The organism is Gordonia insulae (genome assembly GCF_003855095.1).
Classification (GTDB): domain Bacteria; phylum Actinomycetota; class Actinomycetes; order Mycobacteriales; family Mycobacteriaceae; genus Gordonia; species Gordonia insulae.
In genome coordinates, this window is record NZ_CP033972.1 from 4,534,977 (window position 1) to 4,591,607 (window position 56,631).

The 56,631-nt window shown below is 66.8% G+C and carries 57 protein-coding genes (2 of these 57 running past the window's edge); 27 read left to right on the top strand and 30 right to left on the bottom strand.

What is annotated here, in order from left to right; all coding sequences use genetic code 11:
• Both D7316_RS20685 and D7316_RS20690 read right to left on the bottom strand, forming a co-directional pair.
• Positions 1-137 carry the start of a zinc-dependent alcohol dehydrogenase gene (locus tag D7316_RS20685; protein WP_124709924.1) on the bottom strand. The gene continues 1,042 nt to the left of window position 1, outside the view, so 137 of the gene's 1,179 nt are visible here — the first part of the coding sequence; the start codon lies at positions 135-137; its stop codon lies beyond the left edge, outside the window.
• Positions 138-410: 273 nt separating this feature from the next.
• A complete protein-coding gene (locus D7316_RS20690) occupies positions 411-1,412 on the bottom strand; it encodes an alpha/beta hydrolase family protein (protein ID WP_164473828.1) in 1,002 nt (333 codons plus the stop codon).
• Positions 1,413-1,648: 236 nt separating this feature from the next.
• Between D7316_RS20690 and D7316_RS20695 the strand changes: the two genes are divergently transcribed.
• Positions 1,649-2,590 carry an oxidoreductase gene (locus tag D7316_RS20695; protein WP_124709925.1) on the top strand — a complete coding sequence of 314 codons (942 nt, stop codon included), beginning with the start codon at positions 1,649-1,651 and terminating at the stop codon, positions 2,588-2,590.
• A 113-nt stretch (positions 2,591-2,703) separates the two neighbouring features.
• Here the strand turns inward: D7316_RS20695 and D7316_RS20700 are convergent, their stop codons facing one another.
• Positions 2,704-3,549, bottom strand: a complete 846-nt coding sequence (locus tag D7316_RS20700; RefSeq protein ID WP_124709926.1) for a helix-turn-helix transcriptional regulator — start codon at positions 3,547-3,549, stop codon at positions 2,704-2,706.
• A gap of 189 nt (positions 3,550-3,738) precedes the next feature.
• Here D7316_RS20700 and D7316_RS20705 point away from each other — a divergent pair, with 189 nt between their 5' ends.
• Positions 3,739-4,485 (top strand): SDR family oxidoreductase, encoded by a 747-nt coding sequence (locus D7316_RS20705; protein WP_124709927.1) that lies wholly within the window; start codon positions 3,739-3,741, stop codon positions 4,483-4,485.
• Between the two features lie 31 nt (positions 4,486-4,516).
• Here the strand turns inward: D7316_RS20705 and D7316_RS20710 are convergent, their stop codons facing one another.
• Positions 4,517-5,143: a TetR/AcrR family transcriptional regulator gene (locus D7316_RS20710; RefSeq protein ID WP_124709928.1), complete on the bottom strand. Its 627-nt coding sequence runs from the start codon at positions 5,141-5,143 to the stop codon at positions 4,517-4,519.
• 242 nt (positions 5,144-5,385) lie between these two features.
• Here D7316_RS20710 and D7316_RS20715 point away from each other — a divergent pair, with 242 nt between their 5' ends.
• Genes D7316_RS20715 through D7316_RS20725 form a run of 3 tightly spaced genes read left to right on the top strand, consistent with a single transcriptional unit; the run spans position 5,386 to position 8,925 of the window.
• Positions 5,386-6,189 (top strand): SDR family NAD(P)-dependent oxidoreductase, encoded by an 804-nt coding sequence (locus D7316_RS20715; protein WP_124709929.1) that lies wholly within the window; start codon positions 5,386-5,388, stop codon positions 6,187-6,189.
• Between the two features lie 57 nt (positions 6,190-6,246).
• The gene (locus tag D7316_RS20720; protein WP_124709930.1) at positions 6,247-7,374 is read left to right on the top strand and encodes a DUF5938 domain-containing protein; all 1,128 of its coding nucleotides are present in this window, start codon (positions 6,247-6,249) and stop codon (positions 7,372-7,374) included.
• Between the two features lie 18 nt (positions 7,375-7,392).
• Complete coding sequence (locus D7316_RS20725) at positions 7,393-8,925, top strand: acyl-CoA synthetase (protein WP_124709931.1); 1,533 nt, start codon at positions 7,393-7,395, stop codon at positions 8,923-8,925.
• 185 nt (positions 8,926-9,110) lie between these two features.
• Here the strand turns inward: D7316_RS20725 and D7316_RS27210 are convergent, their stop codons facing one another.
• Complete coding sequence (locus D7316_RS27210; protein WP_164473829.1) at positions 9,111-9,248, bottom strand: hypothetical protein; 138 nt, start codon at positions 9,246-9,248, stop codon at positions 9,111-9,113.
• Positions 9,249-9,434: 186 nt separating this feature from the next.
• Complete coding sequence (locus D7316_RS20730; protein ID WP_124711479.1) at positions 9,435-11,216, bottom strand: glycoside hydrolase family 15 protein; 1,782 nt, start codon at positions 11,214-11,216, stop codon at positions 9,435-9,437.
• Positions 11,217-11,294: 78 nt separating this feature from the next.
• Here D7316_RS20730 and D7316_RS20735 point away from each other — a divergent pair, with 78 nt between their 5' ends.
• The 3 genes from D7316_RS20735 (at position 11,295) to D7316_RS20745 (ending at position 14,520) form a co-directional block, all read left to right on the top strand.
• Complete coding sequence (locus D7316_RS20735) at positions 11,295-12,671, top strand: glucose-6-phosphate dehydrogenase (protein ID WP_124709932.1); 1,377 nt, start codon at positions 11,295-11,297, stop codon at positions 12,669-12,671.
• Positions 12,668-13,840 (top strand): epoxide hydrolase family protein, encoded by a 1,173-nt coding sequence (locus D7316_RS20740; RefSeq protein WP_124709933.1) that lies wholly within the window; start codon positions 12,668-12,670, stop codon positions 13,838-13,840. Before D7316_RS20735 ends, D7316_RS20740 begins: the two co-directional genes overlap by 4 nt.
• A 71-nt stretch (positions 13,841-13,911) precedes the next feature.
• On the top strand, positions 13,912-14,520 hold the full coding sequence (locus D7316_RS20745) for a VOC family protein (RefSeq protein ID WP_124709934.1): 609 nt from the start codon (positions 13,912-13,914) through the stop codon (positions 14,518-14,520).
• Positions 14,521-14,577: 57 nt separating this feature from the next.
• Here the strand turns inward: D7316_RS20745 and D7316_RS20750 are convergent, their stop codons facing one another.
• Both D7316_RS20750 and D7316_RS27215 read right to left on the bottom strand, forming a co-directional pair.
• A complete protein-coding gene (locus D7316_RS20750) occupies positions 14,578-14,811 on the bottom strand; it encodes a DUF3263 domain-containing protein (RefSeq protein WP_124709935.1) in 234 nt (77 codons plus the stop codon).
• Entirely contained in the window at positions 14,808-14,975 is a 168-nt protein-coding gene (locus tag D7316_RS27215) for a hypothetical protein (RefSeq protein ID WP_164473830.1), read from the bottom strand. Before D7316_RS27215 ends, D7316_RS20750 begins: the two co-directional genes overlap by 4 nt.
• 190 nt (positions 14,976-15,165) lie before the next feature.
• Between D7316_RS27215 and D7316_RS20755 the strand changes: the two genes are divergently transcribed.
• Both D7316_RS20755 and D7316_RS20760 read left to right on the top strand, forming a co-directional pair.
• On the top strand, positions 15,166-15,699 hold the full coding sequence (locus D7316_RS20755) for a hypothetical protein (RefSeq protein ID WP_124709936.1): 534 nt from the start codon (positions 15,166-15,168) through the stop codon (positions 15,697-15,699).
• Positions 15,700-15,785: 86 nt separating this feature from the next.
• Complete coding sequence (locus D7316_RS20760) at positions 15,786-16,436, top strand: dihydrofolate reductase family protein (protein ID WP_124709937.1); 651 nt, start codon at positions 15,786-15,788, stop codon at positions 16,434-16,436.
• On the opposite strand, the gene D7316_RS20765 is transcribed toward D7316_RS20760, so the two are convergent.
• Together D7316_RS20765 and D7316_RS20770 are read right to left on the bottom strand one after the other, a co-directional pair.
• Positions 16,415-17,011 (bottom strand): dihydrofolate reductase family protein, encoded by a 597-nt coding sequence (locus D7316_RS20765; RefSeq protein WP_197718278.1) that lies wholly within the window; start codon positions 17,009-17,011, stop codon positions 16,415-16,417. The two genes, D7316_RS20760 and D7316_RS20765, sit on opposite strands and share 22 nt — an antisense overlap.
• An 80-nt stretch (positions 17,012-17,091) precedes the next feature.
• The gene (locus D7316_RS20770; protein ID WP_124711480.1) at positions 17,092-17,811 is read right to left on the bottom strand and encodes a cutinase family protein; all 720 of its coding nucleotides are present in this window, start codon (positions 17,809-17,811) and stop codon (positions 17,092-17,094) included.
• 194 nt (positions 17,812-18,005) lie between these two features.
• Here D7316_RS20770 and D7316_RS20775 point away from each other — a divergent pair, with 194 nt between their 5' ends.
• The 3 genes from D7316_RS20775 (at position 18,006) to D7316_RS20785 (ending at position 21,553) form a co-directional block, all read left to right on the top strand.
• Positions 18,006-18,584, top strand: coding sequence for a hypothetical protein (locus tag D7316_RS20775; protein ID WP_124709938.1), 579 nt, complete (start codon positions 18,006-18,008; stop codon positions 18,582-18,584).
• Between the two features lie 161 nt (positions 18,585-18,745).
• A complete protein-coding gene (gene lon, locus D7316_RS20780) occupies positions 18,746-21,073 on the top strand; it encodes an endopeptidase La (RefSeq protein ID WP_124709939.1) in 2,328 nt (775 codons plus the stop codon).
• Between the two features lie 123 nt (positions 21,074-21,196).
• Positions 21,197-21,553, top strand: a complete 357-nt coding sequence (locus tag D7316_RS20785) for a hypothetical protein (RefSeq protein ID WP_124711481.1) — start codon at positions 21,197-21,199, stop codon at positions 21,551-21,553.
• Between the two features lie 38 nt (positions 21,554-21,591).
• Here the strand turns inward: D7316_RS20785 and D7316_RS20790 are convergent, their stop codons facing one another.
• Positions 21,592-22,242, bottom strand: coding sequence for a TetR/AcrR family transcriptional regulator (locus D7316_RS20790; protein WP_164473831.1), 651 nt, complete (start codon positions 22,240-22,242; stop codon positions 21,592-21,594).
• A gap of 408 nt (positions 22,243-22,650) precedes the next feature.
• Between D7316_RS20790 and dnaK the strand changes: the two genes are divergently transcribed.
• The 5 genes from dnaK (at position 22,651) to D7316_RS20815 (ending at position 28,013) form a co-directional block, all read left to right on the top strand.
• Positions 22,651-24,507, top strand: a complete 1,857-nt coding sequence (gene dnaK / locus D7316_RS20795; protein ID WP_124709941.1) for a molecular chaperone DnaK — start codon at positions 22,651-22,653, stop codon at positions 24,505-24,507.
• Positions 24,504-25,094, top strand: a complete 591-nt coding sequence (gene grpE / locus D7316_RS20800; protein ID WP_124709942.1) for a nucleotide exchange factor GrpE — start codon at positions 24,504-24,506, stop codon at positions 25,092-25,094. Before dnaK ends, grpE begins: the two co-directional genes overlap by 4 nt.
• Positions 25,095-25,213: 119 nt before the next feature.
• Positions 25,214-26,413, top strand: a complete 1,200-nt coding sequence (gene dnaJ, locus D7316_RS20805) for a molecular chaperone DnaJ (RefSeq protein WP_124709943.1) — start codon at positions 25,214-25,216, stop codon at positions 26,411-26,413.
• 2 nt (positions 26,414-26,415) lie between these two features.
• A complete protein-coding gene (locus D7316_RS20810; protein ID WP_124711482.1) occupies positions 26,416-26,811 on the top strand; it encodes a heat shock protein transcriptional repressor HspR in 396 nt (131 codons plus the stop codon).
• Between the two features lie 98 nt (positions 26,812-26,909).
• Entirely contained in the window at positions 26,910-28,013 is a 1,104-nt protein-coding gene (locus tag D7316_RS20815) for a hypothetical protein (protein WP_124709944.1), read from the top strand.
• 30 nt (positions 28,014-28,043) lie between these two features.
• Here D7316_RS20815 and D7316_RS20820 read toward each other — a convergent pair whose 3' ends face one another.
• Positions 28,044-29,195: an FAD-binding oxidoreductase gene (locus tag D7316_RS20820; RefSeq protein WP_124709945.1), complete on the bottom strand. Its 1,152-nt coding sequence runs from the start codon at positions 29,193-29,195 to the stop codon at positions 28,044-28,046.
• Between the two features lie 123 nt (positions 29,196-29,318).
• Between D7316_RS20820 and D7316_RS20825 the strand changes: the two genes are divergently transcribed.
• Positions 29,319-30,443: an amidohydrolase family protein gene (locus D7316_RS20825; RefSeq protein ID WP_124709946.1), complete on the top strand. Its 1,125-nt coding sequence runs from the start codon at positions 29,319-29,321 to the stop codon at positions 30,441-30,443.
• A gap of 181 nt (positions 30,444-30,624) precedes the next feature.
• On the opposite strand, the gene D7316_RS20830 is transcribed toward D7316_RS20825, so the two are convergent.
• The 3 genes from D7316_RS20830 to D7316_RS20840 form a co-directional block, all read right to left on the bottom strand.
• Positions 30,625-32,130, bottom strand: coding sequence for an amino acid permease (locus D7316_RS20830; protein ID WP_124709947.1), 1,506 nt, complete (start codon positions 32,128-32,130; stop codon positions 30,625-30,627).
• 215 nt (positions 32,131-32,345) lie between these two features.
• Positions 32,346-33,284 carry a serine/threonine-protein kinase gene (locus tag D7316_RS20835; protein ID WP_124711483.1) on the bottom strand — a complete coding sequence of 313 codons (939 nt, stop codon included), beginning with the start codon at positions 33,282-33,284 and terminating at the stop codon, positions 32,346-32,348.
• Between the two features lie 70 nt (positions 33,285-33,354).
• The gene (locus D7316_RS20840; protein WP_124709948.1) at positions 33,355-33,780 is read right to left on the bottom strand and encodes a nitroreductase family deazaflavin-dependent oxidoreductase; all 426 of its coding nucleotides are present in this window, start codon (positions 33,778-33,780) and stop codon (positions 33,355-33,357) included.
• 40 nt (positions 33,781-33,820) lie between these two features.
• Here D7316_RS20840 and D7316_RS20845 point away from each other — a divergent pair, with 40 nt between their 5' ends.
• Positions 33,821-35,203, top strand: a complete 1,383-nt coding sequence (locus D7316_RS20845; protein WP_124709949.1) for an FAD-binding oxidoreductase — start codon at positions 33,821-33,823, stop codon at positions 35,201-35,203.
• On the opposite strand, the gene D7316_RS20850 is transcribed toward D7316_RS20845, so the two are convergent.
• The 5 genes from D7316_RS20850 to D7316_RS20870 form a co-directional block, all read right to left on the bottom strand.
• Positions 35,193-36,296 (bottom strand): GGDEF domain-containing protein, encoded by a 1,104-nt coding sequence (locus tag D7316_RS20850; RefSeq protein ID WP_164473832.1) that lies wholly within the window; start codon positions 36,294-36,296, stop codon positions 35,193-35,195. The two genes, D7316_RS20845 and D7316_RS20850, sit on opposite strands and share 11 nt — an antisense overlap.
• 157 nt (positions 36,297-36,453) lie before the next feature.
• Complete coding sequence (locus tag D7316_RS20855; RefSeq protein WP_124709951.1) at positions 36,454-36,888, bottom strand: DUF1330 domain-containing protein; 435 nt, start codon at positions 36,886-36,888, stop codon at positions 36,454-36,456.
• 6 nt (positions 36,889-36,894) lie between these two features.
• Entirely contained in the window at positions 36,895-38,580 is a 1,686-nt protein-coding gene (locus D7316_RS20860; protein ID WP_124709952.1) for an acyl-CoA dehydrogenase family protein, read from the bottom strand.
• Positions 38,581-38,775: 195 nt separating this feature from the next.
• A complete protein-coding gene (locus D7316_RS20865; RefSeq protein ID WP_124709953.1) occupies positions 38,776-39,399 on the bottom strand; it encodes a TetR/AcrR family transcriptional regulator C-terminal domain-containing protein in 624 nt (207 codons plus the stop codon).
• Between the two features lie 87 nt (positions 39,400-39,486).
• Positions 39,487-39,861: a hypothetical protein gene (locus tag D7316_RS20870; protein WP_124709954.1), complete on the bottom strand. Its 375-nt coding sequence runs from the start codon at positions 39,859-39,861 to the stop codon at positions 39,487-39,489.
• Positions 39,862-39,961: 100 nt separating this feature from the next.
• On the opposite strand from D7316_RS20870, the gene D7316_RS20875 reads away from it, so the two are divergent.
• Complete coding sequence (locus D7316_RS20875) at positions 39,962-40,729, top strand: alpha/beta fold hydrolase (protein WP_124709955.1); 768 nt, start codon at positions 39,962-39,964, stop codon at positions 40,727-40,729.
• A 42-nt stretch (positions 40,730-40,771) separates the two neighbouring features.
• On the opposite strand, the gene D7316_RS20880 is transcribed toward D7316_RS20875, so the two are convergent.
• Positions 40,772-41,626, bottom strand: coding sequence for an oxygenase MpaB family protein (locus D7316_RS20880; protein WP_197718279.1), 855 nt, complete (start codon positions 41,624-41,626; stop codon positions 40,772-40,774).
• A 125-nt stretch (positions 41,627-41,751) separates the two neighbouring features.
• Positions 41,752-44,079: an MFS transporter gene (locus D7316_RS20885; RefSeq protein WP_124709957.1), complete on the bottom strand. Its 2,328-nt coding sequence runs from the start codon at positions 44,077-44,079 to the stop codon at positions 41,752-41,754.
• Between the two features lie 172 nt (positions 44,080-44,251).
• Here D7316_RS20885 and D7316_RS20890 point away from each other — a divergent pair, with 172 nt between their 5' ends.
• Complete coding sequence (locus tag D7316_RS20890; protein WP_124709958.1) at positions 44,252-45,082, top strand: SDR family NAD(P)-dependent oxidoreductase; 831 nt, start codon at positions 44,252-44,254, stop codon at positions 45,080-45,082.
• Positions 45,083-45,142: 60 nt separating this feature from the next.
• On the opposite strand, the gene D7316_RS20895 is transcribed toward D7316_RS20890, so the two are convergent.
• The 4 genes from D7316_RS20895 to D7316_RS20910 form a co-directional block, all read right to left on the bottom strand.
• A complete protein-coding gene (locus D7316_RS20895; RefSeq protein ID WP_124709959.1) occupies positions 45,143-45,715 on the bottom strand; it encodes a zeta toxin family protein in 573 nt (190 codons plus the stop codon).
• The gene (locus D7316_RS20900) at positions 45,712-46,098 is read right to left on the bottom strand and encodes a TA system antitoxin ParD family protein (RefSeq protein ID WP_124709960.1); all 387 of its coding nucleotides are present in this window, start codon (positions 46,096-46,098) and stop codon (positions 45,712-45,714) included. Before D7316_RS20900 ends, D7316_RS20895 begins: the two co-directional genes overlap by 4 nt.
• A gap of 82 nt (positions 46,099-46,180) precedes the next feature.
• Entirely contained in the window at positions 46,181-47,005 is an 825-nt protein-coding gene (locus D7316_RS20905) for an oxidoreductase (protein ID WP_124709961.1), read from the bottom strand.
• Positions 47,006-47,304: 299 nt separating this feature from the next.
• On the bottom strand, positions 47,305-48,318 hold the full coding sequence (locus D7316_RS20910; protein WP_124709962.1) for a ferritin-like domain-containing protein: 1,014 nt from the start codon (positions 48,316-48,318) through the stop codon (positions 47,305-47,307).
• 204 nt (positions 48,319-48,522) lie between these two features.
• Between D7316_RS20910 and D7316_RS20915 the strand changes: the two genes are divergently transcribed.
• Positions 48,523-48,990 (top strand): MarR family winged helix-turn-helix transcriptional regulator, encoded by a 468-nt coding sequence (locus tag D7316_RS20915; RefSeq protein WP_124709963.1) that lies wholly within the window; start codon positions 48,523-48,525, stop codon positions 48,988-48,990.
• Complete coding sequence (locus tag D7316_RS20920; RefSeq protein ID WP_124709964.1) at positions 48,987-50,225, top strand: MFS transporter; 1,239 nt, start codon at positions 48,987-48,989, stop codon at positions 50,223-50,225. Before D7316_RS20915 ends, D7316_RS20920 begins: the two co-directional genes overlap by 4 nt.
• A gap of 33 nt (positions 50,226-50,258) precedes the next feature.
• Here the strand turns inward: D7316_RS20920 and D7316_RS20925 are convergent, their stop codons facing one another.
• A complete protein-coding gene (locus tag D7316_RS20925) occupies positions 50,259-51,143 on the bottom strand; it encodes an aldo/keto reductase (protein WP_124709965.1) in 885 nt (294 codons plus the stop codon).
• Between the two features lie 126 nt (positions 51,144-51,269).
• Between D7316_RS20925 and D7316_RS20930 the strand changes: the two genes are divergently transcribed.
• Complete coding sequence (locus D7316_RS20930; protein WP_124709966.1) at positions 51,270-51,644, top strand: DUF2255 family protein; 375 nt, start codon at positions 51,270-51,272, stop codon at positions 51,642-51,644.
• On the opposite strand, the gene D7316_RS20935 is transcribed toward D7316_RS20930, so the two are convergent.
• Together D7316_RS20935 and D7316_RS20940 are read right to left on the bottom strand one after the other, a co-directional pair.
• Positions 51,616-53,094, bottom strand: coding sequence for an MFS transporter (locus tag D7316_RS20935; protein WP_232017002.1), 1,479 nt, complete (start codon positions 53,092-53,094; stop codon positions 51,616-51,618). The two genes, D7316_RS20930 and D7316_RS20935, sit on opposite strands and share 29 nt — an antisense overlap.
• Positions 53,091-54,140, bottom strand: a complete 1,050-nt coding sequence (locus D7316_RS20940; protein WP_124709967.1) for an alcohol dehydrogenase catalytic domain-containing protein — start codon at positions 54,138-54,140, stop codon at positions 53,091-53,093. Before D7316_RS20940 ends, D7316_RS20935 begins: the two co-directional genes overlap by 4 nt.
• 102 nt (positions 54,141-54,242) lie before the next feature.
• Here D7316_RS20940 and D7316_RS20945 point away from each other — a divergent pair, with 102 nt between their 5' ends.
• Positions 54,243-55,136, top strand: a complete 894-nt coding sequence (locus D7316_RS20945) for a helix-turn-helix transcriptional regulator (protein ID WP_124709968.1) — start codon at positions 54,243-54,245, stop codon at positions 55,134-55,136.
• Here the strand turns inward: D7316_RS20945 and D7316_RS20950 are convergent.
• Positions 55,121-55,723, bottom strand: a complete 603-nt coding sequence (locus D7316_RS20950; RefSeq protein ID WP_124709969.1) for a TetR/AcrR family transcriptional regulator — start codon at positions 55,721-55,723, stop codon at positions 55,121-55,123. The genes D7316_RS20945 and D7316_RS20950 overlap by 16 nt on opposite strands.
• Before the next feature lie 50 nt (positions 55,724-55,773).
• On the opposite strand from D7316_RS20950, the gene D7316_RS20955 reads away from it, so the two are divergent.
• On the top strand, positions 55,774-56,631 hold the 5' portion of the coding sequence (locus D7316_RS20955) for a hypothetical protein (protein ID WP_124709970.1). It continues 258 nt past the right edge of the window; the window shows 858 of its 1,116 coding nt (coding positions 1-858); the start codon lies at positions 55,774-55,776; the stop codon falls past the right edge of the window.

Consider the following 56,631-nt stretch of genomic DNA (forward strand, 5'->3'; position numbering starts at 1 on the left):
TCGTACAGGTGCAGGTCGGATCCACAGATATTGGTCGACGTCACCTTGATGATGGCATCTGAGGGCTCTTCGAGCTTCGGGTCGGGAACGGTCTCCACGGTCACGTTCCGCTTGCCCTGCCAGGTCACTGCACGCATCGGTAATCCTCCTCGGCGGGTCACCGCTTCCACGGCGACCCGTTCGGACATGTGGTGTCCGTGTGCCCGACCGGTGGACACGTCAAACCTGTCGGGCCCCCGAATACGCTTTCTCCCCGCCTGTTCCGGGTTGCGGACAGAATCAGGCGAACGAAGCGCGGGTGGTGCGGAGTCGTCTATCGGTGGCGGGACGGCGCCGGCGGAGCGGTGCGCGCGATGTCGCGGTCAGCTGCGCGTGTCAGCGGCACAGTCGTCCCGTGCTTGCGGCTCGCGTCACGCACCTTCCGCGTGCGCATCATTGGCCTCGCGGGTGATGATCTCGACGACCTGCCGGAATGCCGGAGTGCGGGAATCGACGATCGAGACGTGATTCTCGCCGGGCATGATCACCGAGTAGGCGTCGCCGTCGGCCGCCTTGACCGCGCTGACGTACCTGGTCGCGAGGACCGGTGGAACGACCTTGTCATCGGTACCGGCGACGGCCACGACGGGTGTGTTCGGGTCGATGTTCTGGATCGGGTCGACCGACGTATAGCGATCGGGCACCTCGGCCGGCGTCCCACCCATCACCTTCACGATCCGGTCGTCGCCGAGCGCAACCGCCCGCCGCATGTCGAGCGGGCCGGCCAGCGAGATCACATGCGTAGGCCGGAACTCGGGCTTTGCGCCAACTTCGTCGCTGTTGAGCTTGTGCCGCGTGCCGCCCCACATCGCGAGCTGTCCGCCGGCCGAATGCCCGACTACGACGGCATTGCGATGATCGAGCTGAGGGATCTGGCGGTCGATGTCGGGCACCATGTCCAGTGCGGCGGCCACGTCGGTGAAGGTCGTCGGCCACCCGCCGCCGCTGCCCACGCGCCGGTACTCGACGTTGAGCACGCCGAGTCCGCGTTCGGCCAGATGCCGGGCGAACGGTTCGAAGCTGTCGGCACCTATCTGTGACTGCCAGGCACCGCCGTGAATGAGGATGACCAGCGGCGTCGCGTCCTCCTGGGCTTCGGCGGGTAGATAGAGATCCATCCAGTTCTGCTCGGGATCAGGTTCCCCATCGGGTACCGCGTAGACGTATCGACGTGCGGTGATCGGGGAGTCGGCGGGCAGATTGTTCAGATCCTTGAGCGCCGCGCGAGGGGTCTCCCGATGCGGCTCGGGCACGTTGGCCGTGGAAGATCCGGTGGCGCCCTGTTCGGGTGATCCATCCGTACAGCCGGCAAGGCCGATCGTCAGGGCGAGGACGGCGGTGGTGACGAGAAGGCCTCGCCGAGTGCTGGTCACCCGGTCATTGTGCCGGAGAAATCGGACAACCCACGTAGCGCGCCCGCAAATCGCGGGTCGGCATATCCGCCGGTCGAGTCGCCGAGCAAGCGTGACCCGGGCGATCTCTCTGTTGGTCGAGTGGCCGAGCGAGCGTAGCGAGCCCGGCGTATCGAGACCGACCGAGACCTTGTGGCAGGCTGAAGCGCGATCGGACGGCGCAGGCGCCGCCGGAGGCAGTCGAAAAGGGCGAGAACATGGCGAAGAGTGGGTGGACACCGGCGCAGGCGCCGAGGATGGCGGGCCGGACCGTGGTGGTCACCGGCGCAAACTCGGGTATCGGGTTGGAGACCGCGCGGCACCTCGCGGGAATGGGTGCGCACGTGGTGATGGCGTGCCGCAACGTCGACGCCGCGACCAGCGCACGCGCCGATGTCCTCGACACAGTGCCCGGCGCGCTCGTCGACATCGTCCAGCTGGATCTGGGCGACCTCGCATCGGTGCGCAAGGCGGCCGACGAGATCGGCAACTCCTACCCCGCCGTCGATGTGCTGATCAACAACGCCGGAGTGATGGCGGGACGTCGTGAGCTGACCGCCGACGGCTTCGAGATGGACTTCGGTACCAGCTTCCTCGGCCATTTCGCGCTGACGGGCCTGCTGCTCGACTCCCTGTTCGCGGCGAAGGCGGCGCGCGTCGTGACGGTGGGCAGCAACGCTCACCGCGCCGGCGAGGTGGATCTCGACGATCTCGGCATGGACGAGACGTTCAGCACCTCACGCGCCTATGCCCGGGCGAAGTTCGCCCAGTTGGTGTTCGCGGTCGAGTTGCAGCGCCGACTCGGCGCGAGCGGGCACACGACACCGATCTCGGTCGCCGCTCACCCGGGCGCTACACACAGCGGCGTGATGCGTGATTCGGGCCGGATGTTGTTGTGGCTGTTCACCACGCCGTCGCTGCACTGGTTACGTAGGACGTTCATCATGGAGGGGCCGGAGGGTGCGTTGCCGTCGCTGCGGGCGGCCACCGACCCGGGCGTGATCGGCGGTCAGTATTACGGACCGTCGGGTCCCATGCAGTTCACCGGCCCGCCGACGCTGGTGGTGCCGAGTCCGCGGGTGTTCGATGCGGAGCTCGGAAACCGGTTGTGGGACAAGGCGGAGGAGCTCACCGGGGTCACGTACGCGTTTGCGCGGTGAGTGGTCTCGATACGCCGGGCTCGCTGCGCTCGCACGGCTACTCGACCCACCCGCTGATCGAGTAGGTGAGGAGCGTAGCGACGAGGCGTATCGAGATCACGTGTCGCACCGACCTACTCGACCAGCGACGGACCCACCGCACCCAGCATGGCCAGCTTCTGGTGGCTCTCGCTGCCCGGTGTCGCCGTGTACACCAGCAGGCCCTGTGACCCGTCGGGATCGAGCAGGGTCTGGCACCAGACCTCGATGAGCCCGAGTTCCGGGTGCAGCAGACGCTTTCGACGATCGCTGAGACTGGTCGCGACGTCGTGACGACTCCAGAGTTCGGTGAACTGCGCGCTCTCGGCCAACAACGCGTCGGCGACCTCGGCGGCGTGTGACTTCGGACCTTCGCGGGTCACCGCGGCCCGCAGCCGCGCGGTGTGCGCCTTGGCGTGGTGATCGTGGTCGTCGGACGGAAAGCGTTGTCGGGTGACCGGATCGGTGAACCACCGATAGGCGATGCTGCGCCGAAGTCCCGTGAAGTGGGTTTCGTCGCCGACCAGCGCGACCGCCGGCGCCGTCTGCAGCAGCGTCTCGCCGGCGCTGTTCACCACCATGGCCGGTGTGTCGGCCAGCCGGTCGACGATCCGCATCATGCCCGGACCCACGTGGTCGGGGATCGACTTGCGCCCCGGAGCGTTGTGCCCGGCCAGTCGGAACAGGTGATCCCGCTCGTCGAGGGACAGATGCAGGGCGCGGGCGAGGGCGGCGAGCATCTGCTCCGACGGATGCGGTCCGCGTTGCTGCTCGAGCCGGCTGTAGTAGTCGGTCGACATCCCCACCAGCAGCGCGACCTCTTCGCGACGCAACCCATCAGTGCGTCGGCGGGTACCGAGCGGCAGGCCGACGTCGGCCGGTTGCAGCGCCGCACGTCGATTCCGCAGGAACTCGGCCAGCCCCGCCCGGTCGATCGCCATCCGATGATCCTTCCTGATCTGCACTGACTGGTCGCCCTCGTGGTGACTCCACTGTCGCCGATCATCGCCGACTCATCCAGGGATCGGTGATCCGTGGATGTCCGCGCCCTTGTTGAGTCCGGCGGAGCGGAGTGCAGTGGGACAGGACGAGAACGTCCGGAACAGATCGACAATCAGTAGGAGAAGTCCATGCGTACCAGCGGAAACACCATCTTCATCCCCGGCGCGACGTCCGGTATCGGACTCGGACTGGCGCTGCGACTGCACGACGCGGGCAACCGGGTCATCATCGGCGGTCGCCGTACCGAACTCATGAAGCAGATCGCCGATGACCATCCCGGCCTCGAGACGGTCCGCATCGACACGGCCGACGCCGCCGACGTGGTCCGCGCCTCGGCCGACGTCCAGCAGCGCTTCCCGGAGACCAACGTGATCATCGCGATGGCCGGCATCATGCGGTCCGAGGACCTGAGTGACCCGAGCTTCCTCGATACCGCGGTTGCCGAGGTCGAGACCAATATCCTCGGGCCACTGCGCCTGCTCGCCGCCTTCACCGAATTCCTACGCAACCAGCCGGATGCGACGATCATCACCGTCTCGTCCGGACTGGCCTTCACGCCGATGGCCGGAACCGCGACCTACAGCGCGACCAAGGCGGCGATCCACTCGTTCACCGACAGTCTGCGACTACAGCTGGCAGACAAGGGAATCGGTGTCCTCGAACTGGTACCGCCGGCCGTGCAGACCGACCTCATGCCCGGCCAGGCCGACGCCGACTGGGCCATGCCGCTCGACGAGTTCCTCGACGAGGTGATGGCATTGCTGCCGACCGCGACGCGCGAGATCCTGGTGGAACGCGTGAAGCCGCTTCGCTTCTCGGCTCAGCAGGGCAACTACGACGACCTGATGGCGGCGCTCGCGCACCAGGTGGGATGATCCGTGACCTCGGCGCACCCGCGCCGGGAACTCACTTGACGAGAACGTCGAACGTCGAGATCAGTTCTGCACGAAGCGCATCGAGCGATTCGGTACGTCCGGCGATGAACTGCAGGAGACCACGCTGGAACAGGCCGTCGACGGCGACGTAGGCCGTCGACGGTGATACCGCGGGCGTGGTCTCGCACAGTTCGGCGTAGCGGCTCACCACGCGCCAGATCATCGCTTCGCGATTGTTGTCGATCTCGATGACATCGTCGCGGAACGACTCGTCGAAAAAGCTCTGGTTGCGCAGGTCGTACCAGAGCCGATGCAGTTCGGTGTCTGCCGACAATGTGTCGATGAACGTGGTCGCGAACTCGTCGCGGAGTTCGTCGGCGGTCGTCGCCCGCGCTATGACGTCGTCGTACCGGGTCACACACACCGCCTCGTACTGGCGGACGGCGTGGGTGATGAGGTCGAGCTTGTCGGTGAAGTAGTAGTGCAGCACGCCGTGTGAATATTCGGAGTTCTGCGCGATCTCCCGCAGACTCGTCCGCGCATATCCCAGGGCGGCAAGGGTGTGCAGGGTCGCGACGGCGAGTTCGTTGCGGCGCGCGTCGAACTTGTCGACGCCACTGCGCCGAGCCGCAGGGCTCGTCGTCTGCACGTCTGTCATGGCATCTCACTTCACAGCTGGACCACACCTTCGGGTGTGGTCGTCGGTCGCCCGAGTCTATCGCCCCGACGCAGCCGTCAGCTTCTTGGACGACTGTCAAGGTTTCTTTTGACGAGTGTCCAGGTTTTCCTTGACGACTGTCAAGAAAGCTGTTTACGGTGTGACGCGCAACACTCCGCATCCCTGATGTGAGCGCCGTTCATCGGCGCATGTCGGTCGCCGAGAAGAGAAGGAATGTGCGCATGACCAGTTATGACCTGACCGGGCGAGTAGCTCTCGTCACGGGTGGCGCCCAAGGTCTGGGTGCCGGGATGGCCGAGGCGCTCGCCGCCGCAGGCGCATCCGTCGCGATCGCCGATGTGCAGAACCAGCTGGGCGAGGAGACGGCCTCGGCCCTGCGTGCGCAGGGAGCGAAGGCCGAGTTCGTCGCCCTCGACGTCACCGACGACGGCCAGTGGGCGACCGCGGTGGAGAAGGTCGTCGGTGCCCTCGGTGGTCTCGACATCGTCGTCAACAACGCCGGCATCGAGGTGACCAACCTGATCGTCGACCTCGACGCCGACTCCGCGCGCAAGATGCTCGACGTCAACGTCATCGGGACCGCGCTCGGCATCAAACACGCATTCCGTGCGATGCGCCCCGAGGGTCCCGGCGGCAAGGGCGGTGCGGTGGTCAACATCGCCTCGGTGGCCGCGACCATCGCGTTTCCCGGCATCGGTGTCTACTCGGCGACCAAGTCGGCGATCGATCGGCTGACCCGGGTGGCCGCAATGGAGTCCGGAAAGCTCGGATACGGCGTCCGGGTGAACTGCATCTATCCCGCGCTGACCCCGACGGCCATGGGTAACAAGCTCGCCGTGGACTGCGCGGAACTCGGACTCTTCCCGTCACCGGAGGCCGCCGCGGGCGCCGTGGCAGAGATGACGCCGCTCGGCCGCCTCGGACAGGTCGACGACATGGCCGACGCCGTGGTCTTCCTGTCGTCGGACGCCGCCAAGTTCATCACCGGCGCCGGCCTGCCGGTCGACGGCGGCATGGGTATGTGACCCAGCCGGATTCGACGTCCATCTACTGATTTCCACCAACTGACTAGGAGTACCAGCATGGCCACCGACAAACGTGTCGTCGTCTACGGCGCCTCCGGATACACCGGGCGTCTCATCTGTGAATACTTGCGCGAGTACAACATCCCCTTCCTGGCCGCGGGCCGCGACATCAAGCGGATCAACGAGGCCGTCCAGGGTGTCCCCGGCATCGACACCGTCGACCACGAACTGCTCGAGGTGGAGCACACCGCCGCCGCTCTCACCGAGGCCTTCCGGGGCGCCGACGTGGTGCTCAACACCGTCGGACCGTTCGCGCGGTTCGGCCATGAGGTGGTCGAGGCGTGCCTGGCGATCGGTGCGCACTACACCGACACCAACGGCGAGCAGAACTGGATGATCGACGTCGAGCAGAAGTACGGCGCCGACTTCGCCGCCCAGAATCTGGTTCTCACACCGGGTTTGGCGCAGATGTATTCGATCGGCGAGATCGCCGCCAACATCTGCCTCGAGCAGCCTGGTCTCGACACCCTCGACATCGAGGTGTTCTGGAAGGGACACCCGACGGTGGCATCCACCAACACCATCCTCACCAATGCCGCGTTCGCCAAGGCCTACTACCTGGAGCAGAACGAGTACGTCGAGTGGCCGCCGGATGCCGGTCTCTACGACGTCGTCGTACCCGGGCAGCACGAGCTGGGTCTGGCACTACCGTGGGGCGGTACCTCGCATCCGGTCTGGTTCAAGAACGATCCACGGGTCGCCAACGTGCGTGCGCTCGGTGGCGTGTTCAACCGGCCGCTGATGCTCGGCGTCCCGCAGATCGTCGCGGCCGCGCTCGAGCAGATGGAGGGCAAGTCCGACGAGGAGAAGTACGCGATCGTCGACGCGGTGTCCGGACAGGTCCGCAGCGAGATGCCGCCACGGGAGAATCCGCGCATCAACACCTCGCTCGACTCGGTCTACGCGTCGGGGCCGCTCGGTCGTGCGCACTGCGTGATCCACGGCAACTGCAACTACAAGCAGACCGCACTGCTCAACGCGCACGCGGCGTCCGAGCTGCTCCAATCAAAGCCGCGCGCAGTCGGTTTCGCGTCCAGCTGCCAGGCGTTCGGTCATCGCGAGTTGCTGGGCACCCTGCGCGCCTTCGGGCTGGTGATGGACCCCATCTTCGAGATCCACCGGTGATCGGGCCCCGGAGCTGAGATGAGACTGGTCGAGTACCTGGACAAGGGCGCGTCGCTGGGACCGGATCGTCCTTGTCTCACCATGAACAGTGAGACAAGGAGCTATCGCGCCGTGCGCGACGCGTCGGTCGACATCGCGAGTGCGCTGCAGGGTTGCGGCGTGGAGGCGGGTGATCGGGTCGCCGTGCTGTCGGCGAACGATCCCCTCGCGCTGACATGTGTGTTCGGGATATCGCGGGCCGGCGCTGTCTGGTGTCCGGTGAATCCGCGGAACGAGGCGGTGGAGAATCGGCAGCTCTTCGAACTGTTCGGCTGTCGATTTCTGTTCTTCCAGAGCAAGTTCGCCGATCTCGTCGACCGCATCCGCGACGATCTGCCGCATCTGACCGAACTGGTGTGCCTCGACGGTGACGTCGACTGGGCCACGGCATTCGACGAGTGGCTGTCGGCCAACCGCGGCTCCCTCGACGAGAGCCGGCGGCCGCCCGACGGTCTGTGCATGCTTGCGGGGACGGGCGGCACCACGGGCAAGCCGAAAGGCGTGCGTCTCACCGAGACCAACATGATGACGTCGACGGCGTCAGCACTCATGAGTTACCCCTTCGGTGAGCGGCCCCGCTATCTGGCGCTGGCCCCGCTCACACACTCCGCGGGCGTACTGACCTTCCCGATCCTGAGCCTGGGTGGTGAGGTGGTCATCATGCCCGCCCCGGACCTGGCGGAGTTCTTGCGGCTCATCGAGGTTCGGCAGATCACGCACGCTTTCCTGCCACCCACGGTGATCTATGGCCTGCTCGACCACCCCGACCTCGACGTCACCGACCTGTCGTCGCTGCGGTGCCTCTGGTACGGGGCGGCGCCGATGTCGCCGGTGCGGCTGGAGGAGGCGTTGACCCGGATCGGCCCGGTGCTCGGTCAGTTGTTCGGACAGACCGAGGCGCCCAACATGATCGCCACGCTGGCTCCCGCCGACCATTTCCGCGCCGACGGCAGTGTGGCCACCGAACGGCTGTCCTCGGCCGGTCGGGCGACTCCACTCACCTCGGTGGCGATCATGGCCGAGGACGGTTCGTTCCCGCCGACCGGCGAACGCGGGGAGATCGTCGTCCGCGGGCCGTTGGTGATGCCCGGCTATCACGAGAATCCCGAGGCGACTGCGGAGGTCAGCAGGTTCGGCTGGCATCACACCGGTGACATCGGCTACCTCGACGACGACGGATTCCTGTTCGTCGTGGACCGGGCGAAGGACATGATCATCACCGGTGGGTTCAACGTCTACTCCGCGGAGGTCGAGCAGGCGCTGTACGCGCACCCGGCGGTCAAGGATGCCGCGGTGGTCGGTCTGCCCGACGACAAGTGGGGTGAACGGGTGACCGCCGTCGTGCAGTTGCGGTCCGGGCGGAGCGCCGGCGGCGACGATCTGATCGCTTTCGTCAAAGAGCGGCTGGGCAGCGTGAAAACACCGAAGCAGGTGGAGATCTGGACCGATCTGCCCCGATCCAAGGTGGGAAAGATCCTCAAGACCGACATCAGGACGACCTTGAACCAGTGATCTCGATACGCCCTCCGCTATCGCTCCGGGCTACTCGATCAGCGGTGGGCGGCCTCCGGGCTACTCGATCAGCGGTGGGCGGCCTCCGGGCTACTCGATCAGCGGTGGGCGGCCTCCGGGCCACTCGATCAGCGGTGGGCGGCCTCCGGGCCACTCAATCAGCGGTGGGCGGTGGGGCCGGTGGCTCAGTCCCCGCAGGGCTCCGCGGTGAGGTCGTCGATTCCGTTGCCCATGCACGCGGCGGTGGCCGGGCCCGAGCCGGCCAGTCCGATGCCGGCGACAGCGGCGCACGCGGCGAGCAAGGCCAAGATTCTTCTTCTCATCGGTCGTGTCTCCCTTGGGAATTCACCGAACTGTGTGGCTGCGTGGCGCCACCCTCCGACCCGGGCGGTGGTCGCCCGGTGAAGCCTCGCTGCGTCCATCCTCGCGCGGCAGACCGGGCAGCGCAATAGTCGGCGCGAGGGAAGGTGGTGTCACAACGGTCATCGACGACCTCGCCGGGTGGCCGATCAGTCCTTCGCCGAATGCGCTGCCAGGGCGTCGGCGGCCCGCACGAACGCGAGGTGCGAGAAGGCCTGCGGCGTGTTGCCGGCCTGCCGGCCGGTGTCGACGTCGTACTCCTCGGAGAACAGGCCGACGTCATTGGCCGTCGCGCAGGCACGCTCCATGAGTGCGGCCGCGTCGTCGTGGCGACCGCTCATCGCGTACTGCGTGACCAGCCAGAATGTGCACGCCAGGAACGGGTGCTCGCCGCCGGCGAGGCCGTCAACACCCGAACCGGTGCGGTAGCGCCGCACCAGCCCGCCGTGCATCAGGTTCTGCTCGATCGCGGTGACGGTGGCGAGCATCCGCGGATCGTCGAAGGCGCAGAACCCGACCTGCGGCAGCACCAACAACGATGCGTCGACCTCGTCGGTCCCGGCGAACTGCACGAACCGGCCGGTGACCGGATCGACCCCGTCGCTGTCGATCTCGGCCCGAACACGGTCGCGCAGCTCACGCCAGTGATCGGGTGAACCGTCGAGCCCGTACAGCTCGGTTGCGCGGACCCCGCGATCGAACGCGGCCCAGATCATCGCGCGTGAGTGGGTGAACATGTGTGGCTCGCCACGCATCTCCCAGATCCCGTTGTCGGGCCGTTCCAGATTCGCCTCGACCTGTTCGAGCAGGGCCTTCTGCAGTGACCACGACATCGGCATCTCGGTGAGTCCGGCCGCCCGGGCCGACTCGAGACCGCAAAGCACCTCGCCGATGACATCGCCCTGATACTGATGCACCGCACCGTTTCCGATGCGGACCGGCGCAGAGTTCTGATAGCCGGGCAGGTGCGGCAACTCGCGCTCGGCGAGGTCGCGCTCGCCGGCGATGCCGTACATGATCTGCAGTTCCCGGGTGTTCCCCGCGATCGCGCGCAGCAGCCACATCCGCCAGTGCTCGGCGACGTGGAGAAATCCGTGGCGGGTCAGCGCCTCCAGGGTGAGCGACGCATCTCGCAGCCACACATAGCGGTAGTCCCAGTTCCGAGCGCCGCCGAACTGTTCGGGCAGTGACGTCGTCGCGGCCGCGACGATGCCACCGGTGTCGAGATTGCTCAACGCGCGCAACGTGATCAGCGAGCGAACCATCTGCTGGTGATGTGGGCCGGCGTGCTCGATGCGACGCGACCATCCGATCCACCAGCCGACCGTGTGGTCGAGGGCGGCGTCGACGTCGAGCGGTTCCGGTTCCGGTCGGTGCGAGTGATACCAGGTGAGTGTGAGGTCGACGGTGACGTCGGGTTCGACGGTGAAGAACCCGCGATGCACGTGACCGTCGGGGTGCAGCGCGACGCCGCGCACCACCACCGCGTCCGGTCCGGCGATGGCTCGCAACGCGGGACCGTCGGAGTCGCCGACCTGTAGCACCCACGGCACCGCTCGCGCGTAGTCGAAGCGCATCCGCAGGTCGGTCTGGAACTCGACGTGTCCGGACACCCCGACCACCCGGCGAACCAGGTCGACCCGCCCGCCGTCGAGTGGCATGAACTCGTGGACCTCGGCGACCCCGGTGCCGGTCTCCCAGCGGGTGACGAGGACGAGGGTGTCGCCCGAGTATCGACGACTGCATTGCGCCGTACCGTCCCGCGGTGCCAACGTCCAGCATCCGTGTTCTTCGTCGCCGAGCAACGCGGCGAAGATCGACGGCGAGTCGTAGCGGGGCACACAGAACCAGTCGATCTCGCCGCGGCGGGATATAAGTGCCGCGGTCCGACAGTCGCCGACCAGTGCGTAGTCCTCGATGTTGGCGCGCATACCTCGATTCTCACCCACGCGGGCATCGTGTATCGGCGAGTTCGGCCCAGCGCGGTTTGTCACGGGTTACCGTCGGGCATGGCCGAGACGACTCTGTTCATCCTCGGCGCGACGGGCGATCTCACGTCGCGCCTGCTCCTTCCGGCGCTCGAACAACTGCTGGCGTTGGACCCGGATCGCGACGTCCGGCTCGTCGGCGTCGGCCGACGGGCGGTATCCGACGACGATTGGCGCGCCCGGGTGCGTGATTCGTTCGACGCCGACCCGGCGCCCGGCGCACAGCGACTGGCCGAGCAGACGACGTACCTGCAGGCCGACATCTCCTCGCCCGACGGTATCCGCACGATCCTGGCCGCCACCGAGGGTCGGCCGGTGCTGTATTTCGCGGTACCGCCGGCGATCGCGCAGCAGGCGTGTGACGCGATGACCGGGATCGATCTGCCGAAGGGCACGATCCTGGCACTGGAGAAGCCGTTCGGCACCGATCAGGCGAGTGCGCACGCGTTCAACGAGAAGCTCGCCGCGCTGCTCCCGGAGAACCAGATCTTCCGCGTTGATCACTTCCTCGGTCAGTCGATCCTGTTGGACCTCATCGGCGTTCGATTCGCCAACCGGGTGTTCGAGCCGGTCTGGTCGGCCGAGCACATCGAGTCGGTGGTCATCCGATACGACGAGACGCTCGGCCTGGAGGGCCGCGCCGGCTACTACGACAACGCCGGTGCCCTCACCGACATGCTGCAGAGTCACCTGCTGGAGTTGCTGTCGGTGGTGGCGATGGACCCGCCGGCATCGCTGGGGGAGCGGGATCTGCGCGACGCGACCGCGGCGACGCTACGCGCCACCCGCGTGTGGGGCGACGACCCGCTCACCGCGTCGAGGCGTGCCCGCTACACGGCGGGAGAGGTGGGGGGACACCGACTTCCGTCCTACGCCGACGAGGACGGGGTCGACCCGTCGCGTCAGACCGAGACGCTCGCCGAGGCCACGTTCGAGGTGCGGACCGCTCGCTGGGAGGGTGTGCCGTTCACCCTGCGCTCCGGTAAGGCCATCGAGCCGGCGGTCCGCGAGATCGCCCTCACCTTTCGGCCGGTGCGACATCTGCCGGACCAGTTCCGTGGTGACACCGGACCCAACGTCATGCACTTCAAGTTCGGGCCGGACACGATGTCGCTGCAGGTCAACGTGCACGACGGCACCCACCCGTTCGACCTGCGTGGTGCAACCCTCGACGCCGACCTCGGCCAGGGGTCGGTGCACGCCTACGCCGAGGTGCTGTCCGGCATCCTCGACGGCGACGCCACCTTGGCGGTTCGTGGCGACTCCGCCGAACAGTGCTGGCGCATCGTCGCACCCATCATCGAGGCGTGGAAGTCCGACCAGGTGCCGCTCGACGAGTACCCGGCCGGGTCGAGTGGACCGTCGGGATGGCCGTCGCTGTCCACCATGACTGCATGAGCGACGGTCCGGTTCGACCCCAGCGGTTCAGCATCCGGACGGACCCGGGCGTCATCGACGACCTGCGCGCCCGGCTACGGGCCACCCGATGGCCGGATGACACCGCGGCGGGCGGGTGGTCACTCGGAGCCGATGCCGATTACCTCCGAGAGCTCGTCGAGTACTGGGCGGATGAATTCGACTGGTGGAAAGAGGAAGCCGCCATCAACGCGCTTCCTCACCTGAAGGTGGACGTCGGGGGTGTCGGGGTTCACGTCATCCACGCCCGCGCCACCGATCGATCCGGACCGGCCCTGCCGCTGTTGCTCAATCACGGCTGGCCGGACTCGTTCTGGCGCTACCTCAAGGTGATCCCGCTGCTCGCCGATCCTGGTGCGCACGGTGGCGACCCGGCCGATGCGTTCGATGTCGTCGTCCCGGACATGCCGGGGTTCGGCTATTCCGACCGCCCGCCGCACCCGCTGGACTCGATCGCCGTCGCGACGCTGTGGGCCGAACTGATGACTCAACTCGGATATGACCGGTTCGTCACCGCCGGTGGCGACATGGGCAGCCACGTCAGCCGTTATCTGGCACTCGACCACTCCGATCGTGTCGTCGCGGTCCACCGAATGGATGCCGGATTGCCCCGGTATTCGGGCGATCCGGCCGACCTCACCGACGACGAGCGCGCCTGGATCGACGCCGGCGCGGTCTGGGGCCGGACCGAGGGTGCGTATGCGGCGATGCACAGCACGAAGCCGAACACGGCGGCGATCGGGCTCATCGACTCGCCCGCGGGACTCGCGGCGTGGATCGTCGAGAAACTGCGTGCGTGGAGCGACTGCGACGGTGACGTCGAGACCGCGTTCACCAAAGACGAGATCCTCACGCTGCTCACGCAGTACTGGGTGACCGGGACCATCGGGTCGTCGATGCGCAGTTATCACGCGAACGCTGCGATACCTCTCGAGCAGTACGCGCGTCGGGTCGAGGTGCCCTCGGGATTCTCGTTGTTCCGTGGCGACGTACTGATGCCGCCGCGCGCGTGGCTCCACCGGACCGCCAATGTCGTCAGCGTGTCCGAGCCGGGGCGCGGTGGTCACTTCGCGCCGTTCGAACAGCCCGCGCTCTATGCGCAGGAACTCCGCGACTTCTTCCGGCCGTTCCGAGGCGCGCTCATCACCTGATGACGCAGTGATCGGGCATCGAGCAGGAATCAAGAAGCGTGGACCGTCCGGGCGGGCCTAGCGTTGTCCGCATGACATCAATCACCAGCATCACCCTCGACGTTCCTGACATCTCAGCCGCAAGAATCTTCTACGACAAAGCATTCGGACTGGGTGACCAGATCAGGTTCCGGACCGCGCAGGCGCCCACCGTGGGCTTCCGTGGGTATGTCCTCTCCCTGGTCGTCGCCGATCCGGCCGTCGTCGACTCCCTGGTCCACCCGGCTCTCGATGCCGGTGCGACCGAGCTCAAGCCCGTCAAGAAGTCGTTCTGGGGCTACGGCGGAGTCGTCGCGGCACCTGACGGCAGCATCTGGAAAGTGGCGTCGTCGAGCAAGAAGGACACCGGGGCTCCGGCCCGGCAGATCGACGACATCGTGTTTCTCATCGGCGCCGACGACGTCGCAGCGAGCAAGCAGTTCTATGTCGACCACGGCCTCGCGGTCGCCAAGAGCTTCGGCCGCAAGTATGTCGAGTTCGAAGGTGCGCCGGGCTCGGTGAAGCTGGCGCTCTATGGTCGACGTGCGGCCGCCAAGGATGCCGGCGTCGACGCCGACGGCAGCGGATCGCACCGCCTCACCGTCGGCAGCAGCGCGGGCGCGTTCACCGACCCGGATGGGTTCGAGTGGGAAGCGGAGTAGCGGGACTGAGGTGGTCGGTTCGACACGCGTCCGTGCCGCACGTCGGGCAAAGGGCCGCTAGGTGACGCGCTTCAACCAGAGTCGTTGCCGCGCCACGTGGCGGAGCCGGTGGATCTGCGCGGGATCGAGGTCCCGCGCAGACTCGTCGAGGATGTCGAGCACCTGCCGGAAGAACTCGCGGTCGGTCATGCCGAATCGTTCCCTGATCTCGGCGGGCGGCCCACCGCCGTAGCGGGCCCAGCGGGTCGCGAAGTCGAGCACCTCGGATTCGGTGGTCGCGATGACGGTCATGCAGCTCCTGGCACATCGGGCGGGGTGTCGGCGGCGATCTCGGGGTCGTACAGCCCTGCCGTCGGATCGTCGTCACCGGACATCACGGTGCTCCACCAATCGTCGAGCGGGGATGGGTCGGGCCACACCACCGAGGGCGGACTGTCGGCGTCACGCGCAGTCACGATGATGACCTCCTTCGCTCACCGTCGGACTGCCCGTGTTTCGAGTCGCCTAAACATGTACACCCCGACCGGTCGCAACGGAACTGTTTTCTGCGATCGGATTCGGCGGTTCCGAAATGTGGCGCACAGACGCGCGTCATGACCTAACGTCGAGCCTCGAGGGGGGCGCCGACTCGAGCAAGGAAACGTGATGCGCCGCAACATTCTCGTCCGGATCTCAGTCATTCTCGCCGCGTTCGCCGTGGTCGCCTTCACGGCGCCGGCGGTCGCCGATGCATCGCCGCCGCGACCCGGGGCGACACCCGTCGTCGGGGCCGCGAAGGGCGTGGGCTTCTCGGTCCAGGTGACCGGGCGTCAGATCAAGTACACGGTCACCGACGTGCCCAGGTCGTCGATCATCAGCCGAGGTTTCTGCAGTACCGCCGTCGTCGACGTCATCAAGGCCGCACCCATCATCGGGCCGAGTCTCATCTCCCTGATCCAGGGTGGCCCCGTCGACGTCGTCAAACTGCTGACCGATCTCGCCGAAGCCGACGCGGTCACCGCGAGTCATCTGGCGAGATTCGCGACCAGCGCCGCCCCGAACACCGTGACCGGTACCTTTGACGACATCCCGAACGGCCTCTACGCGATCCTCACCGTGTGCAATCTGGATCCGGACCTCTACGGTGTCACCGGTGCGTTCGTGCTCGGTGAGGGGCTGAACTACGGCTCATCGGCGTAACCCGGTCCCCGCTCTGGGCGTCGGCCGATGAGATTCGACATCGTCGCGAGTCACACCATCACCATCGAATGCGTGAGGGGATCATCGTGAGTCAACTGCTGAAAGTCCAGAACTTCACCGTGTCGCGAGACGGCTTCGGTGCCGGCGACGGCCAGAGCCTCGAGACACCGTTCGGCCATGCCGACCCGATGACCATGATGTCGTGGGCGGGCGCGACCGCGAGCTGGCCCAATCGCACCGACTCCGGGGGCAGTCGCGGACTCGACGACTATCTGACCCGCGACTTCGCCCACAACATCGGGGCGGAGATCATGGGCGCCAACAAGTTCAGCCCGCATCGCGGGCCCTGGGAGGACCACAGCTGGCTCGGCTGGTGGGGCGATGAGCCGCCGTTCCACACGCCGGTGTTCGTGCTGACCCACCACCTCAGGCCGTCGTTCAGCCTGTCCGACACGACGTTCCACTTCATCGACGACGATCCGGCGACGGCGCTGGAAAAGGCGCAGGCGGCGGCCGGCGGAATGGACGTCCGGCTCGGCGGTGGCGCGACCACGGTCCGCGAGTTTCTCGACGCCGGCCTCGTCGACACCCTGCACGTCGCGGTGGCCGACGACGTCGAACTCGGGTCCGGTGCACGACTCTGGGAATCGCCCGACGAACTGCTCGACCGCTATCACTGTGACGTCGTGCCCAGTCCGAGCAGCAATGTCACGCATCACCTGTTCTGGCGGCGATGACGTAACGCAGGTGTGTCGCCCGGCGCCCTGGTACCACGGTCGGGGTCGTCGAGGAGCTGATGGCCGTTCGCGAGCGGGCCGAAGTAGCGGATCCCGTCACCGAATAGCACCGGCACGAGGCTGACACAGATCTCGTCGACCAGCTCGAGGTCGAGCGCCTGCTGGATGATGGTCGGGCTCGCGATGATCACGTCGCGATCGCCGGCCATCTGACGTGCGCGTGAGATCGCGGTGCCGACGTCGTCGACGAATGTGGTCGTAGGCCATCGGGTCGCGGCGTCGGGTGGCGGCTGATGCGTGACGACGACGACTGGCGCGCCGACCGGATGGTTGTCGCCCCATCCGTCGGCGACGTCGAACAGACGCCGTCCGGACACCAGGGCGCCCGCATTGCCGGTCAATTCCGCGAGCATGTCGGCGTCGGCGTCGTCCACGTGGAATCCGATGTCCTCGTTGGCGCTCGGCACCGCGGTCGCGCCCGCGTCGTACCAGGCGAACAACTCCCCGACATCGTCGTTCGGGTCGGCGATGAAGCCGTCGAGCGACATGGTCATGTGTGTGATGACTTTGCCCATGGTCGTGCCTCCTCGGTCGCGGTGGCCATCAACAATTGTGACCAGCCGCGACCGGGGAAGTCATCGGCACGACGGGGTGGTTACAACCGTCCGACGACGTAGCGCGCGGCGTCGAGCGACATGCCGTTGACGGTGTAGAGAACGTGGAGACCGTTGGGCTGGCCTACGGGTGCTCCGTTGCAGATGGTGTCGCCGGGAATGCAGTACCGCTTGGTCTTGGCCTCATAGGGTGCTCCGACGCGGATCTTCGGCGCACCGATGTCGTTGATGAACCGGTCCGACGGCGGCGCGAAGAGGACGACCGCGGCCACGTGGCGGGCCACGTCGGCGGGCAGCGGCGCAGGCACCTCGGACTCGTACTGGCGGTAGCGGTCGGGGATCGCGATCTTGCCGCTCGTCGCATATCCGGCGACCACCGCGCCCTGCGAGTAGCCGCCGAGGACGATCCGGGTGCCGGGGCAGTTGGCGGCGATGGTCTTGACCTGCCGCTGCGCTTCCTTGACGCCGTTCGTCACGGTCCTGACGAACTTGGGACGGTCATTGAAGTTGCTGCTCGCGGGGTAGTTCACACCGATGGCGTCGACCGACTTGCCCGGCAGCTGCGACCGGAGGGACGCGACAAAGGACTGGCCGGTCAGGCCGATCGGCGGCGCAGGCTCGACGGTGCCCCGGGCGAAGACGACTGCGACGTCGGAGCAGGTTGCCGCGGACGCCTTGGGGCTGTTCATCACCACCCCGCCGGCGAGGGCCGCGAACAAACAGAGAAACGACACGGTCAATCGGGTACCGATGGTTTTCATGGCACTCATTGAACTATGGGATTCAAGGTTCATGCACGTGGTTCGGATGCGGATTGGGATCGGATGGGTGGGTTATCTGCTTGATTCGGTCTGAATTCTCGATCGAGGACGAACTCTCGAGGCCGACGAATCGCACTGGATGAGCGTCGTCGCCGGGGTACCTTCTGAGCACAGCCAACCGAGGGGCACCCACCATGACACATGCATCGGTCGACGCGCGAGGCCGATTGCGAGGTCGTGTGGCGGCGAGGTGGGCACGGTCGGCCGCCGTGGTCGCGGGCGCCGCACTCCTCGTGTTGTCGAGCGGATCGACCGCGGGAACCGCAACGGCCCGGCCCGGTGACGCCTCGCCCTTCGGCAGCTCGAACCTCGGGGTCGGCGAGTACCGGGTGCACAAGAAACTGACGTTGGACCTCGGGGCGGGTGCGCAAGGTGGTGTCCGGGCGATCGATGGTCACTGTGTGAACGCCAACGGGGAGTTCCCGTTCGCGACGACGAACGATGCGCCTCAGGTTCATGACCTGTGGATCGACGCGAGTGAATCGTTTCCCGTGTGCATCACCGACTTGAGTTCGATGGTCTTCGAGGTCTATCTGACGAGCCCGATCAGGAAAGAGCTGAAGATCGCGATCGGCGAGCGGCCCGGTGGTGGGTACGACATCTATTGCTACGTCCATGTCGACGACCCCAGCACCTACCCGCTGACGTGCACATTCGACAGCACGGACCCCGCTGACCTGGGTACGGCGATCACGGTCCGTCGCCACCGCTAGACGACGGGAGCGTCCCGGATATCGCGGTCACCGCACCGCGTGAGGCGATCGCCGCCGCGTCGGTGACCAGAACATGACAATTCCGCTTCTGGCGAAATATCCCCGGGAACAAACATTCCGCCACCAGGGTTGAGTCGGTCAGACTGAACTTTGGAGGTCAGATGTCACAGACATATTCAGCGCCCGTCCTGTTCGTTCCCGACCTGGTCGTCCTGCCCGGCATGGTTGTGCCGATCCCGCTCGACGACGCAGCTCAGGCGACGGTGGACGCTGCCCGGTCCAGTGAGTCCGGGAAACTGTTGGTCGCTCCACGTCTGGACGACCGTTATCCCACTTACGGCGTGATCGCCTCGATCGTGCAGGTCGGACGGATGCCCGGCGCGGGAATTGCGGCCGTCGTCAAGGGGGAGAAGCGTGCCCACATCGGAACCGGGACCCCCGGGAACGGTGCCGGCCTGTGGGTCGAGGTCACCGAGGTCGACGACCCGGAGATCACCGACGAGGTCAAGGCGCTCGCCGGCGAGTACAAGAAGCTCGTGCTGGCGATGCTGCAACGTCGCGAGGCATGGCAGATCATCGACGCCGTAAACAAGATGACCGAGCCGTCGGACCTGGCGGACACCTCGGGCTACTCGTCGTGGCTGACCGACGTCCAGAAGCGACAGCTCCTGGAGACGCCCGACGTCGGTGAGCGGCTGACCCTGCTGATCGACTGGACCGGTGAGCACATCGCCGAGACCGAGGTCAGCGACAAGATCGCCGACGATGTCCGCAACGGAATGGAGCGCCAGCAGAAAGAATTCCTGCTGCGCCAGCAGCTCGCCGCGATCCGCAAGGAACTCGGCGACGACGAGCCCGAGGGTGCCGACGACTATCGTGCCCGCGTCGAGGCGGCCGATCTGCCCGAGAAGGTGCGCGAGGCCGCGCTGCGTGAGGTCGGCAAGCTGGAACGCGCAAGCGATCAGTCGCCGGAGACCAGCTGGATCCGCACCTGGCTCGACACCGTGCTCGACCTGCCGTGGAGTGAACGGACCGTCGATTCGACGGACATCAAGGGTGCCCGCGAGATCCTCGACGCCGACCACCACGGGCTGGACGATGTGAAGGACCGCATCGTCGAGTACCTGGCTGTGCGTGCCCGGCGCGCCGACCGCGGTCTGCAGGTCGTCGGCGGACGCGGTTCCGGCGCGGTGATGGTGCTGGCCGGACCTCCCGGCGTCGGTAAGACGTCGCTCGGGGAATCGGTCGCGCGAGCACTCGGCCGCAAGTTCGTGCGCGTCGCCCTGGGCGGGGTTCGCGACGAGGCGGAGATCCGCGGTCACCGGCGTACCTACGTCGGCGCACTGCCCGGACGCATCGTGCGTGCCATCGGTGAGGCCGGATCGATGAATCCGGTTGTGCTGCTTGACGAGATCGACAAGGTCGGCTCGGACTATCGCGGTGACCCGGCGGCGGCGCTGCTCGAGGTCCTCGACCCCGCGCAGAACCACACCTTCCGTGATCACTACCTCGATCTGGACCTCGACCTGTCGGATGTCCTGTTCCTCGCGACCGCCAACGTCATCGAGAACATCCCGTCGGCGTTGCTGGACCGGATGGAGCTGGTGACCATCGACGGCTACACCGAGGACGACAAGGTCGCGATCGCCCGCGACTTCCTGCTCCCGCGGCAGGCGGATCGGGCGGCGTTGACGGCCGACGAGGTCACGGTGACCGAGGACGCGCTGCGTGAGATCGCTGCCGACTACACCCGCGAACCCGGTGTGCGTCAGTTCGAACGACTGCTCGCCAAGCTCCTCCGAAAGGCCGCCACCAACCTGGAATCCGGCAAGGCGACCGCGCCGATCGTGATCGACGAGGCCGACCTGAAGGAGTACCTCGGCCGTCCGCGCTTCACCCCCGAATCGGAGGAGCGGACCGCGGTGCCGGGCGTGGCGACCGGACTGGCCGTCACCGGGATGGGCGGCGACGTTCTGTTCATCGAGGCGAACAGTGTCGACGGCGACGCCGGTCTGAAGCTGACCGGCCAACTGGGTGATGTGATGAAGGAATCCGCGCAGATCGCGCTGTCCTACGTCCGCGCCCACGCCGAGCAACTCGGGGTCGATCCGGCGGTGCTGGACAAGGCCATCCACGTGCACGTGCCGGCCGGCGCGGTGCCCAAGGACGGTCCGAGCGCCGGCGTCACCATGGTCACCGCCCTGGTTTCCATGGCGACCGGCCGCAAGGTGCGCGCCGACGTCGGCATGACCGGTGAGGTCACGTTGAACGGGCGGGTCCTGCCGATCGGCGGGGTCAAGCAGAAACTGCTTGCCGCACAACGCAACGGGCTGAAGACGGTGTTCATCCCGCAGCGCAACGAGCCCGATCTCGACGACGTGCCCGCCGAGGTCCTCGACGCCCTCGAGGTCAGACCGATGGTCGATGTCGCCGACATCATCGCGTCGGCGCTGGAGTCGTCCGAGCAGCAGGCCATCTCGGCGGCCTGACCCGGGTCGACGACACCGACGGTGTCGCAGTGGATCATCCGCTGCGGCACCGTCGTCGTCGGTCGGATCGGATTCCGTGGACTGAACCAGCGGTCCCGCGTTTTGGTGGATACTGGTATGCACATGCCCGAGCTACCGATCATCACCGACGAAGAGATGCGGACGAGCCTGCAATACGCGCAGCCGTACTCCGTCGTCATCCTGCGGGCCGGCCCGAGATATCAGACTCCGGAAGCGGAATCGATCATCTGGGAACACGGCCGGCGCAACTTCGCGCTACGTGCCGCCGGGGCGCTGTCGGTGGTGCTCCCGGTCCTCGACGATTCCGACGTCTGCGGGGTGGGCATCTTCGACCGCGACGTCGACACGACGACGGCGTTGATGAACGACGATCCCGGTGTGCTCGCCGAGGTGTTCACGTTCGAGGTGCATCCGGCCCGGGGGTTTCCCGGCGACGCGCTCCCGCCGGAACCCAACTGAGTGGATCGCCAACTGGGTCGATGACGCCACTGGGTCGATCAGTCGTGTGGCGATGTCAGCGCGACGGACGGCCGCGCGGACGTCGTCCACTGTGACGACTCGCTGCCGATGGTGCAGATGTGCGACATCGCCATCTTGACCATCGGGCGGGTGACCGTTTCCAACTTGCCGAGGACCAGTTGCTGGATGAGCCCGTCCATCAGGGCCACCACCAGATTTGCGGCGTCCTCGGGGTGCTCGGGGCGGAACGCCGCACCGACGGCGATCGAGAGCTGGATCAGCTCCTGTCGGTGGTCGTTGATCATGTCCCCGAGTTCGGGATAGAACTGGGCCTCGACCAGCAGCGCGTGGCGCGCCGTCACCACGTCGGGAAACTCGAGTCGCGCCGTCTCGACGAAGACGGTCCCACACTCGATCACCTCATCGGGGGAGTGCGGCCCGGGACTCATGAGTGGACCGAACGCGGTCATCGCGATGGACCGCAGCTGCGCATGGACCGTTTCCAATGCCAAGGCGAGCAGTCGGCTGCGCGAGGGGGCGTAATAGTTGACCGATCCGGAGGGGAAACCCGCGGTCTCGTCGACGGTGCGGTGGGTCAGGGCCCGCAGTCCCTGGGTGGCGATGATCTCGACGGCGGCCTCGCCGAACTTGGTGCGACGTTCGCCGCGGCGCTGTTTCGAGAGTTCCACGACGCGTCTCCCCTCAGAGGTGTGCCCTTGCATCCGGATCGGCCCCACCTTCTGGAGGACGGTCCGGCTCATGCCGGCGTGACCGGAACAGCATATTTGACGAGCGCGCGGTCCGTCCTCGGACAGACTGCGATCGCGGTCACGTTTCTCATTGTCGGTGCCGCGGTCGCGAACGTTTCGGTTCCTCGCAAAAAAGTCCCACCGACCGGGAACATTTCGCCGACATCCCCCGTTGACCAGAGTGAGAAACTTGAGTGATGTAGACTCAACCCAGGTTGACTCCGACGAAATGCTTCGTTAGAACATGAGTCGGATGCACTGAAGTTCGGGTCGCAGACGCGGGTTTCGACAAACCACTCGATTCGAAGAACGTACTTGGGTGCAGACCCATGAACTAGGAGGAAACACATGTCTCGTGCTGTTGGAATCGACCTCGGCACCACCAACTCGGTGGTCTCCGTGCTCGAAGGCGGCGAGCCCGCCGTCATCGCCAACGCCGAAGGCTCCCGGACGACCCCGTCGGTGGTCGCGTTCGCGCGCAACGGCGAGGTACTGGTCGGGCAGCCGGCGAAGAACCAGGCGGTCACCAACGTCGACCGCACCATCCGGTCCGTCAAGCGCCACATGGGCGAGGGCGACTGGACCGTCGAGATCGACGACAAGAAGTACACCCCGCAGGAGATCAGCGCCCGCACGCTCATGAAGCTGAAGCGCGACGCCGAGTCCTACCTGGGTGAGGACGTCAGCGACGCGGTCATCACCGTGCCCGCGTACTTCAACGACTCGCAGCGTCAGGCCACCAAGGAGGCCGGGCAGATCGCGGGTCTCAACGTGCTGCGCATCGTCAACGAGCCGACCGCGGCCGCTCTGGCCTACGGCTTGGACAAGGGTGAGAAGGAACAGACCATCCTGGTGTTCGACCTCGGTGGCGGTACCTTCGACGTCTCGCTCCTCGAGATCGGCGACGGTGTCGTCGAGGTCCGCGCGACCTCCGGTGACAACGTCCTCGGTGGCGACGACTGGGATCAGCGCATCGTCGACTGGCTCGTCGAGAAGTTCAAGAGCCAGAACGGCATCGACCTGACCAAGGACAAGATGGCCCTGCAGCGTCTGCGTGAGGCCGCGGAGAAGGCCAAGATCGAGCTCTCGGCATCGCAGAGCACCTCGATCAACCTGCCCTACATCACCGTCGACGCCGACAAGAACCCGCTGTTCCTCGACGAGCAGCTGTCGCGCAGCGAGTTCCAGAAGATCACCTCGGATCTGCTCGAGCGCACCCGTGCGCCGTTCCAGGCGGTCATCAAGGACGCCGGCATCTCCGTCGGCGACATCGATCACGTGGTGCTGGTCGGCGGCTCGACCCGTATGCCCGCCGTCACCGAGCTGGTCAAGGAACTGACCGGTGGCCAGGAGCCCAACAAGGGCGTCAACCCGGACGAGGTCGTCGCCGTCGGTGCAGCACTGCAGGCCGGTGTGCTCCGCGGTGAGGTCAAGGACGTGCTCCTGCTCGACGTCACCCCGCTGTCGCTCGGCATCGAGACCAAGGGCGGCGTGATGCACAAGCTGATCGAGCGCAACACCACCATCCCGACCAAGCGGTCGGAGACCTACACCACGGCCGAGGACAACCAGCCGTCGGTGCAGATCCAGGTCTATCAGGGTGAGCGTGAGATCGCGTCGCACAACAAGCTGCTCGGTTCGTTCGAACTCGGCGGCATCGCTCCGGCGCCGCAGGGTGTCCCGCAGATCGAGGTGACCTTCGACATCGACGCCAACGGCATCGTGCACGTCACCGCGAAGGACAAGGGCACCGGCAAGGAGAACAGCATCCGCATCCAGGACGGTTCCGGCCTGAGCAAGGACGAGATCGACCGGATGATCAAGGACGCCGAGGCCCACGCCGACGAGGATCGCACCCGCCGCGAGGAAGCCGAGACCCGCAACCAGGCCGAGTCGCTGGTCAACCACACCGAGAAGTTCCTCAAGGACAACGAGGACAAGGTGCCCGGTGACGTCAAGGACAAGGTCAACGCGGCCATCTCCGAGGCGAACGAGGCGCTCAAGGGCACCGACATCGCCGCCATCAAGTCGGCGATCGAGAAGCTCTCGACCGAGTCCCAGGAGATGGGTCAGGCGATCTACGCCGCCTCGGCAGCGGAGTCGCCCAACGGCGACGCACCCGAGGGTGACGCGGCCGGTGGCGACAACGACGTCGTGGACGCGGAGGTCGTCGACGAGCCGACGAACACCGGGGACAACAAGTGACCGCTGGTGGGCCGGACGGCGCACGCCCCGAGGAGCCGGTGACGGTGACCGATCGTCGTCGCATCGATCCCGAAACGGGTGAGGTGCGCGCGGATCCGGCCGCCGGACCCGGCCCGGCAGAAGCCGAACCGGTCGTGGCAGAAGCCGACACGGTCGCCGTCGACCCCGAGGTGGCCGAACTGACCGCCGCGCTTCAGCGCGAGCGGGCCCAGTTCGCCAACTTCAAGCGGCGCGCCGCAGAGGAGAAGCAGGGTTCGGTCAACTACGGAAAGCAACTGCTCATCGACAAGCTGCTGCCCGTCCTCGACGACCTCGACCGTGCCCGCGAGCACGGCGACCTCGAGAGCGGTCCGCTGCGCGGTGTCGCAGACAAACTGGCCGGCGCCCTCACCAGTGAGGGACTCGCCAAGTTCGGCGAGACCGGCGACCCGTTCGACCCGGAACTGCACGAGGCCGTCCAGCACGACGGCGACGGCGAGAACCCGGTGATCGGCGCGGTGTATCGCAGTGGCTACCGCCTCGGCGAGAAGGTGATCCGCACGGCGATGGTCACCGTCACCGACCCGGTCGAAACTGGTGCACAATAAGCGCCAACACACTGTGCCTGCCCGGCGATGCGAACGCCGCGTCGCCGGGCAGCGCACTCTTCACGGCATCGACTACAACTACATCCAGACAACTGAGATATCGAAGGAGGTGACGTCTGGTGGCTCCACAACGGGAGTGGTTGGAACAAGACTTCTACAAGGACCTGGGCGTTGCTTCTGACGCTTCGGCTGAAGAGATCAAGAAGGCCTACCGGAAGCTCGCGCGCGAGCTGCACCCGGATGCGAATCCGGGGGATTCGGCGGCCGAGGAGCGCTTCAAGCGGGTGTCCGAAGCACACAGCGTGCTATCCGATCCCGAGAAGCGCAAAGAATATGACGAGACCCGCGCGATGTTCGCCGGTGGGCGATTCCGCGGCGGGGGCAACGGCTTCCCGGGAGGCTTCCCCGGCGGAGGCGGAACCACGTACTCGACGAGCGGTGGTGCCGACTTCAACATCGGCGACCTGTTCGGCAACGGAGGCGGGGCAACCGCCGACGCGGGCGGATTCGGCGACCTGTTCGAGGGCCTGTTCAATCGTGGCCAACGGACATCGACCGCCGCGCGCCCGAAGCGCGGCAACGATCTCGAGACCGAGACGACGCTGAGCTTCGCCGACGCCGCGCAGGGCACCACGGTGCCCTTGCGGGTGACGAGTCCGTCGCCGTGCACCACCTGTCACGGCAGCGGCGCCAAGCCCGGCACGAGTCCGCGGGTCTGCCCGAACTGCAACGGTTCCGGATTCGTCAGCCGCAACCAGGGTGCGTTCGGTTTCAGCGAGCCCTGCCAGGACTGTCAGGGCACCGGATCGCGGATCGACGACCCCTGCACCGACTGCGACGGCTCCGGAGTGAAGGTCCGTGCCCGCACCATCAACGTCCGCATCCCCGCGGGTGTCGAGGACGGGCAGCGGATTCGGCTTGCCGGCCAGGGCGAGGCCGGTCGTCGGGGCGCACCGTCGGGCGACCTGTACGTCGTGGTCCACGTGACCCCGGACAAGGTGTTCACGCGGAGTGGCAATGACCTCAAAGTGCAACTGCCGGTGAGCATTTCTGAGCTGGTGCTGGGCGCGACGGTGTCCGTCCCGACGCTCGACGGTTCCGTCGGGGTGAAGATCCCGGCGAACACCACCGACGGTCGTACGCTGCGTGTTCGCGGTCGGGGTGTGCCGAAACGGTCCGGCGGCGCCGGTGATCTGTTGGTCACCGTCAAGGTCGCCGTGCCGAAGACGCTGGACGCCGCGGCCGCCGAGGCCATGCGTCAGTACGCCGAGGCCGAGAAGGCCAGCGGCTTCGATCCGCGCGCCGGGTGGGGGCGATGATGATGGCCGGCAAGTACGAGAGCGAGGCGGGCGCGACCTTCATGATCTCGGTCGCCGCCGAGCTCGCCGGCATGCACGCCCAGACCCTGCGCACCTATGACCGCCTGGGTCTGGTCACGCCGCAACGGACCAGTGGCGGCGGTCGCCGCTACTCCTCGCGTGACGTCGAGCTGCTCCGGGAGATCCAGCGCCTGTCCCAAGAGGAAGGTGTCAACCTCGCCGGGATCAAGCGGATCATCGACCTGAGCAACCAGGTCGATGCACTGCAGCAGCGGGTCCGCGAGCTGCAGGCCGAGGTCGAGAGCATGCCACCGCGACGCGGCGGCGAGCTCGTCCCGGTCCCGCGGACCAGTGCGCTCGTGGTGTGGCAACCGCGCCGCAAGCGCAAAGCCGACTGATCCGCACAGCGCAACGCCGCCGCGTCACGGCCTGCATCCACCCGCTACCCTGACTCGGGACAGACGTCGCCGAACCGTCGCCGGAGACAGGACAGGACATGGCCGAGACGAAGACCGCCCGGATCGCGGGAGGCCAGTCGTCGGCCGGTTCGATCCTCGGGATCTCCGTCATCGAAGACCAGATCGCCTCGGTCGTGCGCGGCGCCGACGGTGAGATCATCGCCAGCAATCTCGTCGATCTGCCCGATCCTTCGGCGCAGAGCGCCGAGACCGCGATTCATGAACTCGTCGATTCGGTGCCCTACGAGATCGATCGCATCGGTATTGCGTGCGCGCGGCCGGCCACCCAGAGCTACCTGCAGGCCAATCTCTCGCCGGGCGGCTCGCGGCCCGGCTGGTACGACAAGGTCACCGTCACCGACATGCCCAGCGCTCTCGCCGAGGTCGCGCGCACCGCAGTGACCGGCCACGGGATCATCGCGGTCGTCGATCTGGACCGTTCTGCCATCCCGTCGCCCGGATCATCCGTCGTGACGCTGGACTCGGCGACCGCAGAAGTTCTCGGCACCGCCGAGTTCGCCTACGGTTCGCCGGGTCCGGTCACCGACCCGGCGCACGCGAGTGCGGTCGCCGACGCGGTGATCGCCGCACCCGGCGGGTCGTCGGTGACGTCGGTGGTCTGCACCGGGCCCGGTGCCGAGGTGGGCGGGGCGACGGCAGCGCTCGAATATGCCCTGGCCCGACCGATCGTCGTGCCCGATCAGCCGGCGCTGGCCGCAGCGGTCGGTGCCGCGGTGCTGACACTTCGGCAGCGCTCGACACCGCGAGGGGCGTCGTCCAACCGTCGGTGGTGGATGATCGGCGCCGCCGTCGTCGGTGCGCTGGCACTCGGTGCGATCGCGGCATCCGCAGTGTTCGCCGGGGTCGACGCCGTCGAGAAGCAGGCCGAACCGACCACGACGATCACCCAGCCGGGTCCCACCGAGACCGTCACCCGTACCGCCGAACCGGTCACCGAGACCCGGACCGATCTCGCGACCACCACGGTCACCCGACCCCGGGAGACCGTCACCCGGACCACCACGGCCACCGAGACGGAAACCGAGCCCGCCGGTGAGACGCCGACCGTGACGGTCACCGAGACGGAGACCACCACCGTCACCGGGTATCCGGGCGGCTACCAACCGCCGGCGAGTCCCTAGTCTTCCGAGCAGTCCTACTGAGCGCGGTGGTCAGACCACCGGGTCGTGCTGGATTCGGCTGGCCCGGACCCCGGCGATGACGAGCCGGCGTCGCGTCGTCTCGATCATCTTCGGCGAACCGGCGATCAACACCTGATGGTCATCCCATGTGCCGGACTCGATGACCGCGTCGGCCAGAGTGCCGATGCGGTGTTCGACGCCCAGGGACTCTGGTGTCGCCATGGCGGTGATCCACCACGGATCGGTGGTCTCCTCCGACACCGCGGTCACCGTCAACCACGGATTGGTGGAGGCGATCCGGCGCAGCACCGCGAGGTCGTACAGCTCGCCCGGGTGACGCATGCCGTAGAAGATGTGGGTCGCCGGCGAATCGGCCCGCTTCGACATCTCGATGAGCAGCGCCCGCAGCGGCGCCAATCCGGTGCCGCCGGCGATCATCAGCACCGGTCGGTCCGGCTCGATGTGCAATGTGCCGTGCCCCTGGGCGAAATACCAGACGTCCCCGACGCGGGTCTCGCCCACGATCGCCGAGCTGACCGTCCCACCCTGGACCGCGCGCACATGGAACTCGAGCTCTCCCGCTGGGTTCGGCGGGATGGCGGGGGAGAGATCACGCCACACCTTGGGTCGCTGGGGAACCTGCACCTCGAGGTATTGGCCGGGGGCGAACCGGAGCGGAGAGTCGGTGATCAGCCGCACGACCGCCAGGTCGCGGGTGATCCGGTACTTCTCCACCACCTCCGCCGACCACAGCGCCGGATGCGGTGCGGTCTCCGCCGCCCCACGCATGACACCGGTGGTCAGCATCATCGCCTGAGTGACCGTCTGCGCGGCCTCGTCGTCCCAGTAGTCGCCCATGACCGCGGCGAACTCCGAGATCAACGCCTGGTACATGACGCCGTAGTGCTCGGGCAGTACCCCGTACTTGCGATGGTCCCGTCCGAGCTGGGCGAGGAACTCGATGAGCTCGGCGTGGCCCGATTCGGCCGGGACCACCTCCAACACATGGTCGATCACCCGGAAGAACGCGTCGCGTTGATGGGCCATCACCGCCGGGAACAGCTCGCGCAGGTCGGGATCGATGGAGAACATGCGCGTGTACACGTTGGCGGAGAATCGGTCCGGATCACCATTGATGAGGGTGCGCAGATGTTGCAGTGTGTGCCGTGAATGGCTCGCCACGTCTCGCTCACCTCCCTGCGTCGCATGCCGGATCGCCCCCGACCAGACTAGCGGTGGATCGACGACGAATTACGATCGATCATTCGATATCGGGTTCGCGTCGCGTGTGGCAGTGTCGGTTGTGTGAGCTCGCTCGATGGTGTGATTCCGGGCATTGTCGATGCCCATCTGCACCAGTGGAATCCGCGTAGCACGCCGTGGGCCGCGAACCGCCTGTCGCGGCTCTATCGGTACGTGCCGGCATTCGGCGACCGGGTGTTCCCGATGGTCGTGTCGCAGGCCGACCGCGAGTACGTGCTCACCCCCAGTACGGTGGCGCGGGTCTATGAGCCGGTGCAGTATCTGGCCGACGCGTCTGCGGTGCCCACCATCGCGGGAGTCCGTATCGACACCGTGGTGCACATGGAATCGCATTGGCGCGGCGATGACGCCGCGGGACGGGTGGACACCCCGGCCGGACGGTCGGCCGTCGAGGAGACGAGGTATGTCACCGAGCTGCCGTTCGGGGTCGGTCAATCGCCCCGACTCGGCGCTCTCGTGGCGCATGCCGACCCGCGGGCGGAGAGCTTCGGCGAACTGCTCGACGAACATGCCGCGCTGACCGACCGGCTGCGTGGCGTCCGGTGGATCACCACCCGCCATCCGGACCCGCGTATCCGCAACGGCGCCGACGCCGACGGCATCCTCGCGTCACCGTCGTTCCTGACCGGTTTTGCCGAGGTCGCCGCCCGCAAGCTCGTCTTCGACGCATTCGTCTACTCGCATCAGCTCTACGACGTCGTGATGCTGGCGCGCGAATACCCTGAGACGACCATCGTGGTCGACCACATCGGCGCCCCGGTCGGGGTGTTCGGCCCGGTCGGCTCCCGGACCGGTGCGACCGCAGGCGCCCGGGCCGACATCCTGCGCCTGTGGCGCGAGCGCATGGTCACCCTGGCCGCCTGCCCCAACGTGGTGGTCAAGCTGTCCGGTCTGGCGTTGCCGGTGCTCGGCTACGGGCGCGAGCGGTGGGGCAACATCGGCAGCCGCGCCACCCTCGCGGAGATGGCGGGGCCGCTCGTCGAGCACGTCATCGGACACTTCGGCGCCGATCGGGTGATGTTCGGGTCCAATTTCCCGATCGACAAGCCGAATGCCGCGCTCGACATGATCATCGGCAGCCTGATCGATCTCTTGGCGCCCCGCGGCGACTACGTACTGCGGAAGGCGTTCCGGGAGAACGCGATGCGGGTGTACGGGATCGAGTGAGGTCGTGTGGGTCGTGGTTTCGATACGCGTCGGACTCGCTGCGCTCGTGCGCCGCTACTCAACCATCGGTAATAGCTCCTGCTGGTCGGGTAGTCGGGCGGCGGTGGCGGGTCCGGTGTGTTTTCTGCTGGTCGAGTAGCCGAGCGAGCGTAGCGAGCCCGGCATATCGAGACCACCCGCGTCAGCTCCCGTCACCCTCGGTCTCGTGGCGCGGATGGGGTCCCTCCGGCACGGGTGGTTGCGGTATCACCGGGTACTCGCCGGTGTAGCCCTGACGCTGTGCCGCCATGGTCATCACCTTGCCGCGCACCGCATACCAGCCGCCGACGAGGAGCGGCACCAGCACGACGATGGCGATCAGGTTCCAATAGTTCTCGTAACACATCAGCACGACGACGGCGGCGAGGAACACCAGGGTCGCGTAGCTGGTGTAGGGCGTGCCGGGTAGCCGGAACGTCGGGCGCTGCAGGATTCCCTTCTGCTCCCACCGGTAGAGCTGGATCTGACAGGCCATGATCATCGCCCACGTCGAGATGATGCCCAGCGCCGAGAGATCGAGCGCGATGTTGAAGGCCTCCTCGGGCACGAACAGGTTGAGCACAATGCCCAGCAGCGTCAGTGCACCGGTCAGTGCGATGCCGCCGAACGGCACGCCGTTTCGGTTCATCTTGCCGGTGAACTCGGGGCCACTGCCGTTCAGCGCCATCGACCGCAGGATGCGGCCGGTCGAGTACAGGCCGGCGTTGAGGCTCGACAATGCGGCGGTCAACACCACGAGATTCATGATGCCGCCGGCGGCGGGCACGCCGATCTTGGAGAAGAACGTCACGAAGGGACTCTCGCCGGCCTTGAACTCGGTGTAGGGCAACAGCAGTGCGAGCAGTAGCAGTGATCCGACGTAGAAGACCGCGATGCGGAAGATCACCGAGTTGATCGCGCGCGGCATCACCTTCGGTGGGTCCTCGGTCTCGCCGGCGGCAATGCCGACGAGTTCCACTGCGGCATAGGCGAAGATGACCCCCGACGTCACGATGCACAGTGGGAAGATGCCCATCGGGAACATGCCGCCGTTGTCGGTGATCACCGAGATGCCGGTCGTCTGGCCATCGATCTCGAATCTACCGGCCAGGAACGCGATGCCGACGACGAGGAAGGTGACGAGTGCGGTGACCTTGATGATGGACGCCCAGAACTCCATCTCGCCGAACAGTTTCACCGAGATCACGTTCATGGTGAGCACGAGGCCCAATGCCACCAAGGCGATCAGCCATTGCGGGATGGCCTCGAACATGCCCCAGTAGTGGACGTAGAGCGCGACCGCGGTCACGTCGACGATGGCTGTCGCGGCCCAGTTGAAGAAGTAGAGCCAGCCGGTGACGAATGCGGTCTTCTCCCCGAAGAATTCGCGCGCGTAGGACACGAACGATCCCGACGACGCACGGTGCAGGACCAGTTCGCCGAGGGCGCGCAGGATGAAGAAGACGAAGACGCCGCAGATGGCGTAGACGATGAAGAGGCCGGGACCGGCCTCGCGGAGTCGGCTACCGGCGCCCATGAAGAGTCCGGTGCCGATGGCGCCACCGATCGCGATCATCTGGATCTGCCTCGGCTTGAGGCTCTTGTGATAGCCCTCGTCCTCGTGGGCGAGCGCGGAATTGTCGTATGTGGTTGGCGATTCGGCCGTCATGCTTCCCTCGATGTCGGGTCGTGATGCGGGCAGGAGCTGTACGGATCGCGTGACCCCCGGCGTGATTCATGGCAGAACAAGGTCTGACGCTATTCGCACCCGTGCCGGACGGCATCTCGGGAGATGTTAAGAATTTCCCCATACTGTAACGCACTGACGCAACGGTGAATCCGAAAAGCGTTCGTGCGCAGGGAGTTCGCCGACGATGTCGGAATTTACATTCCAGCGATCCGTTGTCGCCGCCACAGCCGCCGGCGGGGCCGCGGGGCCTCGGGCACCGGCACACCGCGCAACGCGCGCTCCACGATGTCGGTGAATTCCGAACACGTTTCGTATCGATCGGCCGGATTCTTCGCCAAGGCCTTGGTGAACACCGAGTTCAGCGCCGACGGCAGCCACGGTCGCGCGCGTGTCAAGGACGGCACGGGATCGTGGAGATGCGCATAGGTGATGGCGAACGCGGTGGCCCGCGGATACGGGGGATCGCCGGTCAGGAGCTCGAACATGCCGGCGGCGAGCGCGTAGAGGTCGGTGGCCGGCGTGAGTCGTTGCGCCGTCAACAATTCCGGTGCCGCGTAGGCGATCGACCCCTGTACCCGGCCGTTACGGGCCAGCGGGCGGGCATCGTCGAGTAGTTGCGCGATACCGAAATCGGTGAGGACGGCGCGGGTGTGATCCGGCCCCGCCGACACCATGATGTTGGCGGGTTTGACATCTCGGTGCAGGACCTCGCAGGAGTGCGCATAGTCGAGGGCGCCGGCGATCTGTGAGCCGATCGCGGCGACGACGGTGGTATCGGGTTCGGCGGTGCGAGCCGGGATCAACCCGGCCGCCGACATCCCGTCGACGTACTCCATCGCCATCCACAGAACTGTTGCGCCGGAACGATTCTGGTAACCGAGGTCAGCTGGGTCGATCTCGCCACGCGCGTATGTCCCGACGATATGTGGGTGGTGCAGCATAGAGGCGATGGTGAACTCGCGGGCGAAACGCTCGCGCACCCGCTCCTGGTCACTCGACCTGGTGTGCAGGACCTTGAGCGCGACGGGGTCGGGTCCGTCGTCGTGATGGACCCGATAGACCTCGGCGCTGCTCCCACTGCCGAGGTACTGGTCGATGGTGTAACCGGCCACCACGTCGCCCGCCCCGAACACATCGTCAGGGTAGTCGGGTCGGGAACGTCGGGCGCGCTCACCGGTGAAGGCCACGGCGGGCTACACCCGCCTACCCGCCGACCGGAGTGAGCCGGAAGATCGGGAACTGTCGGCCCTCCGAGGTCTCCGTGTACTTCCGGAAACCGTCGGACTTGTCGAGGAACCGCTGCCACCCGTCGTCCCACTCCGCCGGCGACAACTCGCGCACCGAGGCCTTCATCTCGGTGATGCCGCCGTCGGCGGGGACCTCGATGGTGACCTGCGGCAGCGCCCGGATGTTGTGGACCCACGCCGGGGCCTTGGGGGAACCGCCCGCCGAGCCGATGACGAGCCAGGAGTCGCCGTCGGGCAGTGCCAGCAGCGGGTTGATCCGCGGCTGGCCCGACTTCACGCCCACGGTGTGCACGAGAATGAGGTTGTCACCGAAGCCCGCGGTCGTCACGTGGCCGGCGTTGGCGCGGAATTCCTCGATGATCTGCCCGTTGAAGTCGCTCACCCCGTTCATTGTGCCGGGCGATGCTGCTTAAGGTTGAGACATGACTCATGTGACCGGGACCACCGACACCACGGATGCCCTCGCCGCGGCGCTGCCGGACGGGATGGTCGTCACCGATCCCGACATCTTGGCCGCCTACCGCCAGGATCGTGCGCAGGATCCGGATGCGGGTACGCCGCTCGCATTGATCCGTCCGACGACAACCGAGCAAGTGCAGACCGTTGTGCGATGGTGCAACGAGACCGGCACCCCGATCATCACCCGAGGCGCCGGGACGAGTCTCTCGGGCGGCTCCACCGCGGTCGACGGTGCCGTCATGCTCTCGACGGAGAAGATGCGCGAACTGACCATCGACACGGCGACCCGGACCGCGGTGTCGCAGCCCGGTCTGTTCAATTCGGAGGTGAAGGCGGCCGCCGCGGCGAACGGACTCTGGTACCCGCCGGACCCGTCGTCGTTCGAGATCTGCTCGATCGGCGGCAACGTCGCCACCAACGCGGGCGGCCTCTGCTGCGTGAAGTACGGCGTGACCACCGACTACGTGCTCGGGTTGCAGGTGGTGCTCGCCGATGGGCGCGCGGTCCGCCTCGGCGGGAAGCAGCTGAAGGATTCAGCGGGACTCCCGCTGACCAAGCTGTTCGTCGGCAGCGAGGGACTGCTCGGCATCATCACCGAGGTCACGTTGCGGCTGCTACCCCCGCAGGCGCCGGCGTCGACGGTGGTGGGCACCTTCGCCTCGGTCCACGAGGCGAGTGAGGCGGTTCTCGCGATCACCTCGCAGATTCGTCCGGCAATGCTCGAGTTCATGGATGCGGTGTCGATCAACGCGGTTGAGGACATGCTGCGAATGGGTCTCGACCGGGATGCCGGGGCGTTGCTCGTCGCACAGTCGGACGCACCCGGGCCGGCCGGTGCCGCCGAGGTCGAGATCATCTCGCAGGCGTTCGAGGCGCACGGTGCGAGCGAGGTCTTCGCCACCGACGATCCGCAGGAGGGCGAGGCGTTCACCGCGGCCCGCCGCGCCGCGATACCGGCCGTGGAGAAGATCGGATCGCTGCTCCTCGAGGACGTCGGTGTGCCGCTCCCGGAGTTGCCGGCACTCATCGACGGGGTCGCCGCGATCGCCGCGGACAACGCGGTGATGATCTCGGTGATCGCGCACGCCGGAGACGGCAACACCCATCCACTGATCGTGTTCGACCCCGCCGACACCGACGAGGCCGCCCGCGCACAGGTCGCGTTCGGACAGATCATGGATCTCGCGATCTCGTTGGGCGGCACCATCACCGGCGAGCACGGGGTCGGGCGGCTCAAGAAGGACTGGCTGCCGAATCAGGTGGGGCCCGACGTCATGGACCTCACCGCGACGATCAAGCAGGCGCTCGATCCACGGGGACTGTTGAACCCCGGGGTCATCCTGTGAGCGGAACCTCGCTCGCCGGTTGATCGAACGGTGTCCGGTCGTGCGGCGGCGCTTCGATGACCGAGTAGGTGTCGCGGCCGGCGGCCTTTGCACGGAACAACGCGCGGTCCGCGGCGATCATCGCATCATCGACGATGGCCGACGAAGACCAGCCCGGTGGCCGATCCGACGCCGTGTGCGCGACTACCCCCATGCTCATGGTGACCGGCTGACCGGACAACAGCCCCTCGGATCGGCGCCGGATGGTCTCGAGCAGGTCGATCGCCTCCGTGTGGGTGGCGATGGTGGCGACGGCGAATTCGTCCCCGCCGAGCCGCCCGATCACGGCACCGTCGCCCGCGCACTGCCGCAACAGGTCGGCGACCCGCTGCAGCACCACGTCTCCCACGGTGTGCCCGTACAGGTCGTTGATCCGTTTGTAGTGGTCGATGTCGATCACGACCAGGACGAACGGGCCGCCGGTGCGGCGGATCAGGGCGGAGGCCCGATACCGGAATCCGCGACGATTGAGCAGCCCGGTCAGTGAATCGGTGCTCGCCGACGTCAACTGGGTCTGCAGGGTGTGCTGCGACCCGATGGTGTACATCCACAGAAACGCCAGCAGCCCGAGCGACGCGACCGCGGACACGGTCACCATCAGCACGACGGTGGTGATCGGTGTCCCGTCGAGCCAGACCAGGAACCCGAAGCAGGCGATGACGACGGTCGTCACCACGACGTGGAAGATCAGCGCAGGCCGCTTGACGTAGTGGGCGACGTAGCCACTGATGACCGCGAAGAGCGCGGTCATGAACAGCGCGATGGTCGGGTCCTGGTAGGTGGCCAGCGCCGCGGCGAACCCGAGGTCGGCGTAGACGACGAAGGCGGTGTTGATGCCCTTGATCGACGCCTCTTTCGACCACCAGACGCTGCCGAGGGGCACCCTCGTCACGAGGTAGGCCACCGGAACGGTCGTCGCAGACAGGGCGATCACCGCCACCTGCCGGACCGGCGAGCCGGCGGACCCATCCGGAGTCAGGGTGCTGAGCAGCCCGATGGCGCCGAAGACGAGCGTCAGGGCTGCGATGCCGTAACGCTGTATCGGCTCGGACACCCGGACGTGGTCCAGCACGTGTCTCGTGTCGTCACTGATGGTCGTCTGAGCGGGCTTCCCCCAAAGCCCGCGGTTTCCCTCCCGCATGGTCCGAGTTTAGGCTGGCAAATCCGGCACTTGCCACCCGACGACACCGTGACCACGTTGGCCGGGTGGGTCAGACGGCTGTGGCGACGAGTCGTGCGTCCGCCACCGCGGCCGTGCGATGCCGCGCCAACGACTGGTACTCGGGGTCCGTGACCATCTGGCGGAACGCCGCAGGATTCGGATAGCGGACCACGAGGATGGAGTCCCACTGTTCGTCGGCCGGGCCGATCACCGTCGGTCCGCAGTCGCCGTGCAGGACGACTTCGGCGCCGGCCTGCTCGAGGTGCGGCGCCGCCCCGGCCATGTAGATCCGATAGGCGTCCGCCCCGGAGATCGGCTGTGCCGGTTGAAGATCGGCGGCTTGGGAGTAGTCGGCCACCTCACGGTACCGGAGAAGATTGAGCATCGTGACCGGTTGATCCGCCGGTAGCTCGGACAACCGGCCGAATTGTCCCCGCTGGGGGTCGACGGCGCGGCGGTCGATGGGTGGCAGCTCGATACTCATGGTGGTTCAGTGCCTTTCGAGGATGGCGGACAGGTCGGCGGCATCTGGTAACGCCCCGTACTCGAAGCTGCGGTCCGCGCCGAGCCGCGCGGCGATGAACGCATCGGCCACCGGCTCGGGGGAGAATCGGACGAGAAGCGACGCCTCCAGGGCCAGCGCCATCGACTCGACGACGGTGCGGGCACGTCGCTGCGCCGACGATGCGTCCATGCGGGCGAGTTCGCCGAGTTCGTCACGCAGACGTTCGAGGTGGAGGTCCAGGGTGCGGTTGGCCCCCAGCGCCTTGTTGATCTCGGCGTCGAAGGCGGCCACCGATTCCGGCTCACGGGTCATCGCCCGCAGGACGTCGAGGGCGATGACGTTGCCCGAGCCCTCCCAGACCGCCATCACGGGCTGCTCGCGGTAACGCATCGCGAGAGGGAAGTCTTCGGTGTATCCGTTGCCGCCCAGGCATTCCAGTGCCTCATAGGAATGGTGTGGGCCGCGCTTGCAGATCCAGTACTTGGCGACCGCGGTGGCCAGACGCCGGAACGCCCGCTCCTGGTCGTTCGCGTCCTCGTCGTGCGCGCGTGCCAGACGGATGGCCGTCACCGTCGCGGCCTCGGATTCGAGTGCGAGGTCGGCGAGGACCGCGGCCATCGCGGGTTGATCGGCCAGCGTCGCACCGAACGCCGCCCGATGGCGTGCGTGCCAGACGGCCTCGGCCACCGACTGGCGCATGCCGGCTGCGCTGCCCAGTACGCAGTCGAGGCGTGTCTGGGCGACCATCTCGATGATGGTCCGCACACCGCGGCCCGGCTCGCCGACCATCAGCGCGACGGTGCCGTCGAGTTCGATCTCCGACGATGCGTTCGACTTGTTGCCCAGCTTGTTCTTCAGTCGCTGGATACGGAAGACGTTGCGGGTGCCGTCGGGCAGGACGCGTGGTAGCAGGAAGCATGACAATCCCTCGCCGCCTGCACCTTTGGCCTGCGCGAGCACCAGGAAGGCATCCGACATCGGGGCGGAGCAGAACCACTTGTGCCCGGTGAGCAGGTACTCGGCGCCCGGGCCGCCACCGGCCACCGGGGTGGCGACCGTGGTGTTGGCGCGCACGTCGGAGCCGCCCTGCTTCTCGGTCATGGACATCCCGAAGATCGCCGACTGTTTGTCGGCGGAGAGGTTCGGGGAGTAGCTGCGGGACAACGCCTTCGGTACCCACTGGGCCGCGACGTCGGGCTGCAACTCCAGGGACGGGATGACTGCGTGCGTCATCGAGACCGGGCACGCGTGACCCGGCTCGATCTGACCGAACAGCATGAATCCGGCGGCCCGCACGACATGCGAACCGGGCTGTGGATCCGCCCAGCACCGGGTGTGCGAACCGTGCGCGACCGACGCGGCGATGATGCGGTGATATGCCGGGTGATACTCGACCTCGTCGATCCGGTTGCCCCACCGGTCATGGGTGTGCAGCACTGGGGTGATCGCATTGGCGAGCGCGGCGTCGTGCTGGAAGGACTCGCTGCCGACCAGCGCGCCGATCTCGCGGAGTTCATCGTCCGCCCATCCGCCGTCGTGTCGCGCAACCGCCTCGCGCAGAACGGTGTTCAGCTCGTACTCGTTGACGTCGACACGCGGCGCGGACTGATTGAGGACCGTGTGGGTGACGTGCGGCGCGGGGTGTGCGGTGGTCTCGGTCGAGGGTGTCATGTGACTACCTTTCGGGCTTGACTGTCATCCAGCTGGTCGAGTAGGCGCGAATGGAGTGAGTGGCCGTCCTGCCGGTCGAGTAGGTCGCGAACGAAGTGAGTGGCCGTATCGAGACCTGTTGCGCCTGGTCTCGATACGCTGTCTCGCCTAGCGGCTCGACGGCTACTCGACCACCGGGGGAGTATCGAGACCCCGTTAGATCGCATGCTGCAGAACACTTTCGGGGATCTGAAGATTGGTGAACACGATCGCGACCGCGTCCTCGAGGCTGGAGTCGGGCTGCGAACCGGCGGCAGCCTGTTGGATCACCAGCCCGAAGATCGCCGACCAGAACGCCTTCGCCTCGACGTCGATGCCGGCGCGCAGTTGCCACCCGGTGCGGACCAGGGTGCGCATCAGTGCTTCCTCGCCGCGTTCGTGGAGGGTGCGTAGGGTGTCGCTGATGCGCTCCCGCAGATCCGGGCGACGTGAGACGAGAAGCATGGCCGTGGTGAACAACTCGACGTTGCGTGCTTGCGGACCGAGGAGTGAGCTCACCAGGGTGCTGGTGTATTCGCGGACCGTCGCCGCCTGCGTAGCCGCTTCCTCGGCATGCCGGCCGGCGCGCAGGACCGCGGCGCATGCGACCTCGACGAAGAGTTGCTCTTTGGAGCCGAAGTAGTAGGTGACCTGGTTCGGGTACGCGTCCGCCTGCCGGCAGATCTGCGCGATCGACGCCGTCTCGCCGTGCTCCACGAAGACGTCGGTGGCCGCGGACAACAACGCCTTGCGGGTTGCCTTACCGGCCTCCCGCGAACCTCGTCCATTCGGCTTGGTCATCGCCACCTCGGTCTAGTGTTTGTATGGAAAACAATAAACCTACGGATGGGTGAGGGGCAAGGTGACGATCCTGAGGGCGACGAGTCCCTAAGGCATGGCCGGAGGCGACCCGGGATGCTGGGAGTAGGGAGGCTGGGGGAGGTACTGCACGGGCGGCCTCGCCGTGGGGCCGGTGCGCTTGCCTCCGACGATGGCTATGGTCAGTCCGGCGAGGAACATGGAGATGCCCAGGGTCAACGCGATCGTGCCCCCGGTCGAGCGGGTACCCCGGACGATCGCACATGTCGGTCCGAGGCCCGCGTCCGTCGCCGACGACGACCTGTCGTCGGCGGTGATCGAACTGCCGCACCTCGCCTCATCGGTGACGGTGGTCTGCGTTCCGAGGACGATGCTCCCCCCGACGATCAAACCGATTCCCATGAACACCAGCACAATCGCGACGGCACCTCTGCCAGACATCATTTGCCTCCCATGGGAGCAACGTAGGGCGTGCGCGGGTGGGGACGCCATCGATCGGACGAACGACAGCACGCGCCCGCCCCGGTCCGACTACCGTGTGCTCGTGACCTCCTCCGGCGGCGAGTACACGTCCATCAGTCATCCCGTTGCTGATACCCGGGTATGGCACGAGGTCCGCGGAGATGGACTGCCGGTCGTGTTGCTGCACGGTGCCTTTTCCGGCGCGTCATCGTGGGGTGGGCAGGTTCCCGCCCTGGTCGATGCCGGGTGGAAGGTGTTCTGTCCGGAACGTCACGGTCATGGCCACAGCCCCGACGTCACCGACGAGTTCCACTACGCCGACATGGCGGAGGAGACCATCGCCTACCTCGACGAGGTCGTGGGTGGCCCCGCCGAGATCGTGGGCTGGAGTGATGGGGCGGTGATCGGTGCGCTGGTCGCGGTGCGCCGACCTGATCTCGTTCGTCGCCTTGTACTGATCGGCCAGTACTACAACAGTTCGGGACGCGCCGCGGGCGGCATTCTCGACGCGCTCGATACCGCAGACGATGACCTCATGGCGTTCTTCGCCGACGAGTACGCGGCCGAGTCACCGGACGGCGCCGACCACTTCCCGGTCATCTTCGAGAAGACGATGGCGATGATCCGGACCGAGCCGGAGATCGATCTCGCGGATCTGTCGGCGATCTCGTCGCCGACGCTGGTCATGCAGGGTGACCGGGACGAGGTCACGCTCGACCACTCCCGCGATGTGGTGACCGCCATCGACGGTGCGCGGCTGTGCGTGATTCCCGGGACGCATCTGATCCCGATCGAGGCGCCCGGTGCTGTGAACGCGGTCATCGTGCAGTTCCTCGGCGAGGACCGTTAGGTCGCAACACCATTGACTGAAACTGGTGGTGATCCACCAGATTCAGACCAGCGGCCGACCCAGTCGGCAACGAATCCGCACGTCCCACAGCAATACTCGGAACATCAACTGCGACAGCCAGAGTGGCTTTCTGCGTTCACGCGCGACCTGATGTCGGATGTACGCGTCGAACCAATCCTGGTCGGCGTCGGACCACGGAACCCGCAGCGCCGTGCGGAACGCCGGGGGCAGATAGCCGATGGTCCGTCGGCGCTTCACCGGTCCGTAGCGCTTCTGGATCAGCGGGTGGGCATAGCCGAAGTCGGCGATGTCGAGGAGGAAGTCGCGGACCTCGTCGCTGATCTCGATCTTGGCGACCTGGTCGTTCCAGTACTCGCCGAACGCATCTCGATCGGGCGGCCACATCTCGGCGGCCATCTGCAACGTGGTTCCGCACACCTTTCCCTGCTGGTAGAACAGCTCGCGTTCGGCACCGACGAGTGGACCGTTGACCCGTTCGTAGATGTCCTCCCAGCCGAAGTAGAGACATGCCGCGACCCAGAGTTGGAGTTCGGGGTTCATCGCGTTGTACTCGACCGGGCTGTCGTCGTCGGATCGCACCTGGACGTGTTGGCCGTTGACCGCCTGGCGGAATCGACGACGATCATCCGCGTTGCCGAATGCCGCGACCGCGAGGTAGGACGCAGTGGTGCGGGCTCGTTTGACCGGGTGGCGATCGAGTCGACCCTTCTCGACCTTGCTGCGGGCCACGCCGTATCCGACAGCGGGGTTGGCGAGTTGCATGATCACATTCGCGGTGCTCATTGTCTTTCCCATCGACAACAACGACCTGGCGAACAGGCTGCTGTCGATCGCGTCCATCTCGCTGCGCGACATCCGTCGACTGCTTTGCGTCATCTGCACTCCCAATTCTGACTACGACTGTGTTCAGATTAGGGCATGGTGAACGGATCCGATAGCCGCCTGCCTGGGCCCGCTACGCGCGACGGCGACGTCGGCCCGACATCCGTTCACGTCCACGCTCAGGACACCGCTGGATCCCTACCCGAACCCAACCCGATGTCGGCGGTGTTGCGTTGTCCGGCATGTACCTTGACCTGGACCGCGGCGGGTTCGTACATGTTGGCCACCATGGTGAACAGCCCGCCGGTGAGACCGTCGATGCGGTAGCGGCCGGCGGAGTCCGTGGTCGTCGATGCGACGATGGTCTGGTCGCGTCCTATCGCCGACACCGTCGCTCCTACGATCGGGGAGCCGTCCGCTGTGCGCACCGAACCCTCGATGCCGCTGTTGGCGACCAGCAGGATCTCTATGGCTTCGGCGGTCCGTCCGGCCGCGGTGTCCACGGTCACCAAGTGGCTCGCCGGTTGGTAGCCGGGTGCCGATGCGGTGACCGCGACGATGTCGCCCCGGGACAGACCGCTGATGGTGAAGTGTCCGCCGGGGTCGGTCTGCGTCTGCGCCACCACGGCGCCGGACTGATCGGTGACGATCACGTGGGCCGCGAGCGGGCCATCGGCGTCGTGGACGCGCCCGCGCACGACGGAACCCCCGGCAAGGGTGAAGTCGCGGCGGACCGCCGCCTCGCCGACGAGGGAGACGGTCAACGCGCCGGGGGAGTGGCCCGCTGCGGTGGCGATGACGGTGTAGGTGCCGTCGGCGATGTCGCGCACGGTGTAGGTGCCGTCGGTCTGCACCGCGGTGGTGCCGACCTGATTGCCGCGGATGTCGGTGACGGTGATCGCGGCGGTACCGAGCGGGGTGCCGTCGCCCGCGGAGATGGATCCGGTGAGGCGCGGGCGGACGGAGAGGAATCCGGGCTCAGGGGTCTCCGACGCCGCCGCGGCGACCGGGGGGTCGGCGTCGGCAGGCGACTTCTCGTCGGTGTTCGTACCGGAGCGGCGCCGCGCCGTCGGGATGCACAGGGTGATCGCCACACCGACGAATGCGGCGATGGCCCCGATCAGGAAGCACCACCGGAACGCGGTGTGGCTCGGCACATCGGCGGGACCGTAGGCCACCGTCGAGCTGGTCAGGACCAGGGCCATCACAGCCGACGCGCTGGTGGTGCCGATGGAGCGCATCAGTCCGTTGAGGCCGACGGCCGCGCCCGCCTCGGTCATCGGGACAGCGCCCATGATCAGGGTGGGCATGGCCGCGTATCCGATGCCGACGCCGGCCGAGCAGATCACCGACGCCAGGGCCAGTTGCCAGGGTGCATTCATCAGCAGGAATGCGCCGAGATATCCCAGCCCGAGGACAGTGGCGCCGATGGCCAGGGTGAACTTGGCACCGATGGTGTTGATCAGAGTGCCCGAGACCGGCGCGAACACCAGCATCATCAGGCCGCCGGGCGCCATCCACAGGCCGGCGGCGAGCAGGGTCTGGCCGAGACCGCCCATGGCCGTGGGGATCTCGAGCAGCTGAGGAACGACGATGGTCTGGGCCATCATGCCGAAACCGATGGCGATCGCCCCGATGTTGGTCAGCAACACCGCCGGACGAGCCGTGGTCCGCAGGTCCACCAGGGGTGTGGAGTGGCGCAACTCGAACACACCCCAGACGATGAGCACGACGAGCCCGCCGAACAGCAGTCCAAGCGTCGTGGCAGAGCCCCATCCCCAGTCATTGCCCTTCGACACGGCGATCAACACGCCGGACAGACCGATGGTCAGTCCGATGGCGCCGATGATGTCGAAGCGTTCGTCGCCGGTGCTGTCGTCGATGTGGGGGACGAGGAACGCCACGAGTGCGGTGACGATGGCGGCCAGACCGGCCGACACCCAGAACAGGGCGTGCCAATCCCATTGCTGCGCAACCCAGGCGGCCAGCGGAAGGCCGATGGCGCCGCCGACGCCCATCGTGGCGCTCATCGCGGAGACCGCCATCGACGTCAGGCGCGGTGGGGTCACCTCGCGCATCAGGCTGATGCCCAGTGGGATGAAACCCATTGCGAGGCCCTGGACGGCACGCCCGACGATCATCGGGATGAGCGCGGAGCTCAACGCACACACCAGTGAGCCGACGATCAGCAGGAGCGAACTGATGAGAATGATGCGCTTCTTGCCGAACATGTCGCCGAGACGTCCGGCGATCGGCATCGCGACCGCGGCTGCCAACAACGTGGCCGTCACGACCCACGAGGCGTTCGAGATCGTCGTGTCCAGCAGGGTCGGGAGTTCCGGCTGGATCGGGATGATCAGCGTCTGCATGAGCGACGCGACCAGCCCGCCGAAACACAGCACGGCGACCACCGCGATCGCGGCTCCTGTGTGGTTGTCGTCGGTCAGTTCGCTGTCCACCGCCACCGTGTCGGTGGCCGGGGCATCGCCTTTCGGCGTTGTGGTCATAGGGAACCCTCCTCGGGCTGTGTACCCTACATATGTATGGCGCACATGCCAATGGGCGGGGCCGCGACGAGTCGTCGCCCGCATACCGTCGCAGCACAACCTGTAAGAGTGGGTGTCGACTACCCGTACCGACGACGCGTCGTCGACGGCCACCGACAGAAGGACTGAACTCGTGACAAACCGACGAACCATCGTGATCACCGGGGCCAGTGACGGGATCGGCGCGGTAGCCGCGCGGCAACTGGCCGGCCCGGATGTCGACCTCGTCATCGTGGGTCGCTCGACCGCAAAGACCACGGCGGTTGCCGACGAGACCGGGGCCACCGCGTTGATCGCCGACTACGCGAAGCTCGACGACGTGCGTCGCCTCGCCGACGAGATCCGGGAGCGGGTCGGCAGCATCGACGTGCTGCTCAACAATGCCGGCGGAACCTTCGACCCGAAGCAGCGGACCTCGGACGGCCACGAACCGAACTTCCAGATCAACCATCTCGGTGGCTTCCTGCTGACCAATCTGCTGCGTGACAAGCTCGCCGCCGAGGGCGGTGCGCTGGTGGTGAACACCGCGAGTATCGGAAACCTCGCCGGAAGCGTCGATCTGAGCGATCTGGACTTCGAGCGTCGTCGTGCCATCGAACTGCGCTGCTATGGAACGAGCAAGCTGGAGAACATCCTGTTCACCCGAGGTATCGCGGACCGCTGGAAGGAAGACGGGATCATCTCCGCCGCAGTGCATCCCGGTCCGGTCGCGACCAGTTTCGGACGGGATTCGTTCTTCGTCGGCCTGCTGTACCGCACGCCACTGAAGAAGCTCGCGACCATCACCCCGGACAAGGGTGCCGAACCGCTCATCGCCCTGGCGAACCGCGGCACCGATCCCGCGATCAACGGCGTCTACTTCAGTCGCCACAAGGCGAACGGGCCCCAGAACCGGCAGGCGCACAGGCGCGAGCTCATCGATGGGCTGTGGGAGGCCTCGGAGCGATTGGTCGGGATCGGATAACCGTCCGGTCGGGGTGACCGGTGCGTGTGATCCGCACGTGATACCGGTGGCTGCGGCTTCTCATCCGAGCCTCACGAGTTCGCCAGGCGCCCACTCGGGCCACCTGGCGGCTCCGACGAGCACCCCTTGGGTGAACTCGGCGACGATGGTGGGAGCCCGGTCGAGCGCGGTGTTGTAGACCGTCGCCTCGTCGGTCCGGTGAACGGCATCGGCGGCGAGCGGCCAGAGCCGCCGGTAGCGGGCGCGGATCTTGTGCTCTGGCACCGAATGCCCGCCCGCCGATTGTCGGTAGGCGACTCGCAGGACCGCAAGAGCCTCGGGGACGAGCAGGACGTGGAGCACGACAAAGTACCCGGCTGCATGTGCTCGGTCGATCAGCTCGAGCTTTGATTCATGCGAGAACACGGTCTCGGCGATGAACGAGCGCCCGTCGTCGATCAACCGTTCCCGCGTCGCCGCGGCGATTCGCGCGGCATCGTAGGAGCGTGCCTCGGCCTCCTCGGGCCAGCGTCGGCGCGCGATGAGGTCCGCGTTGACGAAGACGCTCCCCGGCAACAGGGGAGCGAGGGTGTACTCGACGAACGTCGACTTTCCGGCGCCGTTCGGGCCGATCACCAGATCCAGGCGCCTCACTCGTCGTCGAGGACTCGGGTGGTCCCGTCCGGCAGGTGTTCGACGATCCGGCCGGCCTCATCGAGCGACACGGTGGTGACTCCACTCGCGGAGAGTTCGCGTCGGTAGTCCGCCGTGGCCAGATCCTCGCTCACCCGGGCGCGGATCTGGGCGTTGAACGCGCGGCCTTCGTCGCCCCCGAGGTCGGTTGTCGGTATGGCTCCCGACAGCGCGGCCTGGACGCGCCTCAGTGACGCGGACTCGTGGGTGGTGAGTGCGCGGCCGACGCGCGCCCAGTACTCGAGTTGCTGTCGTCCGGTTCGCTGTTGACGACGGCCTTCGGCGATCGCGCTGTCGACGAGGTCGGCGTCGACGCGGGTGACCTTGTCCGCGGCTCTGGTCATGGCGTGCCGTTCTGTAGCAGGGTGTAACACATCGTAGCACTCTGCTACAGAATGGGGTGACGCGCCAGCTGCAGTTCCCGGGTCACTCGTCGAAATCGGTACTGCGGGTGAGCCGATCCCACTTCTCGATGTCCACGGCGAGCGCGTCGAGTGAGCTGCGCACGGCGGCCGCCGCGGCGTCGCTGCCGAGCGGTAGAAAGTAGGGAGGATCGGCAGATTCGGCGACCGTGATCAGTGCGGCCGCTGCCTTGGCGGGGTCGCCGGGCTGTGTGCCGTGCACGGTGTCGTTCTCGATCCGTCGTTTGCCTGCGGTGTCGGCGTAGTCGGCGATGGGTTCCGCGGACTGCGTGAGAGACCGGCCGGCAAAGTCGGTGCGGAATGCCCCCGGCTCCACGACGATCGCCCGGATGCCCAGCGGGGCAACCTCTCTGCGCAGCGATAGCGTCATGCCCTCGACGGCGGACTTGGCGGCGGAGTAGTAACCGGAGCCGGCCGGCGACATCCTGGCACCGATCGAGGAGATGTTGATGATGGTGCCGGACCGGCGGGCTCGCATGCCGGGCAGCACGGCCTTGATGGTTCGCGCCGTACCGAACACGTGCGTGTCGAACAGCTGCTCCACTGGACCGTTCTCGCCTTCCTCGACAGCGGCGCGGTAACCGTATCCCGCGTTGTTGACGAGGACGTCGATGCCGCCGAAACGTTCCTCGGCGGCGGAGACGGCAGCTGCCACCTGGTCGTCGTCGGTGACGTCGAGCGCGACGGCAAGCGCGGTGTCGGGATGGGCGCCCACGAGATCGTGGACCGAGGAGACGTTACGGGCGGTGAGGACCGCATTGTCGCCGTGCGCCAGAACGGCTTCGGCCAGCGCGCGTCCGAGTCCGGACGAGCATCCGGTGATGAGCAAGTTGTCATCGAGTCACCTTTCGTGGTCAGAATTGTCTTCTAGCCCAACTGGTCTGCCGGCCGCAACAGGATCTCATTGATGACGAGGTGTCGTGGACGGGTGAGTCATACCGCCAGTTCACACGCTTTCGTGGCCGATTGGCAGTGATGGCTCTTCCCGGTATCGCCAGTACCCCCATCGCCGCCACCGAGGAGGTCGAGCGGCTACAGGAGAAGACCAGACGAGGGTGAACCGCGACGATCGCCGTCACCGGTTCACGGTGACGGCGATCGTTGCTGGTTCGGCATGGCTGGGTCAGGTCAGCGGATGCCAACCACGTCCTTGGCGATCTCGGCGATGCGCGCCTCGGCCGCGGAGACCACGCGCTGCCGGTCCTTGTGCGCCTCCTCGAAAGCGAGGATCACACGGATGTCGGCGGGCTCGTCCAGTTCCTTGACCGCGGCAACCGCTTCGGTGACGTTGAGATCGGCGTAGTCCTCGATCGGCAGTTCCTCGGGCTCGACGATGCCGGTCGCCTCGCGGACCTGGTGCAGGGCATCGGCGACACCCGATGCTCCGCTGTCTCGGGCGCTGTCCTCGATGGCCTCCAGTGCTGCATCACGCCCGGCTGCGGCTGTCGTGACCGCTGCCTGACCGGCGTTGGTGACCGCCGCACCGGCGCGGGCGGCACTGTCTCCGGCGTCCTCCACCGCGTCCCCGACACGGTTGCGCAGCGCCGACACCGAGGCCGGGACCTGGCGCAGCGCGTCGGCGGCGCGGTCGATCCCGCGTGACGTCACGACCGCCGGCAACGTGATCGCCCTGGTCGCCAGTCCGCTCGCCCATTGGGTCGGGCTGCGGCGCAGCGCGGCCGGGCCGCCGAGGGCCTCCTCGGCCAGCACGATCGTGATCCACTCGACCGTCTCGGTGTGCGCCGCGACGAGCTGATCGGCGAGCTCGATCAGTTCGGTGTCTTTTTCCGCGGTCGCGAGTGCCTTCAGATAGTTGGCTCGGCCGACCAATTGCTGTTCGAGCGCCAGATCACCCAGGAGCGCCTCGTCGAGGGGCTGCGCCTGTTCGACTGCCGTCTTCAGTGCTGTGCCGATGCGGCCCAGTACCGGGCGAACCACGTCGACCAGGCCGTCACGGTCGCGTAGTGCGCGTTGGATCCTCGCGGCCCGTTCACGCCCTTTCTGGGCGTTGCCGGCCAACTCCGCGCGGATCGCGTCTGTGCGGGCCTGTGCCTGCCTGGTCTCCGCGACCTGGATCTCGGCATGGGTGAGTGCGAGTAGTGCACGAAGCTGCTGGTGGATGGTGGTGGTGGAAACCGTCATCGTCGAAGCGCTCCCTTCTCGATGGTTGGGGTGCGTACGTCGCCAGGCTGCCCACGGCTGTGCGTCCATAAACCACGTGAAGTCGATGATACGTACCGAGCGGGTCAAAACTGTTCCAGTGCAGCAACTTCCAGGCTTGGGTGAACTACATCACCAGCCATACTGTGTTTCCGATCTTCATATGTATGTGCTACACATATAAATATGCCGGTCTCCTCTGTGAACGCGAACTCGCTCGATGATCTGCTGAGCAGGATTCATCGCGCCCGCCAGCTGCCCGGTTGGCGCCGCCGCCTCTTCGCCGGCCAGCAAATGGTGGACTCGCTGGCGACCGTCCGCGCACTCCGCGCCGTCGAACAGCACGCGGGTGAGAGTGGCGCTTCTGTGAGAGACGTCGCCGACTACATGGCCGTCGAGCACTCGACGGCGAGCCGGACAGTTGCCGGACTTGTCTCGCGTGGACTGTTGAGCAAGCACTCCCACGAGAACGATCAACGTCGCTGCGTGCTGGCATTGACCGAGACAGGCCGAAAAGAATTGCGCGACATCACCCGTCGACGTCACGAGATGATGGCGGAGACTGTGCAGGAATGGTCTGACCGCGACGTCGAAACCTTGATCGAGCTCCTCGGGCGCCTCTCGGTCGACCTGGAACGCGACCCGTCCGCATGACGGCGCGTGTCGAGGCGCATCCCGTTGCACCGGCGCGTGGGCCTCTGCGGCTCCTCGTCGACCGCCAGTTCGGCTCACTGTTCTGGGCGAAGATCTTCTCCGTCGTCGGAGTGTGGACGCACAGCCTCGTCGCCGCGCTGGTCGTCTTCGATGCGACCGGCTCGGCGTTGATGGTCGGCCTCGTCGGTGTCGTCCAGTTCGGCCCGCAACTGCTCCTGAGTCCGCTGAGCGGCACGTGGGCCGATCGGGGTGATCCGGCCCGGCAGATCATGATCGGGCGGGTGCTCTGCATCCTGGGCTCCGGTACCGTGGCCCTTCTGTTGTTCTGCCTTCGGCCCACGGGCGGACCGCAGGTGACAGCCGTTGTGCTGATCGGATCCTTGGTGGTCGGAGTCGGTTTCGTGGTCGGCGGGCCGGCAATGCAGTCGATCGTCCCGAGCTTGATCCGACCCGGCGAACTGCCGACGGCGATGGCACTCAACTCGGTCCCGATGACCGTCGGCAGAATCGTGGGACCGGTGATCGGGGCATTCATCGCCGCACACCTCGGTCCGGCGTGGGCATTTGCCGTGAGCGCGGCACTCAACAGCGTTTTCGTCGCCGTACTCGCCATGGTGCGATTCCCCAGACCCGAACCGAAGGCGTCCGGCCAGGACTTTCGAGTCCGCGCCGCCCTCCGATACGTGTGGCACGACCGACCGTTGCTCTTCGCTCTCATCGGCGTTGCCGCCGTGGGCTTCGCGTCCGACCCGGCCATCACCCTGGCGCCGTCGATGGCAGCCGAGGTCGGGGGTGGAGCACAGTTGGTCGGGCAACTGTCAGCCGCGTTCGGTGTCGGTGCGGCGCTCGCGCTGGCGGTGTTGGCAGCCCTCCGCGGACGATTGGGCGCGTCGACAACGGCCTTCATCGGGCTCCTCCTGCTGGCGACCGGGAGCGCGGCCGTCGCGGTCGCGCCCGGCCTGATCGTCACCGTGATCGGTTTCGGTGCAGCCGGTCTCGGGTTCGGAAGCGCGATGACCGGCCTGAGTACGGTTGTCCAGGAGCGCGCGCCTGACGAACTGCGTGGACGAGTCATGGCCCTGTGGATGGTGGGGTTCGTCGGATCGCGGCCTCTCGCGGCAGCCGTGCTGGGTGGCAGCGCGGACGCCTTCTCCGCCCAGGTCGCGTTCGGGATCAGTGGGCTCGTCGTCTTCGCCACCGCAGCCCTCTGCCGCCTCGGGCCGACGAGCCCATGAGGGAGGATGGCGCGAGGACGGCTTACCGAACCCTCAGGCTTCGGGGATTTCGAGGCCGAACCGTTCGCGGGTCATGACCTCGGGTTCGGGTCCGCCACGGACACCGGTGTCCAACGTGTCGATGGCGGCGAGTTCATCTGCGGTGAGTTCGAAGTCGAAGACGTCGAAGTTCTCCGCGATCCGCGACGGTGTCACGGACTTGGGAATGACCTGCCGACCCTGCTGAAGGTGCCAGCGCAGCATCACCTGGGCAGCCGATTTGCCATGTGCGGCAGCGATCTTCAGAATCGTCGGATCTTCGAGCGTGGAGCCGTGGGAGCCGTCGCGGTAGAAGGTGATGCCGCCTATCGGAGACCATGCCTGCGACAGGATGCCGTGCTCGGCATCGACATCGAGCAGCGCGGACTGTCGGAAGTAGGGGTGCACCTCGATCTGGTTGACCGCCGGCACCACCGATGTCGCGTCGAGGAGTTGCGCGAGATGATCCGGCATGAAGTTGCTGACGCCGATGGATTTCACCTTCCCGTCCGCGAGAAGGCGTTCGAGCGCCTTGTACGCATCGACGGTCAGGTTGAACTCGCCCGGCAGGGCCTGGTGGAGGATCAGCAGATCGATCTGCTCGACGCCGAGTTTGCCCGCCGCCTTGTCGAAGGCGTGCAAAGTGGCGTCGTAGCCGTAGTCGGTGATCCAGACCTTGGTCTCGATGAACAACTCGTCGCGAGCGATGCCGGAACGGCGGATCGCCTCACCGACGCCGGCCTCGTTGAGATATGCGGCAGCGGTGTCGATGTGCCGGTAACCGACGTCCAGCGCAGTCTGCACCGCGGTCGTCGTCTCCTCGGGAGGGGTTTGGTACACACCGAAACCCACAGCCGGGATGTGGATTCCATTGTTCAGTTCGATCTGGGGTATCGCCATGGGTTTCACGCTACGCCGCTCGGGAAGTCTGGAGGAGTGTCCACCGGGCCAGGTACCGGCAGTACCTCCCACGGTTGCGCTGACGGGCCTATCTTGTGGACTACACCAACGGAAGGATTGTCGACGATGACCTGGACCGACGACGAACTCAACCGGATCGGCGAGGCCGACGAACTGCAGGTCTCCTCGTACCGCTCGGATGGCACGCTGCGGCCGTTCGTCACGATCTGGGTGGTGCGAACGGGCGACAACATCTACATCCGGTCGGCATACGGACGCGAGAACGGATGGTACCGACGTGCGTTGACCAGCGGCCGAGGGCAGATCCGGGCCGGCGGAGTCGAGAAGGATGTCACCTTTGTCGAACCTGCCGAAGATGTGCACCCGACCCTGGACGCCGCATATCACGACAAGTACGACCGATACGGGCAGAAGATCGTCGGCACGGTGGTCGCGCCCCACGGCGTCGGCGTCACGCTTCGTCTCGAACCGGAGGCCTGATCCGGCCGACCCGGAAACGCGCTGTCGGCATCAGGACGAGGATGACGACGGCCAATGCGACCGCGAGCAGGATGCTGCCACCGGTGAGCGCGACCCCGACGCGGTGGGTGACCGACGCGGCGCCACCGAGCCCATCCCCGGCATCGGCAGAGATCGCGACAAGAATGCCCAGGCCGAACGCCATACCCAGTTGGTGGGCGGTGTTGAGCAGTCCCGACGCCGCGCCGGCATCAGACGCGTCGACCCCTGCGATACCGGCGTTGGTCAACGGCGCGAACACCAGGCCCTGCCCCGCGCCGATCAGGACCATGGGCAGCGCGACCGCCGACAGGTAGGTGTCACCTGGCCCGACACGGCTCAGCCAGAACATGCCCGCCAGTGAGCCGATCATCCCGGCGAACAACAGCAGGCTGTTGGAATGACGCCTGCTCAGTCGTGGGATGGCGAGCGCCACCGCGAAATTCACGGCCGTCATCGGCAGGAACGCAAGACCGGCCTGGAAGGGAGTGAAACCCAACCCGTCCTGTAGCAGTTGGGTGGTGAAGTAGAAGAACCCGATCATCGCGCCGAGATAGAGGAACCGCACCGCATAGGCGCCGCTGCGTTCACGACTGCGGAACAGCCGCAACGGCATGATGGGTTGCCTGGCGCGCGACTCGTTGGCCACCAGGACGGTCAGCAGGACCACGCCGACGGCCAGCGCGACGATCACCCGCGAGGACGTCCAGCCGTACTCGGCGGATTCGATGACCGCGAAGACGAGGGCACCCATGCCGAGGGTGGCGCAGGCCGCGCCGATGACGTCGAAGTTGCCGCGTCGGCGTGGTGTCTCGGTCAGCACCAACCGCGCGCCGACGATCATCGCGATCGCGATCGGCACGTTGATCAGGAAGGCGGCCCGCCAGGAGACCAGATCGGTGAGCGCACCGCCGACGAGCAGACCGAGGCTCGCGCCGATCCCGGCCGTCGCGGCGTACCAGGCGACGGCCTTCTTCCGCGCTTCACCTTCGAAATATGCGGCGATCAAGGCGAGCGACGTCGGTGCGACGACGGCTGCGCCGACGCCCTGGAGCGCGCGGGCGGCGATCATGAACTCGCCGCTGGGCGCGAGCCCGATCAGCAAGGATGCGCCACCGAAGATCGCCAGACCCGCGGTGAACAGCCTGCGACGACCGACCAGGTCACCGGCACGCGCGCCCAACAGCAGCAGTCCACCGAACACCAGCGTGTAGGCATCCTGCACCCAGGAGAGCGCGGTGGGCGTGAGGCCGAGGCCGTCCCGGATGCTCGACAGCCCGGTGAAGATCACCGAGTTGTCGAGCAACACCATGAAGTAACTGATCAGGATGATCGCCAGGATCGCGGCGGTAGCTCTCGGCCCGCTCGCTTCGCTCCCGGCGCCGGTGGTCTTGGGCCCGCTCGCTGCGCTCCTGATTCCTCGGACGGTCACGGACGGACCGCGACCTTGAGCGCCTCGCGGGCATCCATCGCCGAGTACGCCTTGGGCGTCTCGTCGAGGGTCATCGTCCGATCGAACACCCTGCCCGGCACGACGCTGCCGTCGAGCACCGCGGGGAGGAGTTGGTCGATGTAGGACCGGACCGGTGCGGGTCCGCCGGTCAGGGTGACGTTGGGACCGAAGAGCGAGCCGAAGCCGACCGGTGCCTCGTCGTACTGCGGGACACCCACCCGGCTGATGACGCCGCCGGCACGGACGGCGCCGAGCGCCTGGTCGTAGGCCGGTCGATGCCCGACGGCCTCCAAGACGATGTGGCTGCCGAGCCCACCGGTCAGGTCGCGGACCTGCTCGATGCCTTCATCGCCACGGGCCGCGACGACGTCGGTGGCGCCGAACTCGCGCCCGAGGTCGGTCCGCACCTGGTGACGGCCCATCAGGATGATCTGCCCGGCGCCGAGCTGGCGGGCCGACAGGACAGCGAGCAGGCCGACAGCACCGTCGCCGATCACCGTGACCGTGCTGCCGGTGGTCACGCCGCCGCGCACAGCGGCGTGCCAGCCGGTGCCGTACACGTCGGAGAGAGTGAGCAGTGAGGCCAGCAATGCGTCGTCGGCGGTCTCGTCGATCGGTGCCTTCACCAGGGTCCCGTCGGCGAGTGGGACACGAACCGCTTCGGCCTGGGCGCCGGCCGTACCCAGCTCGGCGTCGCTCCAGAAGCCGCCGTGCAGGCAGGATGTCTGCAGCCCGGCGCGGCAGAACTCGCACGTCCCGCACGAAACGGCGAACGGTGAGATGACGAAGTCCCCCACGCCCAGTGTTGTGACGTCGGCGCCGACGGCCTCGACGACGCCGATGAACTCGTGGCCCATCGGCGAACCGCCCGGGGTGGCCGGCATGGAGTGGTAGGGGTGGAGGTCGCTGCCGCAGACGCAGGCGCGGACCACCCGCACCAGAGCGTCGGTCGGCTGCTGAATGCTCGGATCGGGTACGTCGACGACGCGGACGTCGCCCGCGCCGTACATGTAAGTCGCTTTCATGACACCCAGTCGACCGCGATCACGCGAGCGCGGGGAGTCACCATCGTTCCGGGTACTGCCAGTACCTCCCTGGCCTGCGGCATCGTGCCTACCCTGGCATACATGGGTACCACCGACCTGCGCACTCAGATCCGCGAGTTCCTGAGCTCGCGGCGCGCACGCATCACCCCCGATCAGGCGGGGCTGCCGGCCTACGGCAGCAACCGTCGCGTCAAGGGACTGCGCCGTGAGGAGGTGGCGATGCTCGCCGGGGTCTCGGTCGACTACTACGTCCGGATGGAACGCGGCAGTCTGGCAGGTGCGTCGGACAGCGTGCTCGCCTCGCTCGCCGACGCCCTGCAGCTCGACGAAGCCGAACGTGATCACCTTTATGCACTTGCCCGGCAGTCGCAGACCGGTGCGGGGACGCGTCGTGCGCGGACTCCCGCCTCCACGGTTCGCCCGGCCATTCAGCAGGTACTCGACGCCATCTCCGACGCGCCGGCCTGGGTGCGCAACGGACGTCACGACATCGTCGCGATGAATCAACTTGCGCGCGCACTCTATTCACCCGTGCTCGCCGACCCTCGGCGCCCCGCCAACACGACTCGTTTCGTGTACCTCCAGCCGGAGGAGGCGGAGGCGTTCTTCGTCGACTATGACCAGATCGCGAGAGATGCGGCCGCGATGCTCCGGCTCGAGGCCGGGCGAAACCCGAACGACAAGGCCCTGATCCAACTCGTCGGTGAGTTGTCCACGCGCAGTGAACTCTTCCGACAACGGTGGGCATCGCAGGACGTCCGGTTCCATCGCAGCGGACGCAAGCGGCTCAACCATCCGATCGTCGGGCAACTCGACCTCGACTTCGAGGGAATGGAACTGCCGTCAGAACCCGGCCTGTACCTGAACATCTATACCGCCGCGGCCGGCACACCCACAGCCGACGGCCTCACATTGCTGGCGTCCTGGGCGGCCAGTCAGGACCAGATCGACACCGAACATCACGCGGTCGGGTGAGGCCAGCGCTCGGTGATCAACTCGGTCATCTCGTCCACCCAGGTGTCGTCGAGGGCCGCGTCGTGGCGGATGAGGATGCGAAAGATCGCGGTGCCTGCGACGACTTCGGCAAGCATGGGTAGTTGGTCATCGTCGCGGCGGCCCTGACCGAATCGGGATTCGAAAGCGGTCAGGTTGCCGGCCAATCTCGCGATCATCATCGTGTGGACCTGGGGATCGGCGACGGTGTCGGCGATCAGACCCGGTAGTGCCAACCGGACTTCGGGGCTGTCGAACATCGCGCGCACTGTCTCGACGAGTGCCCGGATGTCTTCGCGCACATCACCGGACCCGTCCGGCGCGGGAATCGACTCGGCCGACAGCACCGCTTCGTGGACGAGTTGCGCTTTGCCGGACCATCGCCGGTAGATCGCGGCCGTGGTGGTCCCGGCGCGGGCGGCGATCGCCGACAGCGACAGAGCCGAGTAGCCCGTCTCGACGATCAACTCTCGGGTGGCCGAGATGATCGCGGCATCGATGCGGCCGTCACGGGGCCGCCCCGGCGACGGGGTGGACCTATTGCCATCGTCGGGGCTTTCTGCTGTCATGAGGTCATCGTAATACCAATACAGCATGCATCGTATTTGAGGGAGAGTCTGTGAAGCTGAGCCCGCTCGACGAGTATCCGATTCATCAGACGCCGGCACCGGTGAGTTGGCCGGCGACCTCGGATCGGAACTTCTACGACCGGTCGTACTTCAACGTGCTCGATCGGGGCGGTCGTTTCATGGCGCTCACCGGAATCGGCTACTACCCGCGCCTGGGCGTCAAGGACGCATACTTCGTGGTCCGTCGCGGCGACACCCAGACCGCGGTGCACCTGAGCGACGCCATCGACGACGACCGCCTGCACCAGCACGTCAACGGCTACCGTCTCGACGTCGTCGAACCGTTGCAGGAGATGCACCTGACCCTGGCCGAGACCGAGGGCATCTCCGCCGACCTGACCTGGCGTGGGCTGTTCCCCGCATCCCTCGAGCAGCCGCACCACATGGTGACCGAGCGTCGGGTGACGTTGCAGGCGAGCCGCTTTGCGCAGGTCGGGACATGGCAGGGCTGGATCGACGTCGACGGCGAGCGGCTGAACGTCGATCATGACACCAGTGTGGCGAGCCGAGATCGATCCTGGGGAATCCGGCCGGTCGGCGACGCGGAACCGGCCGGCCGGCCGGATACGTCATTCCGCGGTATGTGGTGGCTGTACCTGCCACTGGCCTTCGACGACTATCAACTGTTCCTGATCCTGCAGGAGGATCCGGACGGCCGCCGCAGCCTCTACGACTGCACCCGCCGCTGGCGCGACGGCCGCGTCGAACAATTGGACGGGGTACGGGTCACCATCCACTACACGCCCGGCACCAGGATCCCCCACGGCGCCCACGTCGAGTTCATGAACCGTGCGGGCGATCGGATTCAACTCGATGTCGAGTCGAAGCTGTTCGCACCCATCGCATTC

Excerpts from the sequence above, each read along its gene's own strand:
- D7316_RS20695 (WP_124709925.1), top strand. The coding sequence starts at position 1,649 with ATGGCGAAGAGTGGGTGGACACCGGCGCAGGCGCCGAGGATGGCGGGC.
- D7316_RS20700 (WP_124709926.1), bottom strand. The coding sequence starts at position 3,549 with ATGGCGATCGACCGGGCGGGGCTGGCCGAGTTCCTGCGGAATCGACGT.
- D7316_RS20705 (WP_124709927.1), top strand. The coding sequence starts at position 3,739 with ATGCGTACCAGCGGAAACACCATCTTCATCCCCGGCGCGACGTCCGGT.
- D7316_RS20710 (WP_124709928.1), bottom strand. The coding sequence starts at position 5,143 with ATGACAGACGTGCAGACGACGAGCCCTGCGGCTCGGCGCAGTGGCGTC.
- D7316_RS20715 (WP_124709929.1), top strand. The coding sequence starts at position 5,386 with ATGACCAGTTATGACCTGACCGGGCGAGTAGCTCTCGTCACGGGTGGC.
- D7316_RS20720 (WP_124709930.1), top strand. The coding sequence starts at position 6,247 with ATGGCCACCGACAAACGTGTCGTCGTCTACGGCGCCTCCGGATACACC.
- D7316_RS20725 (WP_124709931.1), top strand. The coding sequence starts at position 7,393 with ATGAGACTGGTCGAGTACCTGGACAAGGGCGCGTCGCTGGGACCGGAT.
- D7316_RS27210 (WP_164473829.1), bottom strand. The coding sequence starts at position 9,248 with ATGAGAAGAAGAATCTTGGCCTTGCTCGCCGCGTGCGCCGCTGTCGCC.
- D7316_RS20730 (WP_124711479.1), bottom strand. The coding sequence starts at position 11,216 with ATGCGCGCCAACATCGAGGACTACGCACTGGTCGGCGACTGTCGGACC.
- D7316_RS20735 (WP_124709932.1), top strand. The coding sequence starts at position 11,295 with ATGGCCGAGACGACTCTGTTCATCCTCGGCGCGACGGGCGATCTCACG.
- D7316_RS20740 (WP_124709933.1), top strand. The coding sequence starts at position 12,668 with ATGAGCGACGGTCCGGTTCGACCCCAGCGGTTCAGCATCCGGACGGAC.
- D7316_RS20745 (WP_124709934.1), top strand. The coding sequence starts at position 13,912 with ATGACATCAATCACCAGCATCACCCTCGACGTTCCTGACATCTCAGCC.
- D7316_RS20750 (WP_124709935.1), bottom strand. The coding sequence starts at position 14,811 with ATGACCGTCATCGCGACCACCGAATCCGAGGTGCTCGACTTCGCGACC.
- D7316_RS20755 (WP_124709936.1), top strand. The coding sequence starts at position 15,166 with ATGCGCCGCAACATTCTCGTCCGGATCTCAGTCATTCTCGCCGCGTTC.
- D7316_RS20765 (WP_197718278.1), bottom strand. The coding sequence starts at position 17,011 with ATGGGCAAAGTCATCACACACATGACCATGTCGCTCGACGGCTTCATC.
- D7316_RS20770 (WP_124711480.1), bottom strand. The coding sequence starts at position 17,811 with ATGAAAACCATCGGTACCCGATTGACCGTGTCGTTTCTCTGTTTGTTC.
- D7316_RS20775 (WP_124709938.1), top strand. The coding sequence starts at position 18,006 with ATGACACATGCATCGGTCGACGCGCGAGGCCGATTGCGAGGTCGTGTG.
- lon (WP_124709939.1), top strand. The coding sequence starts at position 18,746 with ATGTCACAGACATATTCAGCGCCCGTCCTGTTCGTTCCCGACCTGGTC.
- D7316_RS20785 (WP_124711481.1), top strand. The coding sequence starts at position 21,197 with ATGCCCGAGCTACCGATCATCACCGACGAAGAGATGCGGACGAGCCTG.
- dnaK (WP_124709941.1), top strand. The coding sequence starts at position 22,651 with ATGTCTCGTGCTGTTGGAATCGACCTCGGCACCACCAACTCGGTGGTC.
- D7316_RS20810 (WP_124711482.1), top strand. The coding sequence starts at position 26,416 with ATGGCCGGCAAGTACGAGAGCGAGGCGGGCGCGACCTTCATGATCTCG.
- D7316_RS20815 (WP_124709944.1), top strand. The coding sequence starts at position 26,910 with ATGGCCGAGACGAAGACCGCCCGGATCGCGGGAGGCCAGTCGTCGGCC.
- D7316_RS20830 (WP_124709947.1), bottom strand. The coding sequence starts at position 32,130 with ATGACGGCCGAATCGCCAACCACATACGACAATTCCGCGCTCGCCCAC.
- D7316_RS20845 (WP_124709949.1), top strand. The coding sequence starts at position 33,821 with ATGACTCATGTGACCGGGACCACCGACACCACGGATGCCCTCGCCGCG.
- D7316_RS20855 (WP_124709951.1), bottom strand. The coding sequence starts at position 36,888 with ATGAGTATCGAGCTGCCACCCATCGACCGCCGCGCCGTCGACCCCCAG.
- D7316_RS20860 (WP_124709952.1), bottom strand. The coding sequence starts at position 38,580 with ATGACACCCTCGACCGAGACCACCGCACACCCCGCGCCGCACGTCACC.
- D7316_RS20865 (WP_124709953.1), bottom strand. The coding sequence starts at position 39,399 with ATGACCAAGCCGAATGGACGAGGTTCGCGGGAGGCCGGTAAGGCAACC.
- D7316_RS20870 (WP_124709954.1), bottom strand. The coding sequence starts at position 39,861 with ATGATGTCTGGCAGAGGTGCCGTCGCGATTGTGCTGGTGTTCATGGGA.
- D7316_RS20880 (WP_197718279.1), bottom strand. The coding sequence starts at position 41,626 with ATGACGCAAAGCAGTCGACGGATGTCGCGCAGCGAGATGGACGCGATC.
- D7316_RS20885 (WP_124709957.1), bottom strand. The coding sequence starts at position 44,079 with ATGACCACAACGCCGAAAGGCGATGCCCCGGCCACCGACACGGTGGCG.
- D7316_RS20900 (WP_124709960.1), bottom strand. The coding sequence starts at position 46,098 with ATGACCAGAGCCGCGGACAAGGTCACCCGCGTCGACGCCGACCTCGTC.
- D7316_RS20910 (WP_124709962.1), bottom strand. The coding sequence starts at position 48,318 with ATGACGGTTTCCACCACCACCATCCACCAGCAGCTTCGTGCACTACTC.
- D7316_RS20915 (WP_124709963.1), top strand. The coding sequence starts at position 48,523 with ATGCCGGTCTCCTCTGTGAACGCGAACTCGCTCGATGATCTGCTGAGC.
- D7316_RS20920 (WP_124709964.1), top strand. The coding sequence starts at position 48,987 with ATGACGGCGCGTGTCGAGGCGCATCCCGTTGCACCGGCGCGTGGGCCT.
- D7316_RS20925 (WP_124709965.1), bottom strand. The coding sequence starts at position 51,143 with ATGGCGATACCCCAGATCGAACTGAACAATGGAATCCACATCCCGGCT.
- D7316_RS20930 (WP_124709966.1), top strand. The coding sequence starts at position 51,270 with ATGACCTGGACCGACGACGAACTCAACCGGATCGGCGAGGCCGACGAA.
- D7316_RS20940 (WP_124709967.1), bottom strand. The coding sequence starts at position 54,140 with ATGAAAGCGACTTACATGTACGGCGCGGGCGACGTCCGCGTCGTCGAC.
- D7316_RS20945 (WP_124709968.1), top strand. The coding sequence starts at position 54,243 with ATGGGTACCACCGACCTGCGCACTCAGATCCGCGAGTTCCTGAGCTCG.
- D7316_RS20950 (WP_124709969.1), bottom strand. The coding sequence starts at position 55,723 with ATGACAGCAGAAAGCCCCGACGATGGCAATAGGTCCACCCCGTCGCCG.